We start from the raw sequence: 57671 nt of genomic DNA on the forward strand, positions 1-57671 counted from the left end.
CTCGCGCCATCCCTCCGTATACGACGCGCTTTACCCGCGAATAATCGATTTGGCGATACCTTTCCTAAAGGGTTTGCTGCCAGTCTGAAGCTAAATTCCGAAGTCACAAAACAGGGACACCGATGCAAACTTCGTTTGGCACCGGTCAGGCAAACAGGGAGAGCACGGATCTGGCGTTTACCGATCCGTTGACCGGGCTTGGCAACCATCGCCGCTTCTTCGACAAGGTCGATCGCCTGATCAGCGACCGAGCCGACGACCCGGCGCCGTTTACCGTCGGCATTCTCGACCTCGACGGCTTCAAGCCGATCAACGACCTGTTCGGCCACAAGGCCGGTGACGATATCCTGATCCAGGTCGCGATGCGGCTGCGCGCCTCGATGGACGGCCATTCCACCGTCTGCCGCATCGGCGCCGACGAATTCGCCTATCTCTACCCGATGGTCTTCAGCGAGGAGGCGGCGGCAGAGAAATCCCGCATGCTGATCGAGATTCTTTCGGCGCCCTATGATGTCGGCGAACGCACCGCCAGGCTTTCGGCCTCGGTCGGCTGTTCGCTGTTCTATTCGGGCGACGAGACCACCGAGATCCTCATCAACAAGGCAGAGACGGCGCTCTACCACGCCAAGCGCTCCGGCCGTGGCCGCGTCGTCGTCTACACCCGCGAGATGGAAGAGGCGGCCAAGCGCGTCACCCGCATCGAACAGGCGCTGCGCCGCGCCGTCTCGGCCGGCGAGGTGGAGCCGCATTTCCAGCCCATCGTCGACCTCAGCACGCGCCGCACCATCGGTTTCGAGACGCTGGCGCGCTGGACCGATCGCGACCTCGGCTCGGTGCCGCCAACGGTGTTCATTCCGATTGCCGAGGAGCGTGGCATCATCGGCCCGCTGTCGCAGCTGGTGCTGCGCAAGGCGACCGAAGCGGCCAGAAGCTGGCCGAAGGACCTGTTCCTGTCGTTCAACCTGTCGCCCTCGCAGCTCGTCGACCAGAACACCGGCCTGCATATACTGGCGATCCTCGAGCGCACCGGCTTCGATCCGCGACGGCTCGAGATCGAGATCACCGAGACCGGCCTGATGAACGATCCAGCTTCGGCCGAGAAGATCGTCGAGGATCTGCGTCGCGTCGGCATCCGCGTTTCGCTCGACGATTTCGGCACCGGCCAGTCGTCGCTCGGCCGCTTGCGCGAATTCCATTTCGACAAGCTCAAGATTGATCGCGCCTTCGTCTCTTCCATTCTCGACGACCGTCCGTCCGAACACATCATCCGCGCCATTCTCGCCATGTGCGAGGGGCTCGGCATGGATGTGGTCGCTGAAGGCATCGAGCAGGAGGCGCAGGCCGACCGCCTGGTCCAGTTCGGCTGCGCCGGCGGGCAGGGCTATCTGTTCGGCAAGCCGGTCGATGCCGACGCCACGCTCGGCTACCTCCGCGATTCCTTCCGCGGCGCCTTGCACGCCAAGGCGGTCTGACCGGCGATCTCGAAGCGGTCCGCGATCCCGATGATGCCGCCGTGCACGTCCTGTGCGGCGCATTGTCGTTTTGTCTGACATAAGCCAGCAAATCCGCCTTTTCGCCCTTGCCCGCACGACGTGTCTGGCTAGGATGCGCGCCGGCCTGACTACAGCGCCGCGCGCCCTTCAGGACGCGCAAAGGACGCCGTAGCACTTTTGTATTTGCGCATGATCCTTTCCGAAAATCGGTCCGATTTTCGGGTCATGCGCGGGGAGACAACAGATATGATGGCATCGGCGCATTTTGCCGACCTCGAAGGAGCCTCGGTGCTGATCACCGGCGGCGGCTCCGGAATTGGCGCGGCACTGACCGAGGGTTTTGTGCGCCAGGGCGCCAACGTCGCCTTCATCGACATCGCCGACGGCCCCAGCACTGCCCTTGCCGACCGCATCGAGAAAGCGTTCGGCCGCCGGCCGCTGTATCTCAAGACCGACCTGCGCGACGTCGAGGCCTTGCGGACCTCGGCAGCCAGGGCGGCCGACGCGCACGGCGATGTCACCGTGCTGGTCAACAATGCGGCGCTTGACGAGCGCCACGCCGTCGAAGACGTGACGGTGGAATTCTGGGACAACAACCAGGCGATCAATCTCAGACCGCATTTCTTCACCGCGCAAGCGGTGGCGCCGGGCATGAAGCGGGCCGGCGGCGGCTCGATCATCAATTTCACCTCGACGTCCTACCTGATCAATCACCCCGACATGCCGGCCTACACCGCCGCCAAGGCCGGCATCCTCGGTCTGACCAAGGGGCTGGCCGGCAAGCTCGGCGTCGACGGCATCCGCGTCAACGCCATTGCGCCCGGCTGGGTGATCACCGAGCGGCAAAAGGAGCTCTGGGTGACCGAACAGGCGCTTGCCGCCCATGTCGCCAAGCAGTGCATCAAGCAGGTGATGCAGCCCGACGACATCGTCGGCACGGTGCTGTTCCTCGCCTCGGATGCCTCGCGCATGCTAACCGCGCAGATGCTGATCATCGATGGAGGTTTCCTGTGAGCCCAGGGTTTGCCGGCAACGCGCCGGCGGTAGCTGCCGTCGACTGGGGCACGACCCGCATGCGGGTCTGGCTGATCGGCAAAGACGGCAAGGTTCTTGCCGAACGCCGTGGCGACGATGGCCTGATCACCGCCCAGCAAAAGGGCTTTTCGACCATTCTCGAAGGGCATCTGGTGGCGATGGCCGCGCCGCAGGCGCTGCCCGTCATAATCTGCGGCATGGCCGGCTCGCGCCAGGGCTGGCTCGAGGCACCCTATGTCACCGTTCCGGCGCCGCTCAGCGCCGTCTTGGCGGGTGCCGCGCGGGTACCCGGCCAGCACCGCGACATCCGCATCGTGCCGGGCCTCGCTCAGCGCCAGATCGATGCGCCCGACGTCATGCGCGGCGAGGAAACGCAGCTTGCCGGCGCCGGCCTGCCGGCCAAAGGACGCCAGCTGGTCTGCATGCCCGGCACCCATTCGAAATGGGTGCCGGTCGAGGACGGCGCCGTTGCCGGCTTCGGCACCTGGCCGACCGGCGAGCTGTTTTCCGTGCTAGCCGCGCACTCGATCCTGCGCCATTCGCTCGGCGAACATCCCAAGCCGGTCACCCCTAGCAATCCATTCTTCCGCAGCTGGTGCAAAACCGCATTGACTGAGGGCGGCGATGTCACCTCGAGGCTGTTCTCCATCCGCGCCGCCGGTCTGCTGCAGGATCTGAAGGCTGACGATGCCGCCGCTTGCCTGTCCGGCCTGCTGATCGGTGGCGAGATCGCCTCGGCCAGCCGCCGCCATGGCGCCGGCGCCGAACCTGTCGTGCTGGTGGCGTCCGGTGCGCTTGCAGCACTTTACCAGGCCGCCCTCGGCCTTGCCGGACTTAAGGTCCGCACCGTCGATGCCGACGAGGCGGTGCGTGCCGGTCTCATCGAAGCGGCACGCGAGAACGGCATGATCGCCAGAACCGGAGCAGCCCCATGAGCCAGACCGCACTTTTCCCGAAGCTCAAGCGCGGCCTGGTCGCCATCCTGCGCGGGCTCAAGCCGGTCGAATCGATCGCGATCGGCCAGGCGCTGTTCGACGCCGGCATCGAGGCGATCGAAGTGCCGCTCAACTCCCCGGAGCCGTTTTCGTCGATCGCCCACATCGTCGAAGTGCTGCCGAAAACGGCGCTGGTCGGCGCCGGCACGGTGCTGACGCCTGCCGATGTCGATGGCTTGCACAAGGCCGGCGGGCGGCTGTTGGTCAGCCCCAACATCGATGCCGAAGTGATGGCGAGAGCAATGCACTACGGCATGGTGACGATGCCCGGCGTGTTCACGCCCACCGAAGCCTTCCAGGCGATCCGGCTCGGCGCTTCGGCGTTGAAATTCTTTCCGGCGAGCGTGCTCGGAGCGGCAGGCATTTCCGCGATCCGGGCGGTGCTGCCGGCGCAGACATTGGTCGGTGCGGTCGGTGGCGTTTCGGAAAAGGACTTTGCCGGCTACAAGGCCGTCGGCGTGACGGTGTTTGGTCTCGGCTCCAGCCTGTTCAAGCCGGGCATGAGTGTCGACGACGTAGCGGCACGCGCACACGCCGCCGTCGCGGCCTGGGATGCAGTGTTCGGAGAAGCATGATGAGCGAGGTTTCGGTTTTTTCCGACCACATCTGCCAGCTCGGCGAAGGGCCGAGCTACGATCCCGCCACCGATGCGCTATTCTGGTTCGACATCGTCAACGGCCAGCTTCTGGAAAAGCCGGTGGCCGGCGGCGCATTGAAAATCCACGAGCTTGGCCAGATGGCAAGCGCCATCGCCATCATCGACCACCAGCGCCAGCTGATCGCCACCGAGACCGGCCTCCATGTCCGCAACGTCGCCACCGGCAAGATGACGCTGCACACGCCGATCGAGGCCGACAATCCGCTGACGCGTTCCAACGATTCCCGCGTCCATCCCTGCGGTGCCTTTTGGGTCGGCACGATGGCCAAGGACGAGGGCAAGGGCGCGGGCTCGATCTACTGGTTCTTCAAGGGCGAGCTGCGCAAACTGTTTTCCGGCATCACCGTGTCGAACTCGATCTGCTTTTCCGAGGACGGGACGATCGCCTACTACACCGACACCGCGACCGGCCTTTTGATGCGCGTCGCCTGCGATCCGGCGACGGGCCTACCGGTTGGCGAATCGAATGTGTTCGTCGACCATCGCTCGTCGAAGGGCTACGTCGACGGCTCGGTCGTCGACCGTGACGGCGTGGTGTGGAATGCGGTCTGGGGCGGTAAGGTGGTGAAGGCCTATTCGCCCGGTGGTACATTGTTGCGCGAAATTCCCATGCCGGTGACGCAGGCGTCCTGCCCGGCCTTTGTCGGCGCCAAAGCCGACCGGCTGGCGGTGACCTCGGCTTGGAAGGGCAAGGACGACAAGCAGCGCAAGCTCGATCCGCAGGCGGGCATGACCTTCCTGCTCGACGTCAAGGTCAACGGCCGTTTCGAGCCGCGCGTGCTGATCGCCTGATCGACCGCGGTCGGCCGCTGCGTTGTCACGCAACCGTCCGACCCGGTCGGTTTCGCGGGAGCCGATTGCCCTCGCCATGCGATGGTAGGCGACTCCATCGCTGGAAAACCGTCATGACGAGCCAAAAAAAGCCAAAACTGATCCTCGTCCATGAGCCGGAAAAAGCCTGCTTCGACCGTCTCGTCGCCGACGGTCATGCACCGGAGCGTGCCGCCGAAATCGCTTCCTATCTGGCACAGTCGACCGATCTCGCTCATGACTTCGATGCGCTCGCCGCCGCTTGCCAGGCACGCGGCCTGTCGTTCACGCCGGTGGCGCTCGACGATGCCGCAGGCGTGCTCGCCGGCGAGCATCCTAGCACGACACTGGTGTGGACGCTGACCGACGGCATCGCTTATTTCCGGGGCGGTGCCGCACCCGCCTTGGCGAGGCTCGGCGGGTTCAAGACGATCGGCGCCGACGATGCGCTGTTTGCGCTTTGCCAGGACAAGTTCCGTTCCGGCGCGGTGCTTGGCGCGCTCGGTCTGCCGGTGCCGCAAGCCGGTCTTGCGCGCGACGGCAAATGGCTGGTGGAGCCGCCGGCGTCGGCCGCAGGCTGGTTCGTCAAGCCCAACCGGCTAGGTGCCAAGATAGGCATCTGGGCGGATTCGCGCACCGGCGATCTCGGCCACGCGCTGGAGCTTAGCCGGCGTGTCTTTGCGGCCTATCGCGACGATGTCGTCGTCCAGCCCTACGTTGCCGGCCGCAACGTGCGCGCCAGTTTCCTCGGCTTGGTGCCGGGCGCGGGGGTCGAAGCGCTTGGTGTGGCCTTTGTCGATTCTGGCGCCGATTTCCAGACCATGGCGGACAGCCTGGCGCTTTACGGCGACACTGGCGAGGCGGCGAAGGCGGCCGGACACTATGCCGAACCGGAGCTCGTTCCGGTCGCCGACAGCCAGCCGGTCGCCGACGCCAGGGCTCGCGCGATCGCCGAGCGGCTGATGAGCGGGCTTGGCCTGCGCGATGTGTTTTCCATCGACCTTCGCGTCGAGGCCGATGACACGGTCCACCTGATCGAGTTCGAGGTCTGCCCCGGCCTGCCTTGCTTCGATTTCCGCACCTACTGCCGCCAGCAATGGGATCTCGAGCTTGCCGACGCCATGGCCGAAACCGCTGCCAGCCGGCTACTCGGCCAAAACCACCATATTTGAACGCGCGGCGGCGCATCCGGAAATGCTCGGGCGCCGCCACGAGCGCAATCGCCCGCGACGAGCGCCCGACATGACATGACAGCCCGAGGCGAACCCGCTATCCCGGCATTCGCTCGAATTTCTGCAACGCGGGGTCGATCGTGTCCCATGCATGCCCGCGGATGGCGTATGTGACCACCTGCGGGTCGAATTGGCCGGGGTCGTCAAGGCTGGTCGCGTTGACCGCAATCAGGTCCGGCATGGCGACGAACGTCAGGTAGACCGGCGTTCCACAGGTCGGGCAGAAGGCGTGGACTTTTTCGTTGCCGCTGTCGCCTCTCACACGCCAGGTGGTCGCCTCGCCTGCAATTTTCATGTCGGCGCGCCGTCCGAAGGTCAGATAGGATCCGTGGCCGGTGCCTGCGCGCTTCTGGCAGTCGAGGCACTGGCAGTGGTTCTGGAAGATCGGCTCGCCGCTGGTTTCATAGCGGATCGCGCCGCATGCACAGCCGCCGATATAGTGCTTCGTCATTGTCGTTCTCCACTGGCCTGGTTCTGCATGATATCGCAGGGCATCAGGCCGATTTCGGCTTGGCGAAAAGGTCGATGCCGCTGCCGGTTTCGAGGAAGGATTTCATGCTGGACAGCACCGCCGGCCATCCCTGGCTGACGCCTTTCGCCATGCCGCTGCCGGCTTCGAGTTCGTCATGGGTGACGGTCAGTCGCACCATGGTGTCGTATTCCTCGATGCCGAACGTCACCCGGCTGTATTGTGAGGGATCGTTGGCTTGCGAAGCGTTCGCCCAGGTGATGACGAGACGGGTCGGCGGCGAGATCTCGACGACCTTGCCGACGAGTTCGACGGTCCGCTCGTCATTGGCGCGGATATGCTCCCATGTTGATCCCGGCTTCCAGTCGGAGACGTTCTCGTGGCCCCAGTAGCGTTTCGCAATGTCAGGCCTGGTTATGGCCTCGAACACTTTTTGCGGCGTCGATTTGATGTAGGTCACGTAGACAAAGCTGGTCGTCTCTCTGGTCATTGGTCCTCTCCTTCGAGTTCTTGCTTCAGATCGTGCAGCAGGCTGAGCCGCTGCCGTTCGAATTTCCGCACCCACCGCTCGTAGACTTCGTGCAGCGGCACGGGGTTGATAAAATGCAGTTTTTCCCGGCCGCGCTTGACCGTGCTCACCAGGTTCGCCGCTTCCAGCAGGTCGATGTGCTGGGTGGCGGATTGCCTCGCCATGTCCAGGTTTTCGCAAAGCTGACTGAGGGTCTGCCCGTTCTTCTCGCAAAGAAGGTCAAGCAGCCTTCTGCGTGTCGGGTCGCCCAGTGCCTTGAAAACCTTGTCAGCGTCCATCAGCCTCACTCGTTGGTTTGTGAGGTGTTATATGCAGGTAAATACCTGCATGTCAACTGGCAACCAACCCGGTCGCTTTCACCTTGCGCGAAAGCGACTCTGGCTCGGCAGTCGATTGTTGGATGCGCCGCCCATGCAGCGGTCGTTGTCGAACGGCTCCGCCCGGCTGTCGGCCAGGGCATAGCGAAACTGCCTGGCCTTCAAGCATTAGCTGATCGGAAGCTCGGCTTAGCGGGGCGGAGCCAAGGGAAGGGGACCGTGAGGACTTCGTCTGACGCGCCGCCAGGCTCTGGTCGATGGCCTCAGATGCCTTCGACGAGAACGATCTCGCCGTCGGCGACCTTCTGGCGGATGGCGACCGCGCGCTGGTATTCCGGCGAGTGGTAGCAATCGTGCGCCACGGCGAGCGATTCGAACTCGATGATGACGTTGCGGGCGCGCCCGACACCCTCGGCCAGCTCATGCGCACCGCCGCGCGCCAGGAATTTCGCGCCGAAACGGTCGAAGGCCAGCTTCGAGGCGGCGACATACTCCTTGTAGCCTTCGGCATCGCGCACATCGACGCGGGCGATCCAGTATCCCTTAGGCATTCTTCTTCTCCCTGTTGCTTACGCTGAGCGCATTTCGGCGACGATGGCTTCGGCTGCTTCTCGTCTGTTGGCCGACGCGACGATCGGCCGGCCGACGACGAGATGGCTGGCGCCGTTGCGGATCGCTTGTGCCGGCGTCACCACGCGCTTCTGGTCGCCATGGTCGCTGCCCGCCGGCCGGATGCCGGGCGTCACCACCGCCATGTCGGGCCCGACGATGCGGCGCACCGCTTCCGCTTCCGCGGCCGAGCAGACGATGCCTCCCATACCGGCATGCAGCGCCTGTTCAGAGCGCCGCAGCACCAGCGTATGCGGGTCGTATTCATAGCCGACGTCGATCATGTCCTGCTCGTCCATCGAGGTCAGCACGCTGACCGCCAGCAGGCAAAGGCCGCTACCCCTGGCCGCCTCCACCGCCGCCGCCATCGCCTTTGGATAGGCGTGGATGGTCAGCATGGTCACGCCCATCTTGACGATGTTCTCGACGCCCTTGGCCACCGTGTGGTCGATGTCGAGCAGCTTCATGTCGAGGAAGATCTTCGTTCCGCCGCTGGCCAGTTCCCTGGCAAGGTCGAGCCCGCCGGCAAAGGCCAGCTGGTAGCCTATCTTGTAGAAGGAGACGACGCCGTCGAGTTCGCGCACCGCCCGTTCGGCCTCCTGCACGGTCGGCACATCGAGGCCGACGATCAGTCTTTCCTGCATGGATTTGGCCTGTATCGATGGGACCTGGATGGATTTTGCCCGCATGGTATCGGCGATCACGCCTCGATCCGGGTCGACAGCATGCGCGAGGTTTCGATCAGCGTGCGGCATAGGTGCTCCATCGATTTGTACAGTCTTTCGTCGCGGAAATTGCCGCCCTCGTCGAAGGCGCTGCCGCCCTCCGGCACCGAGCATTCCGGCGTCACCACCTCCATCTGGCAACGCACCAGCACGGCGCGCAGATGGTTGATGCAGCGGGTTCCGGCAAAATGCCCGTTGGAGGACGAGCAGAGGCCGGCCACCTTGCCGGCCAGTGGCCTGACCGTCCGGCTGCCATCCCTGCGCACCCGGCTCACCCAGTCGATCGTGTTCTTGAGCAGCGGCGGAATCGAGCCGTTATATTCGGGGGTGGCGATCAGCAACCCGTCATGGGCGATGACCAGACGGCCAAGTTTCAGGGCGTTTACGGGAACGCCCTTTTCCTTTTCCAGATCCTCGTCGAGGATCGGCAGGGGATAGTCGGCGAGCGAGATGCGGGTCACCTCCGCGCCTTGCATGGCGAGCTCCTTTTGCGCCACGTCGGCGGTCCTGCCGCTGTAGGCGCCGCTGCGCACCGAGCCGGCGAAGACGAGGATTTTCGGGATCACTGCCATTGGCCAACCTTGTTCCCGGACAGGTACAGCCAGAGGCGGCTCAAATCAACGCACCTGCCCAAAAATCAAGGTCGAAATGCAGGTCGCCCTAATGCGCCTCGCGCCGGTAGATCCACAGCTGCGTCGGCGGGATGTTGCGGAAGATGAAATCGAAATGCTTGACCGTGTAGTCGCCACGGCCGGCCGGGATCGGCGACATCGGTCCGTAGGTCAGCTGCACGATCGGCCGTCCGGGCGGGATGCGGTCGAGCAGGCTTTCGATATAGGCGATGCGCTGGGCCACCGGAAAATTGAGCAGCGGCACGCCGGAAACCACGGAATCGAAGATCATCCCGCTCTTCTCGCCAAGCGTGGCGTTGAGGTTGAAGGCATCGCCCTCGATGACGTTGACGCCGGGATAGAGTTGCCGCAGGTGGCGAACAAAGTCGGTGGAATATTCGACAGCGTAGAGATTTTCGGGCCGCACCCCCTGGGCCAGGATGGCGCGGGTGATGACGCCGGTGCCGGGACCGACCTCAAGCACCGGCAGGCCGGATTTCGGATTGACGATCGAGGCCATCTTGCGGGCGGTGATCGAGCTGGTCGGCACGATCGAGCCGACCGTCTTCGGCTTGTCGATCCAGCCCTTGAAGAATTTGAGCTCGTCGTCGAACTTTTCGGCAAGCGCCTTGCGCAGTCCGGGACGTGTCATGCAAGCTCTCCTCAGCACTCCCCCCAAATTACTTAACATCTGAGCAGCGCAAGGCAAGGCGTGGTCAGACGCATGTCGTGGATAAGATAAGTTTCGTCGCGTCTCAAGACGCGACGCATTTCACGAAATCACGCGGTTTGCCTTGAATTCCCATCAGCGCTCGCCGAAGGATTCGAAGAAATCCTTCATGCGGGTGAAAAAGCCACTCGATTGGGGCGAATTGTCCTGCGAGGAGAGCTGTTCGAACTCCTCTAGCAACTCGCGCTGGCGGCGGGTGAGGTTCTGCGGCGTCTCGACCGCGGTCTGGATGTAGAGGTCGCCGACATTGGGCTGGCGCAGCACCGGCATGCCCTTGCCCTTGAGCCGGAACTGGCGGCCGTTCTGTGTGCCTTCCGGCACTTTCACCTTGGTCTGCGTGCCATCCAGCGTCGTCACCTCGAAGGAGCCGCCAAGGGCGGCAGTCGTCATCGAGATCGGCACCTTGCAATAGAGATCGGCGCCGTCGCGCTGGAAGAACTCGTGTGGCTTGACCGCAAGGAAAATATAGAGGTCGCCCGACGGTCCGCCGCGCAGGCCGGCCTCGCCCTCATTGGCAAGGCGGATGCGGGTGCCGTCCTCGATGCCGGCCGGGATGTTGACCGACAGCGAACGCTCTTCGGTGACGCGGCCCTGGCCGGCGCATTTCGGGCACGGGTCCTTGATGGTCTGGCCGCGCCCTTGGCATTGCGGGCAGGTCCGTTCGATCGAGAAGAAGCCTTGCGTGGCGCGCACCTTGCCGTGGCCGTTGCACATCGAGCAGGTGACAGGCTGGGTGCCGGGCTTGGCGCCGCTGCCCGAGCATTCCGAGCAGGAGATCGATGCCGGCACGCGGATCTGCGCGGTCTTTCCCGCGTAGGCTTCCTCCAGCGAGATCTCCATATTGTAGCGCAGGTCGGCGCCGCGCTCACGGCCGCCCGACGAGCGGCGCTGGCGCCCGCCCATCATGTCGCCGAAAATATCCTCGAAAATGTCGGCGAAGCCGCCGGCGCCGAAGCCTTGGGCGCCGCCATTCATGCCACCCTGCTCGAAGGCCGCGTGACCGAAACGGTCATAGGCCGCGCGCTTTTGCGGGTCCTTCAGCGTCTCGTAGGCTTCGTTGATTTCCTTGAACTTGTGCTCGCAGGAATGATCGCCGGGATTGCGGTCGGGATGGAACTGCATGGCGAGCTTGCGGAAAGCGCTCTTGAGCTCCTTCTCGTCGGCGCCTTTCTGGACGCCCAGCGTTTCGTAGAAATCAGCTTTCATTTTTTCCCGCAGTCCGGATGTTCAACGTCTTGATGCATATGTTGCGTCGCTTGCCGGCACGTTGTCTCGATTTAGGAGCGGTGCTGCCCGGATGCTAGGGCCGGCGTGGTTCTGTCCGTGTTTTTCAGCGATTTTTTCCGCCAGGGTTGCAAAAAAGCCCGGCCTGCGCCGGGCTTTTCGCTCTATCTTGCCGTCAAACGGTTCAGGCCGACTTCTTCTTGTCGTCGTCCTCGTCGATTTCCTCGAAATCGGCATCGACCACGTCACTGTCCTTGGCGGCATCCGCCTTGGCGTCGGCTTCCGCCGCTTCCTTCTGCGAAGCCTCGTACATCGCCTGGCCCAGCTTCATCGAAGCCTCGGCAAGCGCCTGCGACTTGGCCTCGATGTCGGCCGCGTCGTCGCCTTCGGCCGCGGCCTTCAGCGCCGTGATCGCATCGGCAATCGCCGTGCGGTCGGCTTCCGAGACCTTGTCGCCATATTCCTTCAGCGACTTCTCGGACGAATGCACCAGCGCCTCGGCCTGGTTGCGGGCCTCGACCACCGCACGCCGCTTCTTGTCGCTCTCGGCGTTGGCCTCGGCGTCCTTGACCATCTTCTCGATGTCGGCGTCCGAAAGGCCACCCGATGCCTGGATGCGGATCTGGTGCTCCTTGCCGGTGCCCTTGTCCTTGGCCGAAACGTTGACGATGCCGTTGGCGTCGATGTCGAAGGTGACCTCGATCTGCGGCACGCCGCGCGGCGCCGGCGGGATGCCGACCAGGTCGAACTGGCCAAGCGCCTTATTGTCGGCGGCCATTTCACGCTCACCCTGGAAGACGCGGATGGTCACGGCGGACTGGCTGTCCTCGGCGGTCGAGAACACCTGGCTCTTCTTGGTCGGGATCGTCGTGTTGCGTTCGATCAGCCGCGTGAACACGCCACCCAGCGTCTCGATGCCGAGCGACAGCGGCGTCACGTCGAGCAACAGCACGTCCTTGACGTCGCCCTGCAGCACCCCGGCCTGGATGGCGGCGCCGAGAGCGACGACCTCATCCGGGTTGACGCCCTTGTGCGGCTCCTTGCCGAAGAATTGCTTCACGATCTCCTGGATCTTGGGCATGCGGGTCATGCCGCCGACCAGGACGACTTCGTCGATTTCGCCAGCCTTCAGGCCGGCATCCTTGAGCGCCGCCTTGCAAGGGTCGATGGTGCGCTGGACGAGGTCGTCGACCAGCTGCTCGAACTTGGCGCGCGTCAGCTTCAGCGTCAGGTGCTTCGGCCCGGTGGCATCGGCGGTGATGAAGGGCAGGTTGATCTCGGTCTGTGTCGTCGACGACAGCTCGATCTTGGCCTTTTCAGCCGCCTCCTTGAGGCGCTGCAGGGCCAGCTTGTCGTTCTTCAGGTCGATGCCCTGTTCCTTCTTGAACTCGGCCGCCAGGTACTCGACCAGGCGCATGTCGAAATCCTCGCCGCCGAGGAAGGTGTCGCCATTGGTCGACTTCACCTCGAACACGCCGTCGCCGATCTCGAGCACCGAAATGTCGAACGTGCCGCCGCCAAGGTCATAGACGGCAATGGTCTTGCCATCCTTCTTGTCGAGGCCGTAGGCGAGCGCAGCCGCGGTCGGCTCGTTGATGATGCGCAGCACTTCCAGCCCGGCGATCTTGCCGGCGTCCTTGGTTGCCTGGCGCTGGGCGTCGTTGAAATAGGCCGGAACGGTGATGACCGCCTTCTCGACCTTCTCGCCGAGATAGGCTTCCGCCGTTTCCTTCATCTTCTGCAGGATCATGGCCGAGATCTGGCTGGGCGACTGCTTCTTGTCGCCGGCCTCGACCCAGGCATCGCCGTTGTCGCCCTTGACGATCTTGTAGGGGACAAGCTTCTTGTCCTTCTCCGTCACCGGATCGTCATAGCGGCGGCCGATTAGGCGCTTGACCGCGAAGATGGTGTTTTCAGGATTGGTGACCGCCTGGCGCTTGGCCGGCTGGCCGACGAGACGTTCGCCGTCGCCGGTAAAGGCGACGATGGAAGGCGTCGTGCGCGCGCCTTCCGCATTCTCAATCACCTTCGGCTCTTTGCCATCCATGATGGCGATACAGGAGTTGGTGGTGCCGAGATCGATACCGATTACTTTTGCCATTTTTCTAGTCTCTCCGCTAAGCAGGCTCTCAGGACCCGTACAGGCGTTCCAACGAAAGCCCCTGTTCACAAGAAATTCCGTTCCGGCAACCGGCATTCCGGCGCCGAACGGCTTGGCGCGTATATAAGAACAGGCAGCATCGCGCGCAAGCATTCTGCGCAAGGCTTCCATGAACCTTTCCACCTCAGCCTGCGACTGATGTCCAGGTGCCGCATGGTGCGGCCCGGAAAGGAAGCCCCCATGACCACTAACCCAGAGGCTCTGCGGTCTCCGGGAACAACAAGAACTCGGCGCGACTACCGCCTTCGGGACGAGGTCGACGCGCTGGGCTTCCTGTTGATTCCGTTGACCCTGCGTAAGAGCAGGCGTATCGTCAAGATGAGGAAAGCAGACAATTCGATCAGGGAAGAACGTGCCGGACCACCGCGCCTTGCCCTGGTTTGCGCGGTAACGCCGGATGTTTCTCCCGTGGCTAACGGGGGTAGCTTCATGTCTCGCGTCCGCGGCACGTTCGTGTCTTCTCTCAACAGCGGCCTGCGCCGCGCCATGCATCCGGGCGGATTGCTGGCGCTGGCACTCAGTGCCGGCCTTTGGCTGGGTGACGCAGCACGGGCGCAGGACACCCAGATCATCTATCCCGGCTCGATGGCGGTAACCGGATTTTCCGGCACCATCATTCCCAATTTCGACGAAGGCCTGCCCCCCGGCGTCGATCCGGTCGACGAAACCTTCATCGACACCACGCGCGCCACCTTGCGCGTGTTCGACGTCTCGCATCTCGGCGGGCCGGCCGCCGGCCAGCTCGTCTCCACGCCGCCGCCCTTCGAGGTGACGGCCGAACAGATCGGCCAGGTGTTCGGCCTCACCTATGATGACGGCGTGCGCGACGGCGTTCCGTCGGGCGTTCCCAACCTCTATGCCGGCGCCACCTCGCTGCACGGCATCCGCATCGTCACCCCGGATGCCGACGGCGATGGAAGGCCGGAGCGGCAGCGCCGCGGCATGGCCGGTGCCACCTTCATGGACGGCCAGTTCGGCACTGAAAACGGTGGAGGGCCGGGTACCATCTGGAAGATCGACGGTATCACCGGCCAGGTCTCCAAGTTTGCCGACATCGACACCAACAGCGGTCCCGGCATCGGCAATCTCACCTTCGATCCCATCCACCGCCAGTTCTTCGCCTCCGACCTCGACACCGGCCTGATCCATCGCATCGACGCCGAAGGCAGGTTGATCGACAGCTTCGACCATGGCGTTGCCGGGCGTCCGGCGCACGGACTGGCTCCGGTCGCTGACGATGGTTCGGTGATGGACATACAGGGCGCGGCCTTCGATAGCGAAGACCCCGACAGCTGGGGCTACACGCAGGACGAGCGCCGCGTCTGGGGCGTCTCCTATCATGGCGGCCGGCTCTATTATTCGGTCGGCGAAAAGTCGGAAATCTGGTCGGTGGGCATTGCCCGCGACGGCACCTTTGCCGGCGACCCGCGCTGGGAACTGACGGTCAAGGCCGACAAGGACTACGCCATCACCGACATCGCCTTCGACAACAGCGGCTTCATGTATCTGGCGCAGCGCGGCCCGGTCGAAAACCGTTACGATTACAGTCAGTTCGCCGATTCCGGCAAGGGCGAGGTCATCCGCTACTGGCGCGAGAATCCGGACGATCCGGCGACGGAATCGGTCTGGGTCGAGGTGCCGCAGGAATATGCCATCGGCTTCCCGCAAGGCAACCGGCAGTCGGCCGGCGGTCTCGATCTGCAATATGGCTATGATGCCGACGGCAATCTCGACACCTCGGTCTGCACGCAGACGCTGGTCAACACCGGCGACAAGCTGCGCGACAATCCGGCGCTCGCCGAGCAGCTCGCCGCCGGTGGGCCGCTGGCCGTGCACGGCGTGCAGATCACGCCGAAGGAGCTGGTCAAGCCGGCCAACGTGCCGCCTTTCGGCTCCTGGTTCGTCGACTTCGATGGCTATTTCGAAGATCCCGAAGTCGAAGGCCATGTCGGCGACGTCGCGGTCTGGCATCCCTGTGAAGGCCGCGCCGGCTATTATGAAGAAATCCCGGGCGGCTATTTGCCCCCCTTCTATCCGCCGGACTTCCCACCGCCCGGCAATCTGCCTCCCTGTCTCGATGTCGAGGACGTCCAGTACTACTGCACGCCTTCCGGCCTCGAGGCCGATCTCTCCCTCCATGACCATGCCGGCTTCGGCGGCGATTCGATCAAGGCCCAGTCCAGGACGCCAGGCGTCGGGGTAACGTCCCCCATGTCGCATGCGCCCGGCACGCCATACACGATCGGCATCACCGGCCACTATCCGGGCGACACAGTCGATGTCGGGCTCTGCTTCTACAGGAAGTCCGACAAGGACAAGGGTGGCTACTACCCTTGCTGCAAGATGACTTTGCCGCTCAGAACCCCAGCCGTCAGCTGCGAACGTTGAGGAGGGGAAGATGAAAAATCTCGCACTTTCCCCGCTCGCAACGAGCAACCAGTCAAAGCAGTCAACCGTCTTGGAGACGATCATGAAACCCCTGTCACTCGCCAGGCGCGGCGCGCGCTGGCTGATGGCGGCCGGTATCGCGGTCGCCACCCTGACCCCGGTGCAAGGCTTCGCCGAAGAGGTCTACACCGTCATTACGGAGCCCAGACTCGACCTCGACAATCCGCGCATCATCAATCCGGAACCGGGCCGGGTCGTGCCTTTCTTCACCAAGAAGGGCACCCAGAGAGGCTGCGACTATGTCGTCTATTCCCTGAGCTTCGGCTTGCGCGGCGACCCGCAGGGTTTTGCCGACCCAGGCTTCGCGGCCAGACTGAAAAAAGCCCGGCTCGACTTCAAGGACCAGCTTCCGCACGGCCTTGAGATCGTCAACGTCAATGTGGCCGGCGACGGCACGGATGCGGCCGGCGGACCACTGCCGGGCGCAACGATCAGCACATCGGCAAATCCCAACGACACGGCGACGGTTTCCGATTTCCGGATTTCCGCCTCCGATCTCGACGGCGTCGGCGCTCCCAACGAGCGCGTCATCACCTTCCAGATCACGGCCAAGATCGACCATGCGGCGTTTCCTTCGCCGACCATCGTCGACAACCAGGGCATGATCAAGGTGACGCCGGAAGCCGGCACGGGGATCATCATCCCGTCGCAGGATCCGGGCAAGCCCGACGACGGCGACTTCAAGACCGGCGAGAAGACCTCGATCAAGATCGACGTCACCAAGTGCAATCCGCCGCCGCCACCTCCAGGCAAGGAATGCTTCAAGGTGGAACGCGGCACGGTTGATTGCGTGCCTGGTGGCGGCGCCTTCATCTACCACATGCCGGTCGGCCCGGACATGGGCGGTAAGTGGGTGCAGGTGTCGACGACGACACCCGGCATCACCATCATCCCCGACACCCAGCTGGTGCCGGCGGGCGGAGGCGTGCTCAACTGGAAGATCGTCGGCGCGTCGCCCGGCGACGTCATCCACCTCATCGTCACCGGCATCGAAACCTATGCCGGCCCGGAGGAAGGCTGGGGCCTGTGCTGCACGCAGACCATCGACATCGTCATCCCGCGCGACCAGAGGTGCCCACCCAAGGACAAGGAACCGGACCTCAAGGTTGAAAAGCGCGCCGAAGTCCAGCGTTGCACGATGGGCGGCGGCTGCGACTTCACCATCAGGGTCACCAATGTCGGCACCGGTGCCTACCACGGCAAGATCGTGCTCGACGAGGTGACGCTGCCGGCCGGCTCGACGCTCGATTCAGGGCCCAATCCGCCCTGGGTCTGCGTGCCCGGCACCACCCCGATGACGTGCACCTATCCGGTGACCACGCTCAATCCGGGGGCCTTCGTCGACCTCAAGCTCGGCTTCAAGCCGGCTGGCGGTTGGCAAGGCAGCGTGCTGCGCAACTGCGCCGCCTACAATTATGCGGCCAGCGGCAAGCCGCTGTTCGGCAGCCAGTCGAACGATCGCGGCTGCGCCTCGATCGCGATCTGCCGGCGTGGCGATCGTGATCGCGACTGCCAGCCACCGGTCGAAAAGAAGGTCGACCTGATCCTGAAGAAGCGTGCCCGCACCGAGGTCTGCACGGCCGACGGCATCTGCACCTTCGTGATCGATATCATCAACAACGGCACCCTCACCTACAATGGGCCGCTGACGGTGATCGACAGCTATCCGGGCGGCGCGCCGGCCTCCTCGACTTTTGGCCCGACCCCGCCATGGACCTGCGGCCCGACCGGCCCCGGCCTGTTCCGCTGCGACAATGCGGGCATCTCGCTCGCACCGGGCGCCTCGACGCCGATCTTCGTCAAGGCGGTCATGCCGACCGGTTATCAGTCCGACACGGTGGAGAACTGCGCCGAGGTGAAGGCCATCCCTGGTGAAACCGACCTCAACAACAACAAGGCTTGCGCCAAGGAACGCATCCGTCATCCAAATGGCGGCAAGCCGGCTCTGCGCATCACCAAGGTGTGCAATGGCTCGCTGGCCGGTGCCGCGGTCGTCTCTTGCCGCATCACCGTCGTCAATGCCGGGACGGCTGCCCCCACCGGTCCGGTGCGGGTCAACGACGCCGCCACGCTGGTGGCGGGCGGTGCGCCCGTCCAGATCCAGACCGTCACCCCCGAAGGCGCTGAATGGGCGTGCGGACCGGTTCCGGCCAATACGCTGTCGTGCCAGATTCCCGGTGCCGTCATGACGCCTGGAACCAGCCGCCACTTCGACGTGACGGTTTCGGCGAACGGCGAGTTCGAGAACTGCGCGCGGGGTTCGTATGGTCCGGCCCCGGGCGACGACATCGTCTATCCGATCGGCCAGGCCTGCGCCAAGGGCGGCGGCTCTTCGATCATCCGCGTCGAAAAGACCGGCGACCGCGAATGCAAGCTCGGCCAACCCTGCTCGTTCGAGATCACCATCACGAACGATGGGACGAGCCCCTTCTCCGGTCCGGTTCGCATCGGTGATGCGATCGGCGTCGAAGGGCTGGGCAGGCTGGACGGCGTTGCGATCACCTCGATCGATCCGCCTTTCGGCTGCTCGCCGGAACCGGCGACCTTGCCACTGTCCTGCATTGCCAACCTGACGCTCGGCGCCGGGGAGAGCCAGGTGCACCAAGTCACCGTGGTCATTCCCGACGACGGCCGCCTGGCCAATCTGCAGGGCAACGTCAGCGGCCAGAACTGCGTCGGCGTCCTGTCTCCCGACACACGGGTGCAAGGCGGCGACATGCTCCCCGGCGACCAGGCCAATGTCCAGGGCGACCGTGGCAAGGCCTATGCGTGCCACCCCTTCACCATCACGCATGAGGTGAAGAAGGAGTGCTCGGCAGGTTTCGTCATGAACGACGCCGGCAGGTGTGTCTGCCCGCAAGGCACCACCTTCCGCAACGGCCAGTGCTCGCCCGAAGGTGGTGTCATCGTCGAGCCAAAGCCGCGGCCCTGTGTGCTGCTCGAAGGCCAGATCCGCACCGAGGACGGACGTTGTGTCTGCCCACGCGGAACCGGGCTTCAAAACGGGAAGTGCGTCAAGACCGACAAGCCTGAGCAGTGCACCATCCGCGGTCAGGTCCACAACTCGGACGGCGATTGCGTCTGCCCGAAGGGTACGGAAGTCAGGGGCAATGCCTGCCGTCCGATCCGGCCGCAGCCCGAGCAGTGCACCATCCGAGGCCAGGTCCACAATGCCGATGGCGATTGTGTCTGCCCGAAGGGTACGGAAGTCAGGGGCAATGCCTGCCGTCCGATCCGGCCGCAACCCGAGCAATGCACCATCCGTGGCCAGGTCCACGACGCCAACGGCAATTGTGTCTGCCCGAGGGGTACCGAGGTGCAAGGCAATGCCTGCCGGCGCAAACAGCCGCCGGTGGAGCAGTGCGACATACGCGGCCAGGTCCATAACAAGCGCGGCGAGTGTGTCTGTCCGCGCGGGACCGAGGTGATCGACGGCGCATGCCGCAGGTCCAGGCCGCAGGTGGAGGAGTGCGCACCGGGCTCGCAGATGATCAATGGCCAGTGCCAGCCGATCATCAGGCGGCACTGCCCGGAAGGCACGATTGGGCGCTATCCGAACTGCAGGCCGATCCGTGGGCAATTGGAACCAGGCCTGCTGAACCCGAACGTCCTGCAGCAGCTGCTTCCGCGGCGCAGGACGCAAACTGACCAGCAACAGCAGGGTGATCCGGCTGGAAACATCCAGAACTTGAAGCCGTAGTCGTCCGCGCGATACATGCAAGAAACCCGCCGGAGCAATCCGGCGGGTTTTTGTTTGGACCGGGGGCACCGGCAGCCGACGTCGGCGGGACGTAGCCTGTGCAGCCAGCCGCCTGCGCACTCGACAAGTCACCTGCGTCGCATTAGGCAGTCGATAGAGTGACCGGATCAGAAGGGCGCTCGGAAAGGCCGCGCCCATGAGCAAAAAAACCTTGATTGCACCCTCGGTGCTGGCATCGGATTTTTCCAGGCTCGGCGATGAAGTCGAAGCGGTGGTGGCTGCCGGTGCCGACTGGATTCACCTTGATGTCATGGACGGACATTTCGTCCCCAACATCACCTTTGGCCCGCCGGTGATCAAGGCGATCCGCAACCGCACCAAGGCCTTCTTCGACTGCCATCTGATGATCGCGCCGGCCGACCCCTATCTGGCCGCCTTCGCCGAGGCCGGCTGCGACGGCATGACGGTGCATGCCGAGGCCGGGCCGCATCTCGACCGCTCGCTACAGACCATCAGGAGCCTTGGCAAAAAGGCCGGCGTGTCGCTCAATCCGGCAACACCGGAAAGTGCGGTCGAGTATGTGCTCGACCGGCTCGATCTGATCCTGATCATGACCGTCAATCCGGGTTTCGGCGGCCAGGCTTTCATTCCGGCGATCGTCGACAAGGTGAAGCGGGTCAAGGCGCTGATCGGCGACCGGCCGATCCGCATCGAGATCGACGGCGGTGTGTCAGCCGAAACCGCGCCACTGGTCACTGCCGCAGGCGCCGACGTGCTGGTGGCAGGCGCCGCGATCTTCAAGGGCGGCAGCGTTGACGCCTACCGGCAAAACATCCAGGCGATCAGGACGGCCGCCGACAAGGCAGCCGGCTGATCCACGACGCCCATCCTGTCTTCAAGTCCAATTGGCCGCCAACGGCTCTCATGCCCGGCAGGGTCCGTCAAGGTCTGATTCGCGAAGCATCGAGCCTGGACGAGTGGCTTGATTCGGTCCTTCTTCTGCGCGCGGCAGAAAAGACGATCGCGCATGCACACAAGAACAGATGATGCTGCGTGCATACAAAACATGTTAAGTTTCCGAAGGTTGTAGAAATACGCGACTTTGCATCGCTGAACGGCAAAATGCCGTATATTTCTTCGTGCTTAAGTACAATAGCGTGATCTTCTGCTTGAGCCTCTGAGGCCAGACGCGATATGGTGCGTGTACGAAGGGGGATGCTTCGGACTCGAATTGCCCAAACATAATTTGGGGACAAGGAGTCGCTTTGACATACGGAGCTGCCAATCTGAACGACGACGGCGCAGGGCCGAAGAGCACGCTTGCCAGTACGGTCTATCACCAATTGCGGGATGACCTTCTCGGTGGAGTTCTTGAAGCCGAAAGCAAGCTGCGGGTCGAATGGGTGGTTTCCAAATATGGGGCTGGCGCCTCCCCTGTTCGCGAGGCTCTCAATCGCCTCGCCTCGGAAGGGCTTCTTGGCCGGCACGACCAGCGCGGCTTCTTCATCATGCCGGTCAGCGCGGCGGAGCTCGAAGAGCTGACGCGCACCCGTTGCTGGCTCGAGGAGCGGGCGATTCGCGAATCGATCGCCCACCGCACCGCCGAATGGGAAGAACAACTCGTACTGGCGCTGCATCGCCTGGGGCGTGCATCACGTCTTTCGCCGCAGAATCTCTCGTCGCTCAATCCGGATTGGGAGAAGTTGCATCGCGTCTTCCATCGGGTCCTGATTTCGGCCTGCCGGTCGCAATGGCTGGTGGGGTTCTGCGAGCAGCTTTCCGATCACGCCTACCGCTACCGGCAAATGGCGAGTGACAGCGAAAGCGCCCATCGCGACGATTTCGGCGAGCATCGCCGGATCGCAGAATGTGCGCTGGACGGCAATGCCGACGGCACCGTCGAAGCGCTGATCAATCACTACCAGCTGACCGCTGCCATGTGCATGGAACGCATCAGGCAAAGTGAAAGTCTGAAGTCGGCCGCCGGCAAGGCCGCACGCGCCCGGCGATAGCGTCGGTTCCGGCGGTCTTTTGCAGCCATCCCTGCAACCCATCGGCGCCACGGGCAAACGCTTGTCCGCGGGTCTTGACGGCGCGGTCAAGAACCGCGAACTCTTTGCCGCCCATGCATGCCGAAGCATGCCCGGCGCCGCCGTTTCCACCATCCCCGGGAAGACTTCATGAGCAACCATCTGTTCGACGCGTTCCGTTCCCGGATGTCGGCGCCCGATCGCCTGTTGATGGAAACCGATGATGGCCGATCGCTGACCTATGGCGATATGCTGGCGCGGTCGGCGCAGCTGGCGCATGCGCTCTTGCAATTGGATGTCGAGCCCGGCGATCGCGTCGCCGTGCAGGTCGAGAAGAGTCCCGAAGCCGTCCTGCTCTATCTCGCCTGCTTGCGTGCCGGCGCCGTCTTCCTGCCGCTCAACACCGCCTACACGCTGGCCGAGCTCGAGTACTTCTTCGGCGACGCGGCGCCACGCCTGGTCGTCTGCGATCCGGCAAGGGCGGCCGACATCGGCGCACTGGCGGAAAAATCGGGAGCCGCCACCGTCACGCTCGGCCGCAATGGCGAGGGATCCCTGACGGACCAAGCCTCGCGGCTGCCGGCGGTCTTCTACGATGTGGCGCGGGCCAAGGACGATCTCGCGGCGATCCTCTACACCTCGGGAACGACGGGCCGCTCGAAGGGCGCCATGCTCAGCCACGAGAACCTTGCCTCGAACGCGCGGGTGCTGGTCGAACACTGGCGCTTCACGGCCGACGATGTGCTGATCCACGCGCTGCCGATCTTCCACACGCATGGTCTGTTCGTCGCCACCAACGTCGTCCTGATGGCCGGCGCCTCGATGCTGTTCGAGCAGAAATTCGACCCGGCCCGCATCGTCTCGCTTTTGCCGCGCGCCACCGCCCTGATGGGCGTGCCGACCTTTTACGTGCGCCTGCTGCAGCAGGACGGGCTGGACCGCCAGGCGGCAAAGACCATCCGCCTCTTCATTTCCGGTTCGGCGCCGCTGCTGGCCGAGACGCACAAGGCCTGGCGCGCACGCACCGGCCACGCGATCCTCGAACGCTACGGCATGACCGAGACCAACATGAACACCTCGAACCCCTATGACGGTGAGCGACGCGCCGGCACGGTCGGCTTCCCCCTGCCGGGTGTGGCGCTTCGCATCGCCGATCCCGACACTGGCCGTCCGCTTGTCCAGGGCCAGGTCGGCATGATCGAGGTCAAGGGTCCGAACGTCTTCGGCGGTTATTGGCGCATGCCGGAGAAGACCAAGGCGGAATTCCGCGCCGATGGCTTCTTCATCACCGGCGATCTCGGCATCGTCGACGCCGACGGCTACGTCCACATCGTCGGCCGCGGCAAGGACCTGATCATTTCCGGCGGCTACAATATCTATCCAAAGGAACTCGAAAGCGAGATCGATGCGCTTGACGGGGTGAGCGAAAGCGCCGTCATCGGCGTCGCCCATCCGGATTTCGGCGAAGGCGTCACCGCTGTCGTCGTGCGGTCGCCGGCATCGAATATCACCGGGGCTGAAATTCTCGGCGCCATCGCGGAACGCGTCGCAAAGTACAAGCACCCGAAGCAGGTGATCTTCGTCGACGAACTGCCGCGCAACACCATGGGCAAGGTGCAGAAGAATCTTTTGCGCGACACTTACAAGGGTCTCTACACATCTTGAGGCTGGACGAGCGCAGGAAGCTCGTCAGCCGGGGTACAGCAGCTCGACTACATGCTCGGCGATTGCCAGGCTTGCCGTCAGGCCGGGGCTCTCGATGCCGAACAGATTGACGATCGACCCTGTGCCATGCTCGGCCGGACCCTGGATCATGAAGTCGGCCGCAGGCTGGCCCGGGCCGGACAGTTTTGGCCGGACGCCGGCATAGGCCGGCTGCAAGGCGCCGTCGGCAAGATCGGGCCAATAGCGCCTGATCTCGCCGTAGAAGGCCGCACCACGAGCAGGGTCGACCGTATAATCCACGCTGTCGATCCATTCGACATCCGGACCAAAGCGCGCGCTGCCGCCCAGATCGAGGGTGAGATGGACGCCGAGGCCGCCATTGACCGGCACCGGATAGATCAGCCGCGAGAAGGGTGACCGGCCCGAGAGTGAAAAATAATTGCCGCGCGCTAGCCATCGCTGCGGAACAAGGTGTTGCGGAAAACCTTCGATGCGGCCGGCGAGAGCCTGCGCGTCGAGGCCCGCGGCGTTGACAAAGGCGCCGGCCCTCAAGGTGAAGCCCTCGCCATCGGCATCGCGCGTGTCGATCCGGATACCGTCGGCTTCGATCGCCGCTCCGGTAACGGACGTGAGCAATGCCAAGGATGCACCGGCGGCCTCGGCATCGCCGCGCAGCGACAGCATCAGCGCCTGGCTGTCGATGATGCCGGTCGATGGCGACAGCAACGCGCCGGCGCATTGCAGCGCGGGTTCGAGGCTCTCGGCTTGTGTCTGTGTCAAGACTTCGAGGTCGCCAACCCCGCAGCTCTGCGCGTTGGTCCGGATCGCGGCCAGCCTGTCCAGCTGGTCCGGTTCGACGGCAACGATCAGCTTGCCGGCGCGGGCATGGGCAACATTGTGCTCGCGGCAATAGGCATAGAGCCGCTCACGGCCTTCGACGCAGAGCCGGGCTTTCAGGCTGCCCGGCGCATAATAAAGCCCGGCATGGATGACTTCGGAATTGCGCGAACTGGTGACGGTGCCGATCGCGCCGGCCTGCTCGACCACCAGCACCTCGCGGCCCGACAGGGCAAGCGCCCTGGCGATGGCGAGCCCGACGACGCCTGCTCCCGCAATGACGCAATCGATGTCATGCATGGCCTGATATCACCCAGCGCTGCTGGAGCCGGCTGCAAAGACCTTGTCGCCGCCGATCCAGACGCCTCTGATGTCGAGATCGTCCGACAGCGCAACGATATCGGCAGCCGTGCCGTTGGCGAAGCGCCCGAGCCGATGCGACTGGCCGATCGCTTGCGCGGGATAGAGTGAGGCCATGCGCAAGGCCTCGGAAAGGTCGACCCCGACGACGCGGTGGATGAACCGAATAGCCGAGATCATGTCGAGATCGGCACCCGCCAGCGTCCCGTCGGCAAGCCGCAGGCTGCCATCCCTGCGGTAGATGGTGCGGCCGTTGAGCGTGAATGAGGTCATGTCGGTGCCGATCGGCGCCATGGCGTCGGTGACCAGCACGATTTTGGCCGGTCCCTGCTTGGCGCGCAGCGCGATCTTGATGGTGGCAGGATCGACATGGATGCCGTCGGCGATGAGGCCGGCCGACAGGGAGCCGATATCGATGGCCGCACCAGCCAGTCCGGGCTCGCGGTTGCCGATCTGGCTCATCGCGTTGAACAGATGCGTGACCATCGAGGCGCCGGCCGCGGCAAAGGTGCTGGCCATGGCGTAGCCGGTGTCGGAATGGCCGAGACTGACGATGACGCCGGCCCTGGTCAGTGCCGAGACGCGCACCGGTTCGACGGATTCTGGTGCGATGGTGGTCAAAAGCACCGGCAGTCTCTGCCGCGCCGCGATCAGCTTCGCCTGGTCGACGTCAAGCATCGGCCGGATCAGCGCCGGATCATGCGCGCCCTTGCGGGCGATCGACAGATGCGGGCCTTCGAGATGCAGGCCGAGGAAACCCGGCAGTTTCCGCAGCGTTGCAGCTTCGCCGGCGGCGACAGCGGCAGCGGTGATGTCGGGCGTATCGGTGATCAACGTCACCAGCAACGCCGTGGTGCCGAAGGGCGCATGCGCCCGGCAGATGGTTTCGAGCGAGGCGACATCGGGGTGGTCGTTGAGCATGACGCCGCCACCGCCATTGACCTGTAGGTCGACGAAGCCGGGCGCCAGCATGCCGCCACCGGTCTCGACGATGCGGATGTCGGAGGCAATGACGCCGGCGGGCAGGATGGCCTCGACATGGCCGTCGCGGACGACGAGTGCTGCGCCATCGTGCCAGTCGTCGCCGTCGAAAATGCGGGCGCCAGTCAGGGCAAAGCGGTCGTTCATACGGTCTCCGTCACCTTGCGAAGATTGCGCGGCGTGTCCGGATCGAGGCCGCGATGGCGGGCAAAGGCCTCGACGAACATGTAGAAGGAGACGATCAGCGTCAGCGGATCGGTCAGCGGATGGCCGGTGGCGACATGTGGCAGGCGCACGGCGCGCTGGGCAAGTGCCGAGGTGACGAACACCGGCGCGCCCTTGGCCGCCAGGCTGTCGGCGGCTTCGGCGACGGACGGTTCGGATGCGTCACGCGCGGCCAGCGCTAGCACCGGAAAGTCCGGGCCGATCAGCGCCAGCGGGCCATGCATGACTTCGGCCGCACTGTAGGCCTCGGCATGCATGCCGCAGGTCTCCTTGAACTTCAGTGCCGCCTCGTTGGCCATCGCCGCCGACGGGCCGCGGCCAAGGATGAACAGCGACTTCTGCTTCTCGATCGTTTCGGCCAGCACCGTCATCCAATCGCAGGCGATCGCCTTGCGGAAATGCTCGGGCAATTGGAAAAGTGCTGCCAGCAACGCCTCGTCGCCGGTGGCATGCGCCATCAGGCCAAGGCCGGCGACGGCGGAATTGATGAAGGTCTTGGTCGCCGCGACGCTGCGCTCCGGCCCGGCCAGGATATCGATGGCATAGTCCGAGGCACGCGCCAGCGGCGAATCGGCGGTGTTGGTGATGGCGATGGTCAGCGCGCCGCCGGCTCGCGCCGTTTCGGCCATGGCGACGATGTCGGGGCTCTTGCCCGACTGCGAGATCGCCAGGCAGGCCGAACCGCCGAGCCTGAGCTCGGCTCCATAGATCGAGGCGATCGACGGACCGACCGAAGCGACGGCAAGGCCCGCGGTCAGCTCGACGGCATATTTCATGAAGGTGGCGGCATGGTCGGATGAACCGCGCGCCACGGTGACGACAAACTGCGGGTCGCGTTCGCGGATGCCGCGCCCCGCTTCGGTCAGCACGGCGCCGGAGCCGTCGAGCAGGCGGGCGACAGCCAGCGGGATCTCTTCGATCTCACGCCGCATATGGGTCATACCAGCCGACTTGGTCGGCTCAGTCGGCATGGTCGGCTCTGTGGTCATGGTCGGCCCTCTTCGCTCGGCCCTGTCAGCCGCAGTTCGGCGACGAAATCATAGGCGTCGCCTCTGTAGATGGAACGGGTGAATTCGATCACCTTGCCGCTCGCCAGATAGGAAATGCGTTCGATGTGCAGGCCGGCAATGCCCGGCGGCACCTCGAGCAGGCGCGCGTCGCCGTCGCCGAGGTTGGCGGCGGAGATGCGCTGCACCGCCCGCACCGGCCGGTTGCCGGTCAATTCCAGCGCCGCATAGAGCGAGGACCCTATTCCCGCCGGGTCGGGCAGCACGCTGGCCGACAGCGAGGCGCGTTCGATCGCCAGCGGCGTGTCGTTGGCGATGCGCAGGCGCGCCACCCGCGCCACCAGTTCGTTCGACGATAGGCCGAGCACCATCATCTCGTCGGGCGAGGGCGCGTAAAGGCCGCGGTCGAGCCAGGCCGAACGCACCGCCATGCCGCGCCGCGCCGATTGACGGCGTCCTCGATGCTCTTCCTGAGTTGCAGATAGAGCGGCGCGCCACTTTGCGACGACTGTTTCAGCGTGGCGAATATCTGGTCGGCGGCATCGCTCATAGAGCCGCCTCCGCTGGCTTGGCGAAAAGGCGGGCCGCCATCTGCACCGCGCCGCCCAGTGCATCGTCGAGGGGCGGCTTCAGCAGCGCCCGGTAGCGGGCCGACAGGCGCGGCGCATAAAGCGGCGCCAGCCCGCCGAGCAGGCAGAGCGGCGCGTCATCCGCAAGGTCGAGCGCGCCAAGCGCGGCTTCGACATCGGCGACCACCCTGTCCAGGATCCAGTTGGCGACGCTGTCGCCCTTTTCGGCATGCTCGAAGACCTTGGGCGCGAAGCCGCCGAAATCGCCGGGCTTGGCGTTGGTGGTGAATTCGACCACGTCCTGCGGATTGTTGCGGAAGACCGCCAGCATGCTCTGCGTCAGCGGCGAGCTCTCGCGGACGCCGTCATAGGCAAGCAGCGTCTGTTCGAGCAGGTCGCGTCCGATGCGGGCGCCGCTGCCCTGGTCGCCGACCTGAAAGCCCCAGCCGCCGATGGCGCGCGACTTGCCGTTCTTGCGCGCCATATAGGCGGTGCCGGTGCCGAGGATCGCCATGGCGCCGTCACCGGCGCCGACGGCCCCTTCCAGCGCGATCTCGGCGTCGGTCTCGACACGGCTGATGCTGAACGGCAGGATCGCTTCGAGTTGCTGCCGGTAGGTGCCGACATTGGCGCCGGCAAGGCCGAGAATGGCCGGTGTCTGCGGGATCAGCTCCGGATCTTGCCCGGCGGTGACGAACGCCTGCCTCGCCGCTTCGACGATGTTCGACCGGGCGCCGGTGAGATCGGTGCGGATGTTGGCGGCGCCGCTCTTGGCGCGGCCAATGACGGCGCCATCCGCGGTTGCCAGGGCGGCCCTGCAGCTGGTGCCGCCGCCATCGATGCCGAGCACGAAATTCACGCGATTTCTCCTCCGGGCGGATAATACCAATAAAATACCAATAGCCAAGAGTTAATTTACGTTTCAAAAAGATTAAGCCGTATTTTATTGAAAAACCTAGGCATTTCGCCGGCTCAGTGATTTCCGAGCAGGGAATTCGTTAATGCATGTGGACAAGTGGTATTTTTTTGGTATTGTTTCCGCATTGGAGGAACCGGGATGGCCGAAACGCGCACCGAAGCGCTTCACCAAAATGCCGAGGGGCTGGATATCCAGACCCCGGACGCCATCCTTTCTTCTTTGGCCGATGCGCAAATCGAGGCCGCAAAGGTCGTACGCAATGCCATTCCCTCAATCGCCAGGGCGGCCGAGATCATCGCCGGCAGGTTGAGCGGCGGCGGCAAGCTTGCCTACGCCGCGGCCGGCAGTTCCGGCCTGATGGCGCTGGCCGACGCGCTTGAATTGCCCGGTACGTTCGGCATTCACCGCGACCGCATCGCCATCCTGATCGCCGGCGGCGACGAAGCCTTACGGACATTGGCAGGCGGGCCGGAGGACGACACCGAGGAGGCCGCGGCAGCCGTCATCAACGCCGGCATCGGCAAGGGCGATTGCCTGATCGCCATTTCGGCCAGCGGCACGACGCCCTATGCGGTGCGGGCCATCCAGGAAGCCGCCCGTCGCGGGGCTGCCACCATCGGCATCGCCAACAACCGGGACTCGGCTTTACTACGCCAGGCCGAAACCGCGATCCTGCTCGAAACGCCGCCGGAACTGATTGCCGGTTCGACGCGCATGGGCGCGGGCACCGCCCAGAAGATCGCGCTGAACATGCTGTCCACGCTGACCGCCGTCCATCTCGGCCATGTGCATGACGGCTACATGGTCAACCTGATGGCCGACAACATCAAGCTGCGCGACCGCGCGGCGCGCATCGTCGCCGCCGTCAGCGGGCGCGGCAGGGACGAAGCCGTCCACCTGCTCGAGAAGAGCGGCGGCGCGGTCAAGACCGCCATTCTGCTCGCCGCCGGCGCCGACAGCGCCGATGCGGCGGAGAAACTGCTGGAAGGAACCGGCCAGAAGCTGAGGCCGGCGCTTTCCGCGATCGAGGGGAGCAAGGGGCGCGCTGCCTCTGTTCTCATCCAAACCGAACCTGAAAAAGGTCAACAGGGAGACTGAGCATGACAACGAAACTACTGACGGCACTGCTTCTGGGCACCAGCATTCTCGGCTCGGCCGGGGTGGCTAATGCCGCAGACGTAACGCTCAACATCGAAAGCTGGCGCGGTGACGACCTTGCCATCTGGAAGGACAAGCTGATCCCGGCCTTCGAAGCCAAGAACCCGGGTATCAAGGTGGTGTTCGCACCGTCGGCGCCGACCGAGTATGACGCCGCCCTTGGCGCGAAGCTCGCCGCTGGCTCGGCGGGCGACCTAATCACCTGCCGCCCGTTCGACAAGTCGCTTGAACTGTTCAAGAAGGGCAACCTTGCCGACCTCTCGGCGCTGCCCGGCATGGAGAACTTCTCGCCGGTGGCCAAGTCCGCCTGGCAGACCGACGACGGCAAGGCGAGCTTCTGCGTGCCGATGGCCTCGGTCATCCACGGATTCATCTACAACAAGGACGCCTTCGACAAGCTCGGCATCAAGGTGCCGGAGACCCGCGACGAGTTCTTCGCCGCACTCGACAAGATCAAGGCCGACGGCACCTACATCCCGATGGCGATGGGCACCAAGGATCTCTGGGAAGCCGCGACCATGGGCTACCAGAACATCGGCCCCAACTACTGGAAGGGCGAGGACGGCCGCGCTGCCTTGATCAAGGGCGACCAGAAGCTGACTGACAAGGACTGGGTCGCGCCGTATGAGGAACTGGCCAAGTGGAAGCCGTATCTCGGCGACGGCTTCGAAGCACAGACCTATCCGGACAGCCAGAACCTGTTCACGCTTGGCCGCGCCGCCATTTACCCGGCCGGCTCGTGGGAAATCGGCCTGTTCAACACCCAGGCCCAGTTCAAGATGGGCGCCTTCCCGCCGCCGGTCGAGAAAGCCGGCGACACCTGCTACATCTCCGACCATACCGATATCGGTATGGGCCTGAATGCGGCTTCGAAAAACGCCGATGCGGCCAAGACCTTCCTGTCCTGGGTCGCCTCGCCGGATTTCGCCACCATCTACGCCAACGCGCTGCCCGGCTTCTTCAGCCTGAACTCCTCGCCGGTGAAGATGGCAGACCCGCTGGCCCAGGAATTCGTCTCCTGGCGCGGCAAGTGCAAGTCGACGATCCGCTCGACCTACCAGATCCTGTCGCGTGGCACGCCGAACCTCGAAAACGAGACGTGGGTTGAATCGGCCAACGTCATCAACGGCACCGACACCCCGGAAGCTGCGGCCAAGAAGCTGCAGACCGGCCTCGACAGCTGGTACAAGCCGGCGAAGTAAGAGCTCAGGCAACGAGATCGGCCGGGCGTATGCCTGGCCGGTCTCGGACTACCCTGGTTTTTCAGATTGTGCCCGTTCAGATAGCGATTGTCGGCACCGCCTCTCGGCCTTACCCTCCCTTTGTGGGGAAAGGCTAGCTGATCAGTCGCAGGCCTTTGTTCTTGCCGCACCGGGCAAGAATATTCGGCCGTGCATTGAGGCATCATCTAGCATCACACCATTTGCAACCGAGAGACGGCGGGAACCGAACTCATGGCCGCAGAAATACGACCGAAAAGACCGTTCCGTTGGCACATTGGCGTCTTCCTGGCGCCGGCGGTGCTTGTCTATACGGCGATCATGATCCTGCCGCTGGCCGGCACACTGCAGCTGTCGCTGTTCCGCAACATCGAGCAGCATCAGGTCTTCGTCGGGCTGGAGAACTTCCGCACGCTGTTCGGCGACCCCAACTGGTCGGTGAATTTCTGGAACGCGCTGAGAAACAATGTCTGGTTCTTCATCATCCACATGCTGGTGCAGAACCCGATCGGCGTCATGCTGGCTGCCCTTCTGTCCAGCCCGAGGCTGAGATTTGCCGCCTTCTACCGCACGGCGATCTTCGTGCCGACCATCCTGTCCTTCGTGATCGTCGGCTTCGCCTGGAAGCTGATCCTGTCGCCGCTGTGGGGCGTGGCGCCGCATCTGCTCGATCTTGTCGGCCTGAAAAGCCTGTTCACGCCGTGGCTCGGCAAGGAAGAATACGCGCTGACGGCGCTCAGCCTGATCTCGGTGTGGCAGTTCGTCGGCATCCCGATGATGCTGATCTATGCCGCCCTGCTGTCTATCCCCGAAGAGGTGATCGAGGCCGCCGAATGCGACGGCATCACCGGCATGTCGCAGTTCTGGAAGATCAAGCTGCCGCTGATCCTGCCGTCGATAGGCATCATTTCGATCCTCACCTTCGTCGGCAATTTCAACGCCTTCGACCTGATCTACACCGCGCAAGGCGCGCTCGCCGGGCCGAACTATTCGACCGACATTCTCGGCACCTTCCTCTACCGCGCCTTCTTTGGCTTCCAGTTGCAGGTCGGCGACCCCAACATGGGCGCGGCGATCGCCACGATGATGTTCCTGATCATCCTCGGCGGCGTCTGCGTCTATCTCTTCCTCGTGCAGACGCGCCTGCGTCGCTACCAGTTCTGAGGGGCAAGAGATGAGTACCGCCACCCGTTCCCTGCCCCGAACCATCGGCGCCCACGCGATCCTGCTGACCTATACGGCGATCGCGCTGTTTCCGGTGATCCTCGTCATCATGAATTCGTTCAAGTCCCGCGCCGGCATCTTCGGCGCGCCACTGACGCCGCCGACGCCAAAAACCTTCGACCTGATCGGCTACACCACCGTCATCGGTCAGGGCGATTTCATCCACTATTTCCAGAACAGCCTCGTCGTCACCGTCGCTTCGCTGTTCTTCGTGCTTCTGTTCGGCGCCATGGCCGCCTTCGCGCTGTCGGAGTACCGCTTTCGCGGCAACTCGCTGATGGGGCTCTATCTGGCGCTCGGCATCATGATCCCGATCCGCCTCGGCACCGTCGCCATCCTGCAGCTGATGGTGGCGAGCGGCCTGGTCAACACGTTGACGGCGCTGATCCTGGTCTACACCGCGCAAGGCCTGCCGCTCGCCATCTTCATCCTGTCGGAATTCATGAAGCAGGTGTCCGACGACCTGAAGAACGCCGGCCGCATCGACGGCTTGTCCGAATACACCATCTTCTTCCGCCTGGTGCTGCCGCTGGTCAGGCCATCGATGGCGACCGTCGCCGTCTTCACCATGATCCCGATCTGGAACGATCTGTGGTTCCCGCTGATCCTGGCCCCGTCGGAAGAGACCAAGACGGTGACGCTCGGCGCGCAGCTGTTCCTCGGCCAGTTCGTCACCAACTGGAACGCGATCCTGGCAGCTCTCTCGCTGGCGATCATGCCGGTGCTGATCCTCTACGTCATCTTCTCGCGGCAGCTGATCCGCGGCATCACCTCGGGAGCCGTCAAGTGAGTTCGCAAGCACCCCTTCGCGTCGTCGTCGCCGGCCTTGGCAATATGGGTCGCAGCCATGCGCTGGCCTATCACACCAATCCGGGCTTCCAGATCTCGGCACTGGTCAACCGTTCCGACGTGCCGCTACCGGACGGGCTTTCCTCCTATGGCATCAGGCGCTCCTTCGACGAGGCTTTGCGCGACGAAAAGCCCGATGTCGCCTGCATCGCCACCTATTCCGACAGCCATGCCGACTATGCGGTGAAGGCGTTCGAGGCCGGCTGCCATGTCTTTGTCGAAAAGCCGTTGGCGACAACGGTGGCCGATGCCAGGCGCGTCGTTGCGGCGGCAAAGGCCAACGGCAGGAAGCTGGTGATCGGCTACATCCTGCGCCATCACCCGTCCTGGATCAGGCTGATCGCCGAGGCGCGCAAGCTCGGCGGCCCCTATGTCTTCCGCATGAACCTCAACCAGCAATCCTCCGGCCATACCTGGGACACGCACAAGCAGTTGATGCAGACGACGTCGCCGATCGTCGACTGCGGCGTGCACTATCTCGACGTGATGCTGCAGATCACCGACGCCAGGCCGGTCGAGGTGCGCGGCATGGGGTTGCGGCTGAGCGAGGAGATCGCGCCCTCGATGTACAATTACGGCCATCTGCAGGTGCTGTTCGATGACGGTTCGGTCGGCTGGTACGAAGCCGGCTGGGGTCCGATGATTTCGGAAACTGCCTTCTTCGTGAAGGACGTCATTTCGCCCAATGGCTGCGTGTCGATCGTCATGAAGGAGGGTGTGAAGTCCGATGACATCGATACCCACACCAAGACCTCGACCATTCGCCTGCACAGTGCGGCGACCGGCCCGGACGGCAAGTTCGCCAAGCCTGACGAAATGCTGTCGATGGCGGGCGAGCCCGGCCATCAGGACCTCTGCGATCTCGAACAGGCCTTCGTGCTGAAGGCGATCCGCGAGGATATGGATCTCACCAGGCATATGGACGATGCGGTGAAATCGCTCGCCGTCTGCCTTGCAGCAGACGAGAGCGTGCGCAGCGGCGCAGCCGTCAAACTCTAGAACAGGGACGAAGCCGTGGGCTCGCTGAACATCGAGAACGTGAAGAAGGCCTTCGGGCCGGTCGAGGTGCTGAAGGGCATCAACCTTGAGGTGACGGACGGCGAATTCGTCGTCTTCGTCGGCCCGTCGGGCTGCGGCAAGTCGACCTTGCTCCGGGTCATTGCCGGGCTGGAGGATTCGACCTCGGGCCGGGTCGTCATCGACGGCCAGGACGTGTCCGTCACGCCGCCGGCCAAGCGCGGCATCGCCATGGTGTTCCAGACCTATGCGCTCTACCCGCATCTGACGGTGAAGAACAATATGGGCCTCGGGCTGAAGCAGGCGAGCACGCCGGCGGCCGAGATCGACCGCCGCATCGGGATTGCCTCGTCGATGCTGTCGCTGGAGCCCTATCTCGAAAGGCGGCCGGCCGAACTCTCCGGCGGCCAGCGCCAGCGCGTCGCCATCGGCCGCGCCGTGGTGCGCGAGCCCAAGCTGTTCCTCTTCGACGAACCCTTATCGAATCTTGATGCCGCATTGCGCGTCAACACGCGGCTGGAGATCGCTCAGCTGCACCGCCGGCTGAAGGCAACGATGATCTACGTCACCCACGACCAGGTCGAGGCGATGACGCTGGCCGACAAGATCGTGGTGCTGAATGCCGGCCGGATCGAGCAGATCGGCGGCCCGATGGAGCTTTACAATTCGCCGGCGAATGAGTTCGTCGCCGGTTTCATCGGCTCGCCGAAGATGAACTTCGTCGACGGCGCCAGGCTTGGTGAAACCGCCAAGACCATCGGCGTGCGGCCGGAGCATCTGACCGTCGATCCGAAATCCGGTGCCTGGAAAGGCACGGTCGTCCACGCCGAGCATCTCGGCGCCGACACCAATCTCTATCTTGACTGCGAGAAGGCCGGCCTGATCACCGTGCGCATCTTCGGCGTCTACGACGCCGAGCCGGGCGCCACGCTCTATGCGACGCCGGACCCGGCCAAGACGTATCGGTTTGGGGCGGATGGGAAGGTGCTGAAGTAGCGGCTGAACGCTTAGGTTGGCGCTGCCCCTCACCCTTACCCTCTCCCGTGAAGAACGGGGAGAGGGGGTCGGCAGCGTTGGAGCGCTTCCCTTCTCCCCGTCACTATACGGGGAGAAGGTGCCGGCATGTGGATGAGGGGCGGCGCAAACTTATCGAACTTAAGTGCTCAAGGGTCAGCCTTGAACGTCTGCTTCTGCTGGCCAAGGCCCTCGATGCCGAGCTCGACAACATCACCGGCCTTCAGGAACACCGGCGGCTTCATGCCCAGCCCGACGCCGGGTGGCGTGCCGGTCGAGATGATGTCGCCGGGGTGTAGCGACATGAACTGGCTGAGGTAGGAAACAAGGTATGCCACGCCATAGACCATGGTCTTGGTCGAGCCGTTCTGCATCGTCTTGCCGTTGACGGTCAGCCACATTTTGATGTTCTGCGGGTCGGTGACCTCGTCCTTGGTCACCAGCCACGGGCCGATCGGACCGAAGGTGTCGCAGGACTTGCCCTTGGTCCACTGGCCCTGCCGCTCGGCCTGGAAGGCGCGTTCAGAGACATCGTGGGCGACGCAATAGCCGGCGACATAGTCAAGCGCGTCGGCTTCGCTGACATATTTCGCCGTCTTGCCGATGACCACGGCCAGTTCGACTTCCCAGTCGGTCTTCACCGAGCCGCGCGGGATCAGCACGTCGTCGTCCGGCCCGACGATGGCCGAGCTTGCCTTCATGAAGATGATCGGCTCCGGCGGCACGGTGGCGCCGGTCTCGGCGGCGTGGTCGGAATAGTTGAGGCCGATGCAGATGAACTTGCCGGTGCCGGCAACGCAGGCGCCGATGCGGGGCTTGCCGGAAACCGCCGGCAGCGACTTCGGATCGAGCTTGGCCAGCGTCGCCAGCGATGCCGGATCGAGTGCCTTACCGCCGATGTCGGCGACATGGCCGGTGAGATCACGGATCGTTCCATCCGCATCGAGCAGGCCGGGGCGTTCGCTCCCCGCCTCGCCATAGCGCAGCAGCTTCATGGTATGTCTCCTCAGTCGTTTGGTTCAGATCGACCAGCCGCCGTCGATATTATAGGCCTGTCCGGACGTATAGGTAGCGCCGGCCAGATAGACGGCGAGATCCGCGATTTCCTCCGGCGTGCCGAGCCGGCCCATCGGCTGGCGGGCGATGAAGGCGGCGCGGGCGGCTTCGTAGTCGCCCTGCGCATGCATACGGTCCTGCAGCGACGGGCTCTCGACCGTGCCGGGGCAAATGGCATTGCAGCGAATGCCCTTGGCGACATAGTCGGCAGCGATTGCCTTGGTCAGGCCGATGACCGCAGCCTTGGTGACGCCATAGGCGAAGCGGTTCGGCACGCCCTTACCGGCGCCGGCAACCGACGACATGTTGATGATCGATCCGTCGCCGCGCTCGAGCATGCCGGGCAGCACCGCTTTGATGGTGCGTATCATGGCGCGGACGTTGAGGTTGAAGGCGAAATCGAGATCGGCGTCCTTCATCTCGAGGATCGAGCCGGAATGGACGAAGCCGGCACAGTTGAACAGCACGTCGACCTTGCCGATCTCGGCGAAGGCGGCGTTGACGGCATCGTCGTTGAGCACATCGAGCTTGCGGGTCTTGATGTCGGAGGTCTTGGCGAGCTCCGCCAGCAGCGCCTCGTTGATGTCGGTGGCGTAGACGACGGCACCTGCCTTGGCGAAGGCCAGCGCGCTCGCCTTGCCGATGCCTTGCGCCGCTGCCGTGATGACAACGACCTTGCCTGCCAGATCCGCCATGCTCTTCTCCTCGTCCGCTTGGGATCGTCCGGGTCTACCGGTGGTCGGCCACGGCGTCATGGGCCAGTCGGACGCCATCATGCGGCCTGCGCGCCTGTCAGCCCACAGATAAAGATGTTTTTTCTCGTTAAAGAACATGCATCCGGGCGTCAAGTCCGAACACGATCACCATCGCGGCAATCGCCTCAGACCAACGACAAGTTCGACTTGTGCGGAGACCACTAATTGCCGAAGTCGGCGCCGCCCCTCATCGCCCTGCCGGGCACTTCTCCCCGTATAGTGACGGGGAGAAGGGGCTGACCGCAACGCCGGCGCCGATCTTGCGCCGCTGGCGATTGGCGAAATCGTCGATGGCAGCGCCCCTCTCCCCGTCACTATATGGGGAGAGGATGCCGGCAGGCAGGTGAGGGGCGGCGCCAGCGCCCGGAAAAGGCTGGTGGAGCGAAATCAAACCTGACTCGATTGCCCTGCGCTCACCATCGCGGCAGCGTCGCAACTGCTCAGTCGCCGTAAGGCACCCAGACGTTCTTGACCTCGACGGCGCGGCGCAGGAAGGCATCGCCGGCCGCCTCGTCGGACGCCCAGTCGAGGCCGCGGCCATTGCCGCTCCAGACACGCTTGAGGTTGCCGATCGACTCGGCCTCCGCCTTGCCGCAGGTGTCGGCATCGGCGAACACCCAGAGCCCGTCGACATCGTCATGCTTGGCCAGCACACCGGCAAGTTCGGCCGTGCGGCCGGTGACGATGTTGATGGCGCCGGCCGGAACGTCGGAATATTCGATGACCTGATAGAGGTCGGTGGCGAGCAGCGGGTACCGCTCCGACGGCACCGCGACCACGGTGTTGCCCATGGCGAGCGCCGGTGCGACCAGCGAGATCAGGCCCAGCAGCGGTGACACGTCGGGTGCCACGATGCCGACGACGCCGACCGGTTCGTGCAGCGCCAGTGTCACGGCACGCGCCGGCGGCTGGTGCACGCGGCCTTCGAACTTGTCGGCAAGGCCGGCATAGAGGAACAGCCGCTCGATCGACTGGTCGACTTCGTCGCGCGCCGCCTTGGGCGTGGCGCCGGTCAGTTCGGTGAGGCGGGCGGCAAATTCGCCGGCGCGGCCGGAAAGATTTTCAGCCAGATAATAAAGCACCTGGGAGCGGTTGTAGGCGGTCGCCTCCGGCCAGGCTTTGCAGGCCCGCGCCGCCGAAACGGCATCGCGGATATCCTTGCGGCTGCCAAGACCGACCTCGCCGGCGAGCTTGCCCTTGGCGGTGGCGACAGCCAGCGAGTAGTTGCCGTCCGGGCGCACCTGCTTGCCGCCGATGAACAGTTTTGCCGTGCGGTCGATGAAATCGCCTTCGGATTGCTCGGCAGGTGGCGCGGAGGCAGCCGCCGGCTTGATCACCGGGCCAAGCGGCAATTTGGCCGCCAGATACTCGAACATGCCTTCGCGCCCGCCTTCGCGGCCAAAACCGCTCTCTCGGTAGCCGCCGAAACCGCAGGCGGCGTCGAACATGTTGGTGCCGTTGACCCAGACGACGCCAGCCTTCAATTGCGGCGCGACATGCAAGGCGAGGTTGACGTTCTCGCTCCACACCGAGGCGGCCAGCCCATAGCGCGTGTTGTTGGCAAGCTCGATCGCTTCCTCCGTGTTGCGGAAGGTCATGGTCGCCAAAACCGGCCCGAACACTTCCTCTTGCGCCAGGATATTAGCCGGCGAAACACCGGTGGCGAGCGTCGGCAGATGATAGTAACCCGACGTTGGTAGCGCGGCGTCCGGCTGCCAGCACACGGCGCCCTGTCTGGCGCCCTCGGCAACCAAGCCCTTGACCCGGTCGAGCTGTGTGGCGTCGACCAGCGGGCCGATATCGGTGTTCTTGTCGAGCGGGCTGCCGACCCGCAGCCGGCTCATGCGTGTCTTGACCTTGGCTATCAAGGCATCGGCGATGCCTTCCTGCACCAGCAGCCGGGAACCGGCGCAGCAGACCTGGCCCTGGTTGAACCAGATGCCGTCGACCAGGCCTTCGACGGCGCTGTCGAGATCGGCGTCCTCGAAGACGATGAAGGCCGACTTGCCGCCAAGCTCCAGCGACAGTTTTTTCCCTGAGCCCGCCGTGGCTTTCCTGATGATCTTGCCGACTTCGGAAGAACCGGTGAAGGCGATCTTCTGGATGCCGGGGTGGTTGACGATGGCCGCACCCGCCTCCGGGCCGCCCTGGACGATGTTTACGACACCTTTCGGCACGCCGGCCCGTTCGCAGATCTCGGCAAACAGGATGGCGGTCAGCGGCGTGAATTCAGCCGGCTTCAGCACCACGGTGCAGCCCGCGGCAAGTGCCGGCGCGATCTTCCAGGCCAGCATCAGCAGCGGAAAATTCCATGGGATGATCTGGCCGACGACGCCGACACCCTTGTGGCCGGGGAAATCCCTGTTCAGCGCCTGCGCCCAGCCGGCATGGTGGATGAAATGGCGGATGGCCAGCGGCACGTCGATATCGCGGCTTTCGCGGATCGGCTTGCCGTTGTCGATCGATTCCAGCACCGCGAACAGGCGCTGGTGGCGCTGCATGGCGCGGCCGATGGCATAGAGCACTTTCGCCCTGACATAGCCTGAAGACGCCGACCATTTCGGCAGCGCCTTGGCCGCGGCCGAAACCGCCGCGTCGATATCGGCGGCATTGGCGTCCGACACTTTGGCCAGCAGCTTGCCGGAGGAGGGCTCGCTGGTCTCGAAGGTCTTGCCGCCGGAAGCGGCTTTCCAGTCGCCGCCGATGAACAGCGCCTTGTCGAAATCGCGCGCCGCAAGCCAGGCGTCGGCCTCGTTGCGGGCTTCCGGCGCCGGGCCGTACTCCATGGCGTGATAGCGGTCGAGAATGTTCATGGGGTTCCTCCTTCACCTCCCTTCGTGGGGAGGGTCGATCGGCTAGGCTGATCGCGGTCGGGCGCTCAAGCCATCGCGTGGCGATGATTGGCCGAATAGTGCCCGGTCAGATGGTGTTCGAGCTGGCGCTCGATGTCGGTCAAAAGGCTCGAGGCGCCGAAGCGGAACAGCTCGGGCTCCAGCCACGGCCGGCCGAGTTCTTCCTTCATCAGCACCAGCCAGTCGAGCGAGGCTTTTGCCGTGGAGATGCCGCCGGCCGGCTTGAAGCCGATGAGATAGCCGGTCTCCTCGAAATAGGCGCGGATGGCGCGCACCATGGCAAGGCCGACGGGCAGCGTGGCGTTGACGCTTTCCTTGCCGGTCGAGGTCTTGATGAAGTCGGCGCCGGCCATCATCGCCACCATTGAGGCGAGCATGACGTTGCGCAGCGTGGCGAGGTCGCCGGTGCCGAGGATGACCTTCAGATGCGCGTCCCCACAGGCGGCGCGCATCGAGACGATCTCGTTGTAGAGCTCCCGCCACTTGGCGCCGAACACCAGCCCGCGCGGAATGACGACGTCGATCTCGTCAGCGCCGTCCTTCACCGAGGCTTCTATCTCCTGCAGGCGGGTGGAGAGTGGGGCGAGGCCGTGCGGAAATGCGGTGGAAACGGCGGCGACATGGATGCCGGTGCCGCGCACGGCGTCGACGGCGGTGGCGACGAAGGGATGGTAGACGCAGACGGCGGCCGGGCGAATGACCTCGCCCGCAATGCCGAGACCCTCGACGATGTCGCGACGGAACGGATTGATCGCCTTGGCGCACAGCCGGCGCACGCGCTCTTCGGTGTCGTTGGAATTCAGCGTCGTCAGGTCCATGCAGGCGACGGCGCGCAGCAGCCAGGCGGCCTGGTTGTCGGCCTTGATCGAGCGCCGCTTGGTCAGGCTGGCGACACGGCGCTCAAGCGCCGAGCGGTTGACGCTGCGCACTGACTCCATGAAGCCGAGATCGAGCTTCATGCCGGGGTTGCGCGCGATGCGATGGTCCAGCGGAACGGGGGTATTGGCGGCGGCGCGCGCCGGCAGCGGCGTCACCTTCGACGCACCGGCACCAAGCTCGGCTTCGCGGATTGTGCTGCTCATCTCCTGCCCTTTCATTCAGCGACTTGCGCCGAAGATAGACCGTGAAATCGTAGTTCACGAGTCCTTCAGCGGGTCATAGCTGAAAAAGGCTGCGAAAGCAGCTAGTTTTTGACCGAAAGGTCAAAACTCGATTCTTGAGCGAGTTGCTCGGCTCAGCCGACAAAGGCGCGTTCGACAACGAAGCTCGCCGGATGATGCAGCGAGCCTTCCTCGAAGCCGAGGCTTTCGGCCAGCTCCTTGACGTCCTTCAACATGTGCATCGAACCGCAGATCATGATGCGGTCGGTTTCCGGATTGAGCTTGTCGATGCCGAGATCGGTGTAGAACTTGCCGGACCCGATCAGCGCGGTGATGCGGCCCATGCGTGCCGAGTCTTCGCGGGTCGTCGAATTGTAGAGGGTGACACGGCCACCGGTCAGCTCGCCGATCAGCGGATCGCTTTCGAGCCCGGCGACCAGCTCCTGGCCATAGATGAGCTCGGCAGTGTCGCGGCAGGTGTGGGTCAGCACGACCTGCTCGAATTTCTCATAGGTGTCGGGGTCGCGCAGCAGGCTGGCGAAAGGCGCGATGCCGGTGCCGGTCGAGATCATGAACAGGCGCTTGGCCGGCGTCAGCGCGTCGACCACCAGCGTGCCGGTCGACTTCTGGCGCATGATGACGGTGTCGCCGACCTGGATCTTCTGCAGTTCCGAGGTGAGCGGGCCGTCCGGCACCTTGATCGAGAAGAATTCCAGCTCGTCGTCCCAGGCCGGGCTCGCCACCGAATAGGCGCGGAACACGGGCTTCTCGGCATTGGGCAGGCCGATCATGACGAACTCGCCGGAACGGAAACGCAGCGACTGTGGCCGGGTGATGCGGAACGAGAACAGCCGGTCCGTATAATGCTTCACCGAGACGACGGTCTCGGCATAGACATTGGCCGGAATAGGAAACTGCAGCGGGCGGGCGCCGGCGGTATTGAATGCGGATGTGGTGTTCATCAAATCCAACCTTCTGGCCCAACTGCGAACGCGGGCGCCAAACCTTCACCTGCGCGCCCGAACCATTCAGGTTCCGGCGTGCTGTCTGCACACTCCGAGGCGGTAAGCTCTTGTGTCCGGAATTTATTAGTATACAAACGATATTTGCGTCAAGATACCGTGGCGAAACACCTTTCCAAACTGTGACATATCCGTAGTCCGCGCATTTCGGGTTTCGACAATGAAAGAGAATTTTTCGGTGCAGCCGCCGGATTCCCTGGGCAGCGTCGTCGCCGGTATCGATGTCGGCGGGACCTTTACCGACCTGCTTCTGATCGATGGACGCGACGGTGGCCGGGTGCATATCGCCAAGACCCCGACCACGGTCGACAACCAGGCCTTCGGGGTCGTTTCGGCGCTTGGCGCCACCGGATTTCCGATCGACGGCATCGACCTCATCGTGCATGGCACGACCACCACCACCAATGCCGTGCTCGAACGCCGGCTGGCGAAAACCGGCATGATCACGACGCGCGGTTTTCGCGACGTGATCGAGCTCGGCCGGCGCACGCGACCGCAGGCCTATGGCATGACTGGCAGCTTCGTCCCGATCATTCCGCGCAATCTGAGGCTCGAAGTCTCGGAGCGTGTCGAGGCGTCGGGCACTGTGCGCACGCCGCTCGACGAGGCTGAAATGCGCGACGCGGTGAAGGCGCTGATCGAGGCCGGTTGCGAATCCCTCGTCATCCACTTCCTGCATTCCTACGCCAACCCGGCGCATGAGCGGCGCGCCGCCGAAATCGCCGCCGAACTCTGGCCGAACGGCTACATCACGTCGGGCCACGCACTGCTGTCGGAGGCGCGCGAATTCGAGCGCGGCGTCACCGCTTCGGTCAACGCCTCGGTGCAGCCTATCCTCGAGCGCTATGTCGAGCGGCTGCGCAAGGAATTGGGGGCAAAAGGCTATGCCCGCGACTTCCTGATCATGAACGGCAATGGCGGCATGATCTCGGCCCGCTTCGTCACACGTGAATCGGCCAAGACCGTCATGTCCGGCCCGGCCTCGGGCGTCATCGCCGCCGCCTATACGGGAAAACGCGCCGGCTACGAAAACCTCGTCACCTACGACATGGGGGGCACCTCGACCGACGTGGCGCTGATCCGCAACGCGGAGCCGGCGGTCTCGAACGAGATCGAGATCGAGTATGCGATGCCGATCCACGTGCCGATGGTGGCCGTGCACACGGTCGGCGCCGGCGGCGGCTCGATCGCCCGCGTCGACGCCGCCGGCCTGATCCAGATCGGCCCGGAAAGCGCCGGCGCCAATCCCGGCCCGATCTGCTACGGGCGCGGCGGCCTGGAGCCAACCATCACCGACGCCAATCTGGTGCTCGGCCGGCTGGCGCCGAAGAAGCTGCTGGCGGTCGAAAACCCGGTCACCGTCGAGCGCGTCACCGGCATCTTCGAGGAGAAGATCGGCAAAGCGACCGGCCTGTCCGGCGTCGAGGCGGCGGGCGCGGTGCTGCGGCTCGGCAACATGAAAATGGCCGGCGCCATCCGTATGGTTTCGGTGTCACGCGGCCATGATCCGCGCGATTTTGCGCTGTTCGCCTTTGGCGGCGCCGGACCATTGCATGCGACGGCCCTGGCGCGCGAACTCGGCCTGCCCAAGGTGCTGGTGCCGGCGCGGCCAGGCATCACCAACGCGCTCGGCTGCGTCGTCGCCGATCTGCGCCACGACTTCGTCAACACCGTCAACCAGCCGGTGGCGGTGCTCGACGAGATCCAGCTTCACGCTGTATTGGAACGGCACCGAAACGAAGGCGAAGAGCTGATCGGCAAGGAAGCGGTGAAGCCGGAGACGATCCGCGTCACCCACTCCGCCGACATGCAGTTCGTCGGCCAGACCCACATCATCAACGTGCCGTTGCCGTCCTCGTCGGTGACTAGGCACGAGCTGCAATCTCTGTTCGAAAAAGCCTATTTCGCCCGCTTCAAGGTCGAGCTGCCGGAAATCCGCGCCAACCTCGTCAACCTCAACACTTCGGTGACGGGTGTGCGGCCGGCGATCGACCTGTCGCGCTTGATCGACCCAGCGGGGCGCGCAAAAAAGCTCCACGAGGCGCGGCGCGAGATCCGGCCGGTCTGGTATGGTGGACGCTGGCACGACACGCCGGTCTACGCACGCGAAAAGCTGCCGCTCGACGCGGTCATCGAAGGCCCGGCGATCCTCGAGCAGATGGATGCGACCACCGTGCTCGAACCCGGCGACCGCGCGCGCTCGGACGCCGACGGCAACATCATCATCGACATTGGCGAGGCCTGAGATGCCTGACATTGATATGGCAAAGCTCGACGCCATCACCCTTTCGGTCCTCCAGGCGGCCTTGCAGCAGGTCTGCGACGAGATGGACCTGACCTTCTCCCGCGCCGCTTTCTCGCCGGTCATCGCCGAGGCCAACGACCGCTCCGACGGCATCTATTCGGCCGTTGACGGCTCGCTGATCGCGCAAGGCAGCCAAGGCCTGCCGGTGTTCGTCGGCGTTATGCAATATTCGACCAAAACGGTGATCGAGATGATCGCCGATGGCCGCTGCCTGCCGCCGGAGCCCGGCGACATCTACATCGTCAACGATCCTTATCTCGGCGGCACCCATCTGATGGATGTGCGCTTTGCCATGCCGGTCTACCGGGCAGGAAAAATCTTTTGCTGGCTGTCCAACACCGGCCACTGGCCTGACATTGGCGGCTCGGTGCCGGGCGGCTTCTCGGCTTCCGCGACCGCGGTCGAACAGGAAGGCCTGCGGCTGCCACCGGTGAAACTGTTCAAGAAGGGCGTGCTTGATCCGGAAATCTACGCCATCATCTGCTCCAACATCCGCGTTGCCGACCAGCGCATCGGCGACATCCGCGCCCAGGCTGCTGCACTGCTGATCGGCCAGGACCGGCTCAACGGAATCCTGGATCGTTACGGAGACGAAACTGTTGTCGAGGCGATTGCCGAATTGCGCCGGCGCGCAGCCGAGCAGATGCGCGCCAACATATCGGCCATCCCGGACGGCACGTACCATTCCAAGGCCTTTGTCGATTCCGACGGGGTGGTCAACGAGCCGCTGACCATAGCGCTGGCCGTCGAGAAAAAGGGCGACACGCTGACCTTCGATTTTGCCGGCTCATCAAAGCCCTGCGCCGGGCCGATGAACAGCGTGCTGGCGACCACCCTGTCGTCGGTCTATCTCGCCATGCGCCACATTTTCCCGGACGTGCCGATCAGCGCCGGCGCTTTCGAGCCACTGAACGTCAAGCGGCCGGAAGGCACCTTCCTCGACGCCAAATATCCGCGCCCCGTCTCGGGCTGCGCAGCCGAGGTCTCGCAGCGCATCGCCGAGGCGGTGTTCGCGGCCATGGTGCAGGCACTGCCGGACAAGGTGACGGCGGCCCCGGCCGGCTCCAGCGGCAATTTCGCGCTCGGCGGCAACGATCCCGCGCGCGGCCGCGACTACGTCATGTACCAGATCTCCGGCGGCGGTTATGGCGGCAATTCAGGCCATGACGGCCTGACCAATGGCTGCTCGACCATCGGCATCTCTAAGTCGCCGCCGGTCGAGATCATGGAACAGGCCTTTCCGGTGCTCTACCGCCACTATGCCTTGCGCGAAGGCTCGGGCGGCGCCGGCAAGCAGCGCGGCGGTTTCGGCCTCGCCTATGAGGTTGAAATCCTGCGCGGCGATGCCCGCGCCTCCTTCGTCATGGACCACGGCCGTTTCGGCCCGCAGGGCGCGCTCGGCGGCAAGGACGGCGCGGTCAACACTGTGACCGTCTTCCGCAATGGCGAGGAGCACGTGCCGCCGCATCTCTCCAAGGAGCAGGACATCGCCCTGAAGGCCGGCGATCGCGTGCGCGTCGGCACGCCGGGCGGCGGCGGCTATGGCGATCCGCTTGAGCGCGATCCGGAACTGGTGCGGCGCGACGTTTCGCTGGGATACTACACGTCAGCGGAAGCCAGCGAAAAATTCGGCGTTGTCCTCTCGGCAGGCGAGTCCGCCGTCGACCGGAAAGCGACGGACAAGCAGCGCGCCGGCTAACACTGCCGGCTGCTTGGATCGTTCGCCGCGCCGTGATCGGCGCATGACATGTCGTTTCCGTCTCCGCCGGGGTCACGAAAGCCCGTAGACTTCTCCTGTCAACGGAGATCTCGGACATGCGTCTTTTCGGTCGTTTCGTGCTTGCCGCCTCGGTCGCCCTGGTTCTCGCCACGGGTGCCACTTCCGCCCAGGACAGGAAGCTCAGGATCGGCACCGAGGGCGCCTATCCGCCCTTCAACTACGCCAATGCCGATGGCACGCTGGGCGGCTTCGACATCGATCTCGGCAAGGCGCTGTGCGCTGAGATGAAGGCCGAGTGCGAATTCACCGTGCAGGATTTCGATGGCTCGATACCGGCGCTGCAGGCCGGCAAGTTCGATGCGATCGTCAACATCACCATCACGCCCGAGCGGGCCGAGAAGGTCGAGTTCACCCACAAATACTACCAGACGCCGCCGGCCATCGCAGTGCCGAAGGATTCGACCATCGCGGGCACCTCGCCGGACGATCTGAAAGGCAAGGCGCTCGGCGTGCAGACCGCGACCATCCACCAGAAATTCGCCGAGCAGAAATACTCAGGCTCGACCGTCAAGGCCTATCCGACCGGCGATGACGCCCGCACCGACATGGCCAATGGCCGCCTCGACGCGATGATGGACGGCTCGATCATCCTGACCGAATGGCTGAAGAAACCGGACGGCGCCTGCTGCAAGCTGCTTGGCACCTTGACGGCCGATCCGGCCATTCACGGCCCCGGCGTCGGCATCGCGCTGCAGAAAGGCGACAAGGAGCTGGCCGACAAGTTCAATGCGGCAATAGACGCGCTGCGCGCCAACGGAAAATACAAGGAAATCAACGATAAGTACTTCTCGTTCGACGTCTACGGCAGTTGAGTCCGGCTTCTGGAACCGCAATAATGGAGACTTCCTTGGCCGAGCGGCGCTCCCCCTTCTACAGCAGCATCGTCGGACTGGGCGCGACTATGGGTCGGGTCGGCGGCGATTTCATTTCGGCCAAGACTTATTCCGGCATTGCCGACGAGCACCTGAACACGCGCAAGAATGTCGGCGTGCAGGATCTCAGCACCATGGGCAAGATGGACATCAAGGGGCCGGACGCCGAGGCGCTGGTCAACCATGTCATCGTCAACGACGCCGCGGCGATGAAGCCCGGCCAGGTCCGCTATTCCACCGTCTGCCGCGAGGATGGCGGCATCATGGATGATCTCACCGTGTTCCGTCTTGCGCCCGAGCATTTCATGCTGGTGACCGGCTCGGTCAACCGCCTGAAGATGCTGCCGTGGCTTTTGCATCATGCGCAGGGGCGCAAGGCCTATGTCACCGACATCACCGCGGCCATCGCCTTCCCGACCATCCAGGGGCCGCGCTCGCGCGACCTGCTGAAGGCGTTGATCGCGGATGCCGATCTGGACGGGCTCAAGCGCTGGTCGTTCGCCTCGGGGCGCATTGGTGAGACGAAGATACTGATCTCGCGCACCGGGGTGACCGGCGAGCTAGGCTTCGAACTGTTCGTGCCGGCCGACGAGGCGGCTTCGGTCTGGAACGTGCTGATGACGGCCGGCCGTGACTTTGGCCTGAAACCCTATGGCGTGCTGGCGATGTTCACGCTCGGACTGGAAAAGGCCTATCCGGCGCATGGCATCGACATGGACGAGACCCGCACGCCGTTCCATGTCGGCCTCGACCGCTGGATCAAATTCGACAAGGGCGATTTCGTCGGCCGCGAAGCCTTGCTCAAGGTCCGCGACAAGGGCCTCGACGAGCAATGGGTCGGGCTGATCCTCGACGGCGACAGGCCGGCCGCGACCGACGCCAGGGTGCTGGCCGATGGCGAGGACGCCGGCATCGTCACCTACAGCGACCACGGCTATTCCCTCGGCAAGGTGCTGGCGACCGCGCATCTGCGGCTGCCGTTCACCGCCGTCGGCACCGAACTCGGCATCGACATCGACGGCAAGCCGACCCGCGCGGTCGTGGCGCCAATCCCGTTCTTCGACCCCGAGGGGGTGAGGCTGAGGGGCTAGCGCGGCTTGTTCCGGAAATCGCTCTTGGGCTTTCCTTTTGGGTTAAGGGAACGAACGGGTATCGTTGCGGAGGGCCGACATTCATCCATCGGGTATGCCGACAGCAAGCAGGTCTCTCCGAAGGTCCGCCAGGATCTTTGGGTTACGATACGGATCGATCAAGATGGTGCTTACAGTCGCACCGGGCCTTGCCGCCAGACACTGTCTGGCTGCGTGAGCGGCGAGTTGCTCGTCGCCCATTCTCAAATGACAGACCGCCAGAAACGCATAGGCCCAAAATGCATAGGCATTGAGATTCCGGTAGGAGGCTATCGCCTCAGGATACCGTCCGAGAACCAGAAGAACTTGTCCGCGTAGATCCCAGAACCAATCGTAATTTAGGGGATCACGGGCGATACAGACGTCCAGATCGGACAAAGCTTCTTCATGCCGACCGAGATAGCTCCAGCACAAGCCCCGTATCGCCCTTGCCCGGGTTTCGTTCGGGTTGAGGTTCACACCCTGCTCGAGATGCAGCAGCGCCTCCTCTAACTGTCCCATGAAGATCAGCGTGTGACCCACCGCAATATGGCTCCATGCCTCCTTCGGCCCAAGCTTTAGTGCGCGGCGAGCATGGACAAGCGCGATCTTGAGAGTGTTCCCGTCCCCCTCAAGCAGCCATTTGCTTGTGAGTACAGTCGCCATCATCGCATGGATGGTAGCGACATTCGGGTCGAGCTCAATCGCCCTGGCAAGATAAGGCTCTGCTTCAAGAGTGGTGTCATAGCGAACCATCCGAACGCGAGCCTGAAGATACAGATCGTAGGCATCGAGCTGGGTGATCGGAAGGCGCCGTATCTTCTCCACACCCGAAGTTCGGATTGTGCCGACAACAGTGATAGCGACACTTCTGGCGATCTCCTCCTGGAGCTCAAAAATATCAGTCAGCTCCCGATCGAATCGATCGGCCCAGATTTGATTGCCGGATCTGGCCTCTATGAGTTGCGATGAGATCCTGACCCTGTCGCCGGCACGGCGAATGCTACCCCGAAGCAGGTAGTCGACGGACAACTGCTTCGCGATGGTGACGGCGTCGACAGTCCTTCCCTTGAACACAAAGGAGGAATTGCGGGCTATGAGATGAAGTTCACCGAATCGCCCCAGTTCGGTGATGATGTCCTCGGTGACCCCGTCGCTGAAATATTCCTGGCTGGCGTCGCTGCTCATATTCTCGAATGCAAGAACTGCAACGACTGGTCCGCGGCTTGATGCGCCACCGATTTGCGGTCTGGGCGTCTCGTCCATGCTCCTGCGCAACAGCCGAAGCTCGTCACCTGGCTCCAGGTTCAGTTCGCGCTTCAGCAACAGCTTGCACGCCTCATACTGCTTGATGGCGAGCGCAGCCTGACCAGAGGCGATATGTGCCCGCATCAGCGCGACATGCGACGGCTCCCGTAGCGGATCAAGAGCAACCAGCCGTTCGGAAATAGCAACGCGCTCGGTACCGCTCACCGATTCAGCCAAAACTTGGAACACATCGATTACGCGCGAGGACAGGTCGGCACGGACTTCGCGCAGCCAATCCTCGAAAGCGTTGTCGGACGTGCTCAACCCATCAAGAAAAGGTCCGGCATAGAGGGTGGCAGCCCGCCGAAGCTCGGCCGCGTCACGGCTCGCGGATGCAGCGACGAATTCAGTCACGTCGATGGTGAAGAATTTCGGATTGAGCGCGACACGATCCCCGACCAGGGCCAAGGCATCCGCTCCCAACTCGGCAAAGTCCTTGCGGATAGCCGCCAGGGCCTGCCGCAGACTGTCCCTTGCCTGCTCCTCACCTCGATCGCTCCAAAGAAGAGCAGCCAGCTTGTGACGCGTCGCCTCCTGGTTCGGTGCTACGGCGAGAATGCCCAGAAGCGCTCTATTCTTCTTGGCAGCCACCTCCAAGGGTTTCCCCTGCGGCGACGTCAGGTGAAAACCACCCAGGAGATCGAGCCGCGCCGGGCTCATCGCGATATACTCTGAATTTCTGCTTTTTCCGCGATATTCACGAGCTTTTCACAGGCATCTCACGCCCCGCATTCGATGTTGCCTCTCGCAACTAACAACATCCGAGAGGAAACTCCAATGTCCATCGTCACCGAGGTTTTGGGAAAGGCAGGTGAAACGCTCACGAACGAACTGCCGAAGTGGCGCAAGGTCCACCTTGGCCGATTTTTGTACAGCATAGCAGCGGCATATGCCTCTGCGACCTGGAAGGCCTACGGGGCGGCTACTGGCCTTGGTGCCAATAGTCCCGGACGTCGACCTGACGACGACGTCGGCAACTACTGAACTTCTTCGTCCCAACGCAGCGACGCAGACCTCGTCCAAGCCATGATCTGCGGGCCTTGTGGTTCAGAAGCACCGCTACAGGCTCGGATCGTCGGCCCAGTCCTCACCCCCGCCGATCCAGCCTCGCCACCAGCCTGTCGCCCGCCCACTGGATGCCGCAGACCAGGATGATCAGCACGATCACCACGGCGATCATGACGCTGGTCTCGAAACGCTGGTAGCCGTAGCGGATGGCGAGATCGCCGAGCCCACCGGCGCCGATGGCGCCGGCCATCGCCGAGGCGCCGATCAGCGTCACCAGCGTCACCGTGAAACCGGCGACGATGCCGGGCAGGGCTTCGGGCACTAGCACCTCGCGGATGATCGTCCAACGATTCCCGCCCATGGCGCGCGCCGCCTCGATCAACCCGCGGTCGACTTCGCGCAGCGACACTTCAGCGATGCGCGCATAATAGGGCGTGGCGGCGATCGACAGCGGCACGATGGCCGCCCAAGTGCCGATCGAGGTGCCGACGATCAGCCGCGTCACCGGGATCAGCGCCACCAGAAGGATGATGAAGGGCACCGAACGGAAGCCGTTGATGACGGCGCCGAGCGCGCGGTTCACCCATAGGCTTTCGGCGATGCCGCCGCGTTCGGTGGCGATCAGCGCCAGCCCCAGCGGCAGGCCGAAGACCAGCGAGATCAGGCCGGACGCGGCCGTCATCAGCACGGTCTCCCAGATCGAACGCAGCAGGAGCTCAAACAGGATTGGCGACATGGCCAAGCACCTCCACCCGCGCCTGGCGGGCCTTCAGGAATGTGATGACGGCGGCGAGATGGCTTGCATCGCTGCCAGGGACAGAAACGAACAACGTGCCGACGGGCTGCTGCTGGATGTGGTCGATGCCGCCGTGGATGAGACGGAAGGGGCCTGGAACGGCGGTGGCGAGATCGGACAGCAATGGGTCGCGAGCCGCCTCGCCGGCCACGTCCACGCGCAGGACCGTCTCCGTGCCGGCCCACGGCAGCAGCCGGGCGGCCAGTTCGGCGGGCAGCTGCGGCCGGATGGCGCCGAGCAGGCTGCGTGTGATCTCAGAGCGCGGCTCGGCAAACACCGACCAGACCGGCCCTTCCTCGACGATGCGGCCGGCATCGATCACCGCCACCCGGTCGGCGATCGAGCGGATCACCTCCATCTCATGGGTGATCAGCAGGATGGTCAGCCCAAGCTGCCGGTTGATGTCTTTCAGCAGGGCGAGGATGGAGCGTGTCGTCTCCGGGTCGAGCGCCGAAGTGGCTTCGTCCGACAGCAGCAGCGCCGGCCGCGCCGCAAGCGCCCGGGCGATGCCGACGCGCTGCTTCTGGCCGCCCGACAGCGATGCCGGATAGGCCTTGGCCTTCTCCGACAGGCCGACAAGGTCAAGCAGTTCGGCGGCGCGCTGCAGCCGCTCGGCCTTTGGTCGGCCCTCGATCTTCAGCGGCAGCGCCACATTGTCCTCGACCGTCTTGGCCGACAAAAGGTTGAAGTGCTGGAAGATCATGCCGATGCGCCGCCGCAGCGGCTGCAGATCACGCTCGCCAAGCCGGCTGATCTCGCGGCCTTCGATGAACACCTCGCCGGAATCGGGCCGCTCCAGCCCGTTCAGGCAGCGGATCAGCGTCGATTTGCCTGCGCCGCTGCGGCCGATGATGCCGAGGATCTCGCCCTTGCGCACCGTCAGCGAGATGCCATCGAGTGCCGCTGTCCCGCCAAAGCGGCGCTTCAGGTCGACAAGGCGCACCACGTCCTGCGGTGTTGCGCCCGGCTGGTCCGTGGTCTCGGCGGTTGCGGTAAAATGCTGGTTCATGCGCGGATCCCTAGAAATACAATTGCGGCCCGCGCGTTGCGCGGACCGCTTTCCCGGTAAAAGCAGGCACGTCAGCGCCCGCATATCCCCTAGTAGGCGCTGAGGCCGGTGCCCTTGTAGACCTTGTCGAACTCGGCCTTCACCGCCTCGTTCTGATAGGACGCCACCAGCGTCTTCACCCAGGCCTCGTTCTCATTGCCGACCGTCACCGCGATGAAGTTGCGGTAGGGATTGTCGGCGATGGGCTCCTGCGCGATGCGGTTTTCAGGCGTCAGGCCGCTTTTCAACGCCCAGTCGGTGTTGACCACGGCGGCGTCAAGGTCCTCGACCGAACGGCCGACGATGCCGGCATCGAGCTCCTTGATCACCACCTTCTTGGCATTCTCGGCGATGTCGGCGGTGGTGGCCAGAATACCGGTGCCGTCCTTCAGCTTGATAACGCCCTCGTTCTGCAGCACGCGCAGCGCCCGGCCTTCGTTGGACGGATCGTTAGGCACGCCGATGACCGCGCCTTCGGGCAGGTCGGCGACCTTGGCGTACTTCTTGGAGTAGAGGCCGATCGGCCAGACGCCGGTATAGCCGACGCGGACGATGTGGTAGCCCTGCGTCTTGATCTGATTGTCGAGATAGGGCTGGTGCTGAAAGGCATTGGCGTCGATTTCGCCACGCTCGAGCGCCTCGTTGGGCTGGGTATAGTCGTTGAACACCACGGTCTCGATGGTGAGGCCCTTTTCGACCGCCTGCGCGACGACGACGCGCCAGACATCCTCATCCTCGCCGCTGATGATGCCGACCTTGATCGCCTTCTTGTCCTCGGCGAACGACGCATGAGACGCCATCAGGCTGCCGATCGCGACAGCCGACGCGAACAGCAGGGCAAGGCCACTGCGCCGATTGAGGGTTGACCAAAGGGAAGATGGCAAGGTGTTTTTGGAGTCAGTCATGATTGATCTCTGCGGTTGTGAAGTCATGGCAGCCAGGCAGATTGCCGAGCCTTGAGCACATCGTCAGAAATTCTATCGATTTTATCAAAGAACGCGTTTCGCCGTTCTCGTCAACGCCGGGAATATTCTCTCAAAAATTTCAGGAGAGTGAGCACAAGACGCTGCTGGACCGACCGCGGCGGGGCCTTCAGTCGATCCCGGCGCGCCCTGAGAGGGAGGCAGATTCCAAGAGAACCGGCTGCCGCCGGTCTCAGAGAGCGATCCAGGCAGTCTTGAGGTCGAGATATTTCTCCAGCGCGTGCAGCGACTTGTCGCGGCCGAAGCCGGACTGCTTGACGCCGCCGAGCGGCACGGTGATGTCGGCGCCGCCATAGGTGTTGACGTGGACAATGCCGGCATTGATGGCGCGCACCATGCGATGCGCGGTGGAAAGGTTGGCTGTCCACACCGCCGCCGCAAGTCCATAGACGGTCGAGTTGGCCAGGCGCACCGCCTCCTCCTCGGTCTCGAAGCGCATGACGCCGAGCACCGGCCCGAACACCTCCTCGCGGGCCAGCTGCATGTCCTGCGTCACGTTGTCGAAGATCGTCGGCGCCATGTAGCTGCCGCCGGTCTCAGCGAGAATTCGTTCACCGCCGGTGAGCAGCCGGGCGCCTTCGGCTTGCGCCCGCTCGACGAAGCCGAGATTCTTGGCCAGCTGTTCGAAGCTCGACACCGCGCCGACGTCGCTTGAGAGATCGAGCGGATCGCCGACCTTCAGCCGTGTGGTCGCCGAGAGAAGCTCGTCCATGAAGCGGTCATAGACCGACGCCTGGACGAGCAGGCGCGAGCCGGCGACACAGACCTGGCCGGAATTGCGGAAGATGCCATTAGCCGAGACGACCGCCGCCTGCTTCAGGTCCGGGGCGTCGGCAAAGACGATGTTGGGCGACTTGCCGCCGAGTTCGAGGAAGACCCGCTTCAAATTGGAACGCGCGGAATATTCGAGCAGCCGCCGGCCGACAGGCCCCGACCCGGTGAAGGCGATGGCGTCGACATCCATATGCAGGCCGAGCGCTTCACCGGTGACCGCGCCGCGCCCGGTGACGACGTTGAGCACACCGGCGGGAAGTCCGGCCTCGATTGCCAATTCGGCCAGCCGCAGCAGCGTCAGCGAAGCGATCTCCGGCGGCTTGACCACCACGCAATTGCCAGCGGCGAGCGCGGGCGCGATCTTCCAGGCGCCGATCATCAGCGGAAAGTTCCACGGCACGATGACGCCGACGACGCCGAGCGGCTCCTTGTGGATCAGCCCGAGCACGTTCTCGGCCGTCGGCGCGATCTCGCCATAGATCTTGTCGATCGCCTCGGCATAGTAACGGATGGTGCCTGCCGCCGAGAGCGGTTCGGCCTTGTAGGCCATGCCGATTTCGGTGCCGTTGTCGCGTACGCCAAGCACGGCCAGTTCGTCGGCATGCTCTTCGACCAGCTCGGCGAGTCTTGTCAGCACCTTCTTGCGAAAGGCGGGTGCCGAGCGCGACCACGAACCTTTCTCGAAGGCCTTGCGCGCCGACATGACGGCGCGGTCGATGTCGGCGGCATTGCCGTCGGCGATGCTGGCGAAGGGCCGGCCGTCGACCGGCGAGGTCACCGGCAGGCTCGCGCCGCTCATGCCATCGATCTGCAGGCCATCCATGAACAGGCGCCGTGCGCCGATCTCCGTCTTGCGCAGCGCGTCGATGGCATTTTGGCTGATCATTGGTGACGGAATCCCCAGGAAGCATGCGCTAGAGGGCGACGCGATACTCCGCCCTCTAGCTTCGCTCAATCCTTCAACGGCTGGCCGACATTTTCGAAGGCGACCGGATCGCGGCTCTTCAGCGCGCTCGCGAGCAGCAATCCGACAACAGCGGCAATCAGCACCAATCCCGGCAGGAACACGCCGAGGAAGCCGCCGGCACCCGACAGGCTGCCGAAATTGATGACGATCAGGTAGATGATGACGACGAAGGCGATGAAGGTCAGCCCGGGCAGGATGGAGGTCTTCAACGCATTCTCCTGGGCGGCCGGATTGGCCCGGAAGAACATCACCACGGCCAGCGACGCCACCGCCATCATGACGATGACGCCGAGCGTCGCGACATTGGTCAGCCACGAGAACAATGCCAGCACCGGATCGAGGCCGAGCACGGCGAACAGCCCGACGACGATTGCCGCCAGCACGCTCTGGATGACCGAAGCGACATGCGGGCTCTGGTGCAGCGAATGCGTCACGCCGATCGTCTGCGGCAGAAGCTTCTCGCGGCCCGAGACGTAGATGTAGCGGGCAACCGCATTGTGGAACGCCAGCACGCCGGCAAACAGGCTCGAAACGAACAGGATGCTCATCGCGTGCGACAGCATCGTTCCGGCGTAGCGATCGGACAGGCCGAACAGGAAGGTCGTCGGATCCTGCAGCCCTGCAGCGCCGGTAGCAGCTTGTCGACACCGGCGCCGACGGCCATCAGCCATGCCGTGACCATATAGAAGACGCCGATCAGCAGGACGGAGAAATAGGTGGCACGCGGAATGGTGACCTCGGGGTCGCGGGCTTCCTCGGCATAGATGGTCGTCGCCTCGAAACCGATGAAGGCGGCAAAGCAGAACAGGATGGCGATGGCCGGTGCACCTGATGTGATCTGGCTCCAGCTGAACGGCGCCGCCGACAGACCGCTATCGCCGCCGGTCTTGAGGATGGCGATGTCGAGGACAAGCACCACCAGATATTCGCACAGCACCAGCACGGTCAGGATCTTGGCCGACAGGTCGACCTGGCGATAGCCGAGCACGGCGACCAGCGCGATGGCGATGAAGCTCCATACCCACCAGGGCAAATTGATGCCCCAGCCGGCAAACAATCCGGCCGTCGCCGTGCCGAGCAGGCCCATGACGCCGATCTGCATGGCATTGTAGGACAGGATCGCGATTAGCGCCGTGGCGCCGCCGGCCAGGCCGCCAAGGCCGCGCGCCGCATAGGCGTAGAAGGCGCCGGCATTCCCGACATGGCGCGACATCGTCACATAGCCGACCGCGAACAACAGCAGCAGGATGGTCACGATGAGATAGGTCCCGGCAAAGCCGGCACCGTTGCCCATCAGCATGCCGAGCGGCGTGCCGCCTGCCACCGCCGTAAGGGGGGCCGCCGCCGAAATCACCATGAAGGTGATGGCGCCGACGCCAAGACTGTTCTTGCGCAGCCTGTTGGCCGGCGCCTGCTCCGTAACTGCTGACATTGGTCCCTCCTGTGTGCGAACCCTTGGGTCCGCCGGCCAATCGGCCTGTTCCATCTGCTCTGGATGCCGGTTCATTATTTGAACCCTTATTTTGAATATAGACTTGCAAACAAAGCCGATGCCTGTCAAGTTAATTCACACGTTAAATGATTAGTCGAAGGAGGCGAAGTTGGGTACGGTCGGCAAGGCGATCTCACTTCTGGAGCTGTTCACCGTCGACGAGCCCGAACTCGGGCTGTCGGATCTGGCGCGCCGGTCGGGCTTCGACAAGGCGACGACGCGACGGCTGCTGGTGGCGTTGACCGGCCATGGCTTCGTCGAACAGGATGCCGCCACCCGGCACTATCGCCTCGGCGCCGGCCTGTCGCGTCTGGCCCGCATCCGCGAGGCGCGCTTTCCGTTCCAGCAGACAGCGGTTCCCCTGGTCCGGGACCTCGCGGCGTCCACGGCCGAGACCGTGCATCTGTCGGAATTCGGCGTCGATGCGCTGGTCACCGTCCATGTCGAGCATCCGGCCTGGGCAAACCGGGTCAATATCGATATCGGCCAGCTTCTGCCGCTGCACTCCACCGCCTCCGGCATCGCCTATCTGGCCTTCGCCCGCGACGAGACCGTCAAGGCATGCCTGACGGGCTCCCTCAAGGCCTTCACGACGCATACGCTGATCGAGCCGGCCGCCATTTCCAGCTCCATCGAGGAGACGCGCGACCGCGGCTATTCGATCTGCGACCAAGGTTTCGAGGAAGGCGTGATCAGCGTCGCGGCGGCAATCCGCGCAGCGGACGGCTTTGCGCTCGGCACCATCGCGGTGGCCGCGCCGAAGGCCAGGACGACGGCGGCGGCGATCGCGGAACGGGGGCTTGCGGTGATGGCCGCGGCACGGGAGATTTCGATGCGCCTCAACGGCGAAAACCTGCAAACCCTGAGGAGGCAGGCGTGATGTCTGCAGAGACGGCAACAGTGCCCCGCATCCTGGTCATCGGCACCGGTGACACCAAGGCCGACGAGCTCCAGTTCATGAAGCAGTGCATCGAGGCATCGGGTGGCCGCGCCGTGATGATGGATGTCAGCGTGCTGGGCGACCCGCCCTACAGCCCCGATCACGACAAGCATGCCGTTGCGCGCGCCGTGGATGTGACGATCGCCGAGATCGTTTCGAGCGGTGACGAAAACACCGCCATGACGCTGATGGCCGGCGGCGCCGTGCAACTGACGCGCAAGCTTTATCAAACCGGCGAGATCGACGGCTTCATCGCCATCGGCGGCTCGATGGGAACCGACCTGGCGCTCGACGTAGCGCTTTGTCTGCCGCTCGGCGTGCCGAAATTCGTCGTCTCAACCATCTCCTATTCACACCTTATTCCGCCCGAACGCGTTGCGCCCGACCTGATGATGATCCTGTGGGCTGGTGGGCTTTATGGCCTCAACAGCATCTGCAGAGCGGTTCTCTCGCAGGCCTGTGGCGCGGTCGTCGGCGCGGCCAGGATCATGCTGGCGTCGCGCGCCGCGTCTCCCGCCACCGGACCGATCATCGGCATGACCTCGCTCGGCAGCAGCTGCCTGCGCTACATGAAGACACTGAAGCCTGCGCTGGAGCAGCGCGGCTACGACGTCGCCGTCTTCCACACCACCGGAATGGGCGGTCGCGCCTTCGAATCGATTGCAGGGCAAGGCCATTTCTGC

The 57671-nt window shown here is 64.1% G+C and carries 47 protein-coding genes and 2 pseudogenes (1 of these 49 running past the window's edge); 24 read left to right on the plus strand and 25 right to left on the minus strand.

Translation table 11 applies throughout. From position 1 onward, the window contains the following. Positions 1–122: 122 nt before the first annotated feature. The 6 genes from AC0ZT5_RS25910 (at position 123) to AC0ZT5_RS25935 (ending at position 6163) form a co-directional block, all read left to right on the plus strand. Positions 123–1472, plus strand: a complete 1350-nt coding sequence (locus AC0ZT5_RS25910) for a putative bifunctional diguanylate cyclase/phosphodiesterase (protein ID WP_488498756.1) — start codon at positions 123–125, stop codon at positions 1470–1472. Between the two features lie 267 nt (positions 1473–1739). After that, the gene (locus AC0ZT5_RS25915) at positions 1740–2507 is read left to right on the plus strand and encodes an SDR family NAD(P)-dependent oxidoreductase (RefSeq protein WP_488498757.1); all 768 of its coding nucleotides are present in this window, start codon (positions 1740–1742) and stop codon (positions 2505–2507) included. Continuing rightward, complete coding sequence (locus AC0ZT5_RS25920) at positions 2504–3463, plus strand: 2-dehydro-3-deoxygalactonokinase (RefSeq protein WP_488498758.1); 960 nt, start codon at positions 2504–2506, stop codon at positions 3461–3463. Before AC0ZT5_RS25915 ends, AC0ZT5_RS25920 begins: the two co-directional genes overlap by 4 nt. Beyond that, positions 3460–4098 (plus strand): 2-dehydro-3-deoxy-6-phosphogalactonate aldolase, encoded by a 639-nt coding sequence (locus tag AC0ZT5_RS25925; RefSeq protein WP_488498759.1) that lies wholly within the window; start codon positions 3460–3462, stop codon positions 4096–4098. Before AC0ZT5_RS25920 ends, AC0ZT5_RS25925 begins: the two co-directional genes overlap by 4 nt. Beyond that, entirely contained in the window at positions 4098–4973 is an 876-nt protein-coding gene (locus AC0ZT5_RS25930; protein ID WP_488498760.1) for an SMP-30/gluconolactonase/LRE family protein, read from the plus strand. Before AC0ZT5_RS25925 ends, AC0ZT5_RS25930 begins: the two co-directional genes overlap by 1 nt. A gap of 113 nt (positions 4974–5086) precedes the next feature. After that, positions 5087–6163, plus strand: coding sequence for a D-alanine--D-alanine ligase family protein (locus AC0ZT5_RS25935; protein WP_488498761.1), 1077 nt, complete (start codon positions 5087–5089; stop codon positions 6161–6163). 97 nt (positions 6164–6260) lie between these two features. Here the strand turns inward: AC0ZT5_RS25935 and AC0ZT5_RS25940 are convergent, their stop codons facing one another. The 9 genes from AC0ZT5_RS25940 to dnaK all read right to left on the minus strand — a co-directional run bounded on the left by AC0ZT5_RS25940 (position 6261) and on the right by dnaK (position 13538). Then, on the minus strand, positions 6261–6674 hold the full coding sequence (locus AC0ZT5_RS25940) for a GFA family protein (RefSeq protein ID WP_488498762.1): 414 nt from the start codon (positions 6672–6674) through the stop codon (positions 6261–6263). A 43-nt stretch (positions 6675–6717) separates the two neighbouring features. Further along, positions 6718–7182 (minus strand): SRPBCC family protein, encoded by a 465-nt coding sequence (locus AC0ZT5_RS25945; protein WP_095083690.1) that lies wholly within the window; start codon positions 7180–7182, stop codon positions 6718–6720. Next, positions 7179–7499 carry an ArsR/SmtB family transcription factor gene (locus AC0ZT5_RS25950; protein WP_095084355.1) on the minus strand — a complete coding sequence of 107 codons (321 nt, stop codon included), beginning with the start codon at positions 7497–7499 and terminating at the stop codon, positions 7179–7181. The genes AC0ZT5_RS25945 and AC0ZT5_RS25950 overlap by 4 nt, the downstream gene beginning before the upstream one ends. Positions 7500–7801: 302 nt before the next feature. Then, positions 7802–8089, minus strand: coding sequence for a DUF1330 domain-containing protein (locus AC0ZT5_RS25955; RefSeq protein ID WP_477280885.1), 288 nt, complete (start codon positions 8087–8089; stop codon positions 7802–7804). An 18-nt stretch (positions 8090–8107) separates the two neighbouring features. Continuing rightward, the gene (gene pyrF, locus AC0ZT5_RS25960) at positions 8108–8821 is read right to left on the minus strand and encodes an orotidine-5'-phosphate decarboxylase (protein ID WP_488498816.1); all 714 of its coding nucleotides are present in this window, start codon (positions 8819–8821) and stop codon (positions 8108–8110) included. Between the two features lie 26 nt (positions 8822–8847). Then, the gene (locus AC0ZT5_RS25965; RefSeq protein ID WP_488498763.1) at positions 8848–9444 is read right to left on the minus strand and encodes an NADPH-dependent FMN reductase; all 597 of its coding nucleotides are present in this window, start codon (positions 9442–9444) and stop codon (positions 8848–8850) included. Positions 9445–9532: 88 nt separating this feature from the next. Next, a complete protein-coding gene (gene pmtA, locus AC0ZT5_RS25970) occupies positions 9533–10135 on the minus strand; it encodes a phospholipid N-methyltransferase PmtA (RefSeq protein ID WP_488498764.1) in 603 nt (200 codons plus the stop codon). A 153-nt stretch (positions 10136–10288) separates the two neighbouring features. Further along, complete coding sequence (gene dnaJ, locus AC0ZT5_RS25975; protein WP_184872869.1) at positions 10289–11419, minus strand: molecular chaperone DnaJ; 1131 nt, start codon at positions 11417–11419, stop codon at positions 10289–10291. Positions 11420–11621: 202 nt separating this feature from the next. Continuing rightward, the gene (gene dnaK / locus AC0ZT5_RS25980; RefSeq protein WP_488498765.1) at positions 11622–13538 is read right to left on the minus strand and encodes a molecular chaperone DnaK; all 1917 of its coding nucleotides are present in this window, start codon (positions 13536–13538) and stop codon (positions 11622–11624) included. A 213-nt stretch (positions 13539–13751) separates the two neighbouring features. Here dnaK and AC0ZT5_RS25985 point away from each other — a divergent pair, with 213 nt between their 5' ends. From AC0ZT5_RS25985 to AC0ZT5_RS26005, 5 genes are all read left to right on the plus strand, one after another. After that, positions 13752–15986 (plus strand): hypothetical protein, encoded by a 2235-nt coding sequence (locus AC0ZT5_RS25985; protein WP_488498766.1) that lies wholly within the window; start codon positions 13752–13754, stop codon positions 15984–15986. Positions 15987–15996: 10 nt separating this feature from the next. Further along, positions 15997–19746: a DUF7929 domain-containing protein gene (locus tag AC0ZT5_RS25990; RefSeq protein ID WP_488498767.1), complete on the plus strand. Its 3750-nt coding sequence runs from the start codon at positions 15997–15999 to the stop codon at positions 19744–19746. A 196-nt stretch (positions 19747–19942) separates the two neighbouring features. Continuing rightward, on the plus strand, positions 19943–20620 hold the full coding sequence (gene rpe / locus AC0ZT5_RS25995) for a ribulose-phosphate 3-epimerase (protein ID WP_488498768.1): 678 nt from the start codon (positions 19943–19945) through the stop codon (positions 20618–20620). Positions 20621–21011: 391 nt separating this feature from the next. Further along, entirely contained in the window at positions 21012–21758 is a 747-nt protein-coding gene (locus AC0ZT5_RS26000) for a GntR family transcriptional regulator (RefSeq protein WP_488498769.1), read from the plus strand. A gap of 168 nt (positions 21759–21926) precedes the next feature. After that, on the plus strand, positions 21927–23441 hold the full coding sequence (locus AC0ZT5_RS26005) for a malonate--CoA ligase (protein ID WP_488498770.1): 1515 nt from the start codon (positions 21927–21929) through the stop codon (positions 23439–23441). A 24-nt stretch (positions 23442–23465) separates the two neighbouring features. Here the strand turns inward: AC0ZT5_RS26005 and AC0ZT5_RS26010 are convergent, their stop codons facing one another. The 5 genes and pseudogenes from AC0ZT5_RS26010 to AC0ZT5_RS26030 form a co-directional block, all read right to left on the minus strand. Next, positions 23466–24578, minus strand: a complete 1113-nt coding sequence (locus AC0ZT5_RS26010; RefSeq protein ID WP_488498771.1) for an NAD(P)/FAD-dependent oxidoreductase — start codon at positions 24576–24578, stop codon at positions 23466–23468. A gap of 9 nt (positions 24579–24587) precedes the next feature. After that, positions 24588–25766: an N-acetylglucosamine-6-phosphate deacetylase gene (nagA, locus tag AC0ZT5_RS26015; protein WP_488498772.1), complete on the minus strand. Its 1179-nt coding sequence runs from the start codon at positions 25764–25766 to the stop codon at positions 24588–24590. Beyond that, on the minus strand, positions 25763–26776 hold the full coding sequence (locus AC0ZT5_RS26020) for an SIS domain-containing protein (RefSeq protein ID WP_488498817.1): 1014 nt from the start codon (positions 26774–26776) through the stop codon (positions 25763–25765). Before AC0ZT5_RS26020 ends, nagA begins: the two co-directional genes overlap by 4 nt. A gap of 53 nt (positions 26777–26829) precedes the next feature. After that, positions 26830–27401: pseudogene (locus tag AC0ZT5_RS26025) on the minus strand (GntR family transcriptional regulator). After that, positions 27398–28279 carry a glucosamine kinase nucleotide-binding domain-containing protein gene (locus AC0ZT5_RS26030; RefSeq protein WP_488498773.1) on the minus strand — a complete coding sequence of 294 codons (882 nt, stop codon included), beginning with the start codon at positions 28277–28279 and terminating at the stop codon, positions 27398–27400. The pseudogene AC0ZT5_RS26025 and the gene AC0ZT5_RS26030 overlap by 4 nt, the downstream one beginning before the upstream one ends. 198 nt (positions 28280–28477) lie before the next feature. Between AC0ZT5_RS26030 and AC0ZT5_RS26035 the strand changes: the two genes are divergently transcribed. The 6 genes from AC0ZT5_RS26035 to AC0ZT5_RS26060 all read left to right on the plus strand — a co-directional run bounded on the left by AC0ZT5_RS26035 (position 28478) and on the right by AC0ZT5_RS26060 (position 34803). Further along, on the plus strand, positions 28478–29437 hold the full coding sequence (locus AC0ZT5_RS26035; RefSeq protein ID WP_488498774.1) for an N-acetylmuramic acid 6-phosphate etherase: 960 nt from the start codon (positions 28478–28480) through the stop codon (positions 29435–29437). Positions 29438–29439: 2 nt separating this feature from the next. After that, entirely contained in the window at positions 29440–30699 is a 1260-nt protein-coding gene (locus tag AC0ZT5_RS26040; RefSeq protein WP_095083656.1) for an ABC transporter substrate-binding protein, read from the plus strand. Positions 30700–30951: 252 nt separating this feature from the next. Continuing rightward, positions 30952–31881 (plus strand): carbohydrate ABC transporter permease, encoded by a 930-nt coding sequence (locus AC0ZT5_RS26045; protein ID WP_477280912.1) that lies wholly within the window; start codon positions 30952–30954, stop codon positions 31879–31881. A gap of 10 nt (positions 31882–31891) precedes the next feature. Next, positions 31892–32731: a carbohydrate ABC transporter permease gene (locus tag AC0ZT5_RS26050; RefSeq protein ID WP_095083652.1), complete on the plus strand. Its 840-nt coding sequence runs from the start codon at positions 31892–31894 to the stop codon at positions 32729–32731. Continuing rightward, positions 32728–33789 carry a Gfo/Idh/MocA family protein gene (locus AC0ZT5_RS26055; protein ID WP_488498775.1) on the plus strand — a complete coding sequence of 354 codons (1062 nt, stop codon included), beginning with the start codon at positions 32728–32730 and terminating at the stop codon, positions 33787–33789. Before AC0ZT5_RS26050 ends, AC0ZT5_RS26055 begins: the two co-directional genes overlap by 4 nt. A 15-nt stretch (positions 33790–33804) precedes the next feature. Beyond that, entirely contained in the window at positions 33805–34803 is a 999-nt protein-coding gene (locus AC0ZT5_RS26060) for an ABC transporter ATP-binding protein (RefSeq protein ID WP_477280917.1), read from the plus strand. 167 nt (positions 34804–34970) lie between these two features. Here AC0ZT5_RS26060 and AC0ZT5_RS26065 read toward each other — a convergent pair whose 3' ends face one another. The 5 genes from AC0ZT5_RS26065 to AC0ZT5_RS26085 form a co-directional block, all read right to left on the minus strand. Further along, positions 34971–35816: a fumarylacetoacetate hydrolase family protein gene (locus AC0ZT5_RS26065; RefSeq protein WP_488498776.1), complete on the minus strand. Its 846-nt coding sequence runs from the start codon at positions 35814–35816 to the stop codon at positions 34971–34973. A 24-nt stretch (positions 35817–35840) separates the two neighbouring features. Continuing rightward, positions 35841–36572 carry an SDR family oxidoreductase gene (locus tag AC0ZT5_RS26070; RefSeq protein WP_488498777.1) on the minus strand — a complete coding sequence of 244 codons (732 nt, stop codon included), beginning with the start codon at positions 36570–36572 and terminating at the stop codon, positions 35841–35843. Positions 36573–37072: 500 nt separating this feature from the next. After that, entirely contained in the window at positions 37073–39445 is a 2373-nt protein-coding gene (locus AC0ZT5_RS26075) for an aldehyde dehydrogenase family protein (protein ID WP_488498778.1), read from the minus strand. Positions 39446–39510: 65 nt separating this feature from the next. Continuing rightward, positions 39511–40566, minus strand: coding sequence for a deoxyribose-phosphate aldolase (gene deoC, locus AC0ZT5_RS26080; RefSeq protein ID WP_184872888.1), 1056 nt, complete (start codon positions 40564–40566; stop codon positions 39511–39513). Positions 40567–40718: 152 nt separating this feature from the next. Further along, on the minus strand, positions 40719–41546 hold the full coding sequence (locus AC0ZT5_RS26085) for a ferredoxin--NADP reductase (protein ID WP_184872889.1): 828 nt from the start codon (positions 41544–41546) through the stop codon (positions 40719–40721). Between the two features lie 220 nt (positions 41547–41766). On the opposite strand from AC0ZT5_RS26085, the gene AC0ZT5_RS26090 reads away from it, so the two are divergent. The 4 genes from AC0ZT5_RS26090 (at position 41767) to AC0ZT5_RS26105 (ending at position 47654) form a co-directional block, all read left to right on the plus strand. Beyond that, positions 41767–43851 (plus strand): hydantoinase/oxoprolinase family protein, encoded by a 2085-nt coding sequence (locus AC0ZT5_RS26090; RefSeq protein WP_488498779.1) that lies wholly within the window; start codon positions 41767–41769, stop codon positions 43849–43851. A 16-nt stretch (positions 43852–43867) separates the two neighbouring features. After that, positions 43868–45610: a hydantoinase B/oxoprolinase family protein gene (locus AC0ZT5_RS26095; RefSeq protein WP_488498818.1), complete on the plus strand. Its 1743-nt coding sequence runs from the start codon at positions 43868–43870 to the stop codon at positions 45608–45610. A gap of 116 nt (positions 45611–45726) precedes the next feature. Then, positions 45727–46503 (plus strand): ABC transporter substrate-binding protein, encoded by a 777-nt coding sequence (locus AC0ZT5_RS26100; RefSeq protein ID WP_488498780.1) that lies wholly within the window; start codon positions 45727–45729, stop codon positions 46501–46503. A 23-nt stretch (positions 46504–46526) separates the two neighbouring features. Beyond that, positions 46527–47654 (plus strand): aminomethyl transferase family protein, encoded by a 1128-nt coding sequence (locus AC0ZT5_RS26105; RefSeq protein WP_488498781.1) that lies wholly within the window; start codon positions 46527–46529, stop codon positions 47652–47654. Positions 47655–47735: 81 nt separating this feature from the next. Here the strand turns inward: AC0ZT5_RS26105 and AC0ZT5_RS26110 are convergent, their stop codons facing one another. Continuing rightward, the gene (locus AC0ZT5_RS26110) at positions 47736–49640 is read right to left on the minus strand and encodes a BTAD domain-containing putative transcriptional regulator (protein WP_488498782.1); all 1905 of its coding nucleotides are present in this window, start codon (positions 49638–49640) and stop codon (positions 47736–47738) included. A 117-nt stretch (positions 49641–49757) separates the two neighbouring features. On the opposite strand from AC0ZT5_RS26110, the gene AC0ZT5_RS26115 reads away from it, so the two are divergent. Then, positions 49758–49964, plus strand: a complete 207-nt coding sequence (locus AC0ZT5_RS26115; RefSeq protein WP_457151789.1) for a hypothetical protein — start codon at positions 49758–49760, stop codon at positions 49962–49964. A gap of 103 nt (positions 49965–50067) precedes the next feature. Here AC0ZT5_RS26115 and AC0ZT5_RS26120 read toward each other — a convergent pair whose 3' ends face one another. The 5 genes and pseudogenes from AC0ZT5_RS26120 to AC0ZT5_RS26140 form a co-directional block, all read right to left on the minus strand. Then, the gene (locus AC0ZT5_RS26120; RefSeq protein WP_127266743.1) at positions 50068–50724 is read right to left on the minus strand and encodes a methionine ABC transporter permease; all 657 of its coding nucleotides are present in this window, start codon (positions 50722–50724) and stop codon (positions 50068–50070) included. Then, positions 50705–51793 (minus strand): methionine ABC transporter ATP-binding protein, encoded by a 1089-nt coding sequence (locus AC0ZT5_RS26125; RefSeq protein ID WP_488498783.1) that lies wholly within the window; start codon positions 51791–51793, stop codon positions 50705–50707. Before AC0ZT5_RS26125 ends, AC0ZT5_RS26120 begins: the two co-directional genes overlap by 20 nt. Before the next feature lie 89 nt (positions 51794–51882). Further along, positions 51883–52737 (minus strand): MetQ/NlpA family lipoprotein, encoded by an 855-nt coding sequence (locus AC0ZT5_RS26130; protein ID WP_488498784.1) that lies wholly within the window; start codon positions 52735–52737, stop codon positions 51883–51885. 250 nt (positions 52738–52987) lie between these two features. Next, positions 52988–54475: an aldehyde dehydrogenase gene (locus AC0ZT5_RS26135; RefSeq protein WP_488498785.1), complete on the minus strand. Its 1488-nt coding sequence runs from the start codon at positions 54473–54475 to the stop codon at positions 52988–52990. A gap of 65 nt (positions 54476–54540) precedes the next feature. Next, positions 54541–55988, minus strand: a pseudogene (locus AC0ZT5_RS26140) (APC family permease). A gap of 169 nt (positions 55989–56157) precedes the next feature. Here AC0ZT5_RS26140 and AC0ZT5_RS26145 point away from each other — a divergent pair. Both AC0ZT5_RS26145 and AC0ZT5_RS26150 read left to right on the plus strand, forming a co-directional pair. Then, positions 56158–56928, plus strand: a complete 771-nt coding sequence (locus tag AC0ZT5_RS26145; protein ID WP_488498786.1) for an IclR family transcriptional regulator — start codon at positions 56158–56160, stop codon at positions 56926–56928. After that, positions 56928–57671 carry the 5' portion of a Tm-1-like ATP-binding domain-containing protein gene (locus AC0ZT5_RS26150; RefSeq protein WP_488498787.1) on the plus strand. Its footprint extends 543 nt past the window's final position, so only the first 744 of its 1287 coding nucleotides appear in the window; its start codon is at positions 56928–56930; its stop codon lies off the right edge, out of view. The genes AC0ZT5_RS26145 and AC0ZT5_RS26150 overlap by 1 nt, the downstream gene beginning before the upstream one ends.

This window comes from Mesorhizobium sp. CNPSo 4670, from assembly GCF_057784235.1.

Excerpts from the sequence above, each read along its gene's own strand:
- rpe (WP_488498768.1), top strand. The coding sequence starts at position 19,943 with ATGAGCAAAAAAACCTTGATTGCACCCTCGGTGCTGGCATCGGATTTT.
- AC0ZT5_RS25990 (WP_488498767.1), top strand. The coding sequence starts at position 15,997 with ATGAAAAATCTCGCACTTTCCCCGCTCGCAACGAGCAACCAGTCAAAG.
- AC0ZT5_RS26120 (WP_127266743.1), bottom strand. The coding sequence starts at position 50,724 with ATGTCGCCAATCCTGTTTGAGCTCCTGCTGCGTTCGATCTGGGAGACC.
- AC0ZT5_RS26040 (WP_095083656.1), top strand. The coding sequence starts at position 29,440 with ATGACAACGAAACTACTGACGGCACTGCTTCTGGGCACCAGCATTCTC.
- nagA (WP_488498772.1), bottom strand. The coding sequence starts at position 25,766 with ATGAACGACCGCTTTGCCCTGACTGGCGCCCGCATTTTCGACGGCGAC.
- AC0ZT5_RS26090 (WP_488498779.1), top strand. The coding sequence starts at position 41,767 with ATGAAAGAGAATTTTTCGGTGCAGCCGCCGGATTCCCTGGGCAGCGTC.
- AC0ZT5_RS26085 (WP_184872889.1), bottom strand. The coding sequence starts at position 41,546 with ATGAACACCACATCCGCATTCAATACCGCCGGCGCCCGCCCGCTGCAG.
- AC0ZT5_RS26110 (WP_488498782.1), bottom strand. The coding sequence starts at position 49,640 with ATGAGCCCGGCGCGGCTCGATCTCCTGGGTGGTTTTCACCTGACGTCG.
- AC0ZT5_RS25935 (WP_488498761.1), top strand. The coding sequence starts at position 5,087 with ATGACGAGCCAAAAAAAGCCAAAACTGATCCTCGTCCATGAGCCGGAA.
- AC0ZT5_RS26070 (WP_488498777.1), bottom strand. The coding sequence starts at position 36,572 with ATGGCGGATCTGGCAGGCAAGGTCGTTGTCATCACGGCAGCGGCGCAA.
- AC0ZT5_RS26105 (WP_488498781.1), top strand. The coding sequence starts at position 46,527 with ATGGAGACTTCCTTGGCCGAGCGGCGCTCCCCCTTCTACAGCAGCATC.
- AC0ZT5_RS26095 (WP_488498818.1), top strand. The coding sequence starts at position 43,868 with ATGGCAAAGCTCGACGCCATCACCCTTTCGGTCCTCCAGGCGGCCTTG.
- AC0ZT5_RS25965 (WP_488498763.1), bottom strand. The coding sequence starts at position 9,444 with ATGGCAGTGATCCCGAAAATCCTCGTCTTCGCCGGCTCGGTGCGCAGC.
- AC0ZT5_RS25940 (WP_488498762.1), bottom strand. The coding sequence starts at position 6,674 with ATGACGAAGCACTATATCGGCGGCTGTGCATGCGGCGCGATCCGCTAT.
- AC0ZT5_RS26005 (WP_488498770.1), top strand. The coding sequence starts at position 21,927 with ATGAGCAACCATCTGTTCGACGCGTTCCGTTCCCGGATGTCGGCGCCC.
- AC0ZT5_RS26130 (WP_488498784.1), bottom strand. The coding sequence starts at position 52,737 with ATGACTGACTCCAAAAACACCTTGCCATCTTCCCTTTGGTCAACCCTC.
- AC0ZT5_RS26050 (WP_095083652.1), top strand. The coding sequence starts at position 31,892 with ATGAGTACCGCCACCCGTTCCCTGCCCCGAACCATCGGCGCCCACGCG.
- AC0ZT5_RS26045 (WP_477280912.1), top strand. The coding sequence starts at position 30,952 with ATGGCCGCAGAAATACGACCGAAAAGACCGTTCCGTTGGCACATTGGC.
- AC0ZT5_RS25910 (WP_488498756.1), top strand. The coding sequence starts at position 123 with ATGCAAACTTCGTTTGGCACCGGTCAGGCAAACAGGGAGAGCACGGAT.
- AC0ZT5_RS26010 (WP_488498771.1), bottom strand. The coding sequence starts at position 24,578 with ATGCATGACATCGATTGCGTCATTGCGGGAGCAGGCGTCGTCGGGCTC.
- AC0ZT5_RS25945 (WP_095083690.1), bottom strand. The coding sequence starts at position 7,182 with ATGACCAGAGAGACGACCAGCTTTGTCTACGTGACCTACATCAAATCG.
- AC0ZT5_RS25915 (WP_488498757.1), top strand. The coding sequence starts at position 1,740 with ATGATGGCATCGGCGCATTTTGCCGACCTCGAAGGAGCCTCGGTGCTG.
- AC0ZT5_RS26035 (WP_488498774.1), top strand. The coding sequence starts at position 28,478 with ATGGCCGAAACGCGCACCGAAGCGCTTCACCAAAATGCCGAGGGGCTG.
- AC0ZT5_RS25955 (WP_477280885.1), bottom strand. The coding sequence starts at position 8,089 with ATGCCTAAGGGATACTGGATCGCCCGCGTCGATGTGCGCGATGCCGAA.
- pmtA (WP_488498764.1), bottom strand. The coding sequence starts at position 10,135 with ATGACACGTCCCGGACTGCGCAAGGCGCTTGCCGAAAAGTTCGACGAC.
- AC0ZT5_RS26115 (WP_457151789.1), top strand. The coding sequence starts at position 49,758 with ATGTCCATCGTCACCGAGGTTTTGGGAAAGGCAGGTGAAACGCTCACG.
- AC0ZT5_RS26135 (WP_488498785.1), bottom strand. The coding sequence starts at position 54,475 with ATGATCAGCCAAAATGCCATCGACGCGCTGCGCAAGACGGAGATCGGC.
- dnaJ (WP_184872869.1), bottom strand. The coding sequence starts at position 11,419 with ATGAAAGCTGATTTCTACGAAACGCTGGGCGTCCAGAAAGGCGCCGAC.
- AC0ZT5_RS25925 (WP_488498759.1), top strand. The coding sequence starts at position 3,460 with ATGAGCCAGACCGCACTTTTCCCGAAGCTCAAGCGCGGCCTGGTCGCC.
- AC0ZT5_RS26075 (WP_488498778.1), bottom strand. The coding sequence starts at position 39,445 with ATGAACATTCTCGACCGCTATCACGCCATGGAGTACGGCCCGGCGCCG.
- dnaK (WP_488498765.1), bottom strand. The coding sequence starts at position 13,538 with ATGGCAAAAGTAATCGGTATCGATCTCGGCACCACCAACTCCTGTATC.
- AC0ZT5_RS25950 (WP_095084355.1), bottom strand. The coding sequence starts at position 7,499 with ATGGACGCTGACAAGGTTTTCAAGGCACTGGGCGACCCGACACGCAGA.
- AC0ZT5_RS26020 (WP_488498817.1), bottom strand. The coding sequence starts at position 26,776 with ATGCGGCGTGAGATCGAAGAGATCCCGCTGGCTGTCGCCCGCCTGCTC.
- AC0ZT5_RS26125 (WP_488498783.1), bottom strand. The coding sequence starts at position 51,793 with ATGAACCAGCATTTTACCGCAACCGCCGAGACCACGGACCAGCCGGGC.
- deoC (WP_184872888.1), bottom strand. The coding sequence starts at position 40,566 with ATGAGCAGCACAATCCGCGAAGCCGAGCTTGGTGCCGGTGCGTCGAAG.
- AC0ZT5_RS25930 (WP_488498760.1), top strand. The coding sequence starts at position 4,098 with ATGAGCGAGGTTTCGGTTTTTTCCGACCACATCTGCCAGCTCGGCGAA.
- AC0ZT5_RS26100 (WP_488498780.1), top strand. The coding sequence starts at position 45,727 with ATGCGTCTTTTCGGTCGTTTCGTGCTTGCCGCCTCGGTCGCCCTGGTT.
- AC0ZT5_RS26065 (WP_488498776.1), bottom strand. The coding sequence starts at position 35,816 with ATGAAGCTGCTGCGCTATGGCGAGGCGGGGAGCGAACGCCCCGGCCTG.
- AC0ZT5_RS25985 (WP_488498766.1), top strand. The coding sequence starts at position 13,752 with ATGGTGCGGCCCGGAAAGGAAGCCCCCATGACCACTAACCCAGAGGCT.